The sequence below is a fragment of the Rheinheimera sp. KL1 genome, from assembly GCF_001275035.1.
Classification (GTDB): Bacteria; Pseudomonadota; Gammaproteobacteria; order Enterobacterales; family Alteromonadaceae; genus Pararheinheimera; species Pararheinheimera tangshanensis.
In genome coordinates this window covers 1-57,671 of record NZ_LAMX01000013.1, presented here as the reverse complement: position 1 = coordinate 57,671, position 57,671 = coordinate 1, and the positions used below count along the sequence as shown (strand labels likewise).

Sequence of the window (57,671 nt, the reverse complement as noted above, 5' to 3'; positions counted from 1 at the left end):
CTATTCCCCCTCAGCCGACTGTTTTATTAAGTATCAAAGCAGAAATTGAAAGTGATGATCCGAACATCAAGCGCATTGCTGAGCTGATCAATCAGGATCTGGGTATTGCTGGTTTCACCCTCAAGGTAGTGAACTCCGTCTATTTTGGTTTGCGCCGAAAAATCAGCTCGGTCGAACATGCCTGTAAGTTTTTAGGTTTAAACCGGGTGATTAAATTAGTCAGCTCTGTGGTGCTGCGTTTTACTTTAAGTGAAGGCCGCACCGACCGTTTTACTGAAAACCTGTGGCAAAGCGCCGGCAATGTCGCCAATGCCGCAACCCTGTTAGCTCAGCAATTACGTTATGGCACAGATTGCGCTGACGATGCTTACAGCCTGGGTTTATTCCATAATGCCGGTATGCTGCTGATCAGCAGCCAGTTTAAAGACTACGCCAAAGTGCTGAAACAAGCTCACCTGGCGGGTTACAGTATGTCTGATGCTGAAGATCAGAATTTCCAGACCACCCACGAATTGCTGGGTTATATGATTGCGCAGTCCTGGGGTTTAGCACCTGAGCTGACCAATGTGATTGCCTATCACCACAGCCACGCGCTGATCCTGGCATCCAATGATATCTACGAAAAACGGCTGTTTGCCCTGCTGAAACTGGCGGAGCACATGACGGACGAAAACAAAGTGCTGCTGGATTTAGACGAAGATCAGGAATGGGAGCAGCATAAAGCCACTATTCTGGATATTCTGGAGCTGGACGAACTGGCCTTGCACGACTTAGGCGACTATCTGCAGCAGCAAGGTGTGCCGAACAGATACCACGCTTGAGACAGGGAGCTTAGGCTCCCGTTTTTTATTCTGAAGAGTTTATAAAGATGCGTATTGTATTAGCCCCAATGGAGGGTGTGGTGGACCACTTAATGCGGGATATGTTAACCCGTATTGGTGGTTTTGATTTATGCATCACTGAATTTGTCCGGGTGGTCGATCAACTTTTGCCAAACCGGGTCTTTACCCGTATTTGCCCTGAATTAAAGCAAGGCGGTGTCACTCCAGCCGGCGTACCGGTGCGGGTCCAGTTATTGGGTCAGGAACCAGAGTGGCTGGCCGAAAATGCCGTACGAGCAGTGCAATTGGGCTCTCCGGGAGTCGATTTGAACTTTGGCTGTCCGGCCAAAGCAGTCAATAAAAGCCGCGGCGGCGCCGTGCTTCTAAAAGAAACCGAAACCCTATACCAGATTATTAAAGCAGTACGTGACGCAGTACCGTCGCAATTTCCTGTCACAGCTAAAATCCGTTTAGGTTTTGACGATACCAGCCTGACACTCGACAACGCCCGCGCTATTTATGAAGCCGGAGCAAGCGAGCTGACAGTACATGCCCGCACTAAAAGTGATGGCTACAGGCCACCTGCCTACTGGCCCTGGATAGAGAAAATTCGCCAGACCATACCTTTAAATGTGGTGGCCAATGGTGAAATCTGGACACCAGAAGATGCAGCTTTATGTTTAGAACAATCCGGCAGCACAGATTTAATGTTAGGCCGTGGCGCTTTAGCAAGCCCTGGCTTAGCCCGTGATATCAAGCAGCACTTTGCTAATGGCACTCATCAAAAAATGCCATGGCCCCAAGTGCTAGAGCTGCTGTTACAGTACTCAGACTATGAAATTGCGGGCGACAAAGGCCTGTATTACTCCAATCGCATCAAACAATGGTTTAGTTATCTCAAGCTACAGTATGTGGAAGCAGAGGTTTTGTTCCAGCAATTGCGTTTACAGCAAAAAGCAGCGGATTTAGTGGCGACTTTGCGTGGGGCTTTAGATCATATTTCAGACTTATCTGAACATTGACCCGCAGAGATTCGACTCAAACAGCGCGGTCAACTGCAACGCAGACTCGCCGTAGATACATCCCTGTAGGCTCCTGTCCAGCATCCATGCTGGACAGGGTCTGCTAACGCAGTTGTCCGGCCGTTTCCCGTAGCTCCTTTGTATCTTCACTTTATGCCAATTGTGAACATTCGGCGTGGTACATACCGATTCATCACTACCTTTATTAGCACAAACTGCTGGATAAACTCCCAAGGTGCCAGCTTCAGTAATTCAAGAACAACTAGCGTACTGCCAGTATAAATTTTGCCGGACGCAAATTTACTGATTTCAGAAAAATCTGTTGAAATAGAGTTACATAAACGCTAGTTTGATTTGAGTTAAATTAAGGAAAGAAGGCGTGAAAATCTCCGACTTGCGGGCAAAAAACCTTCTATTAAATTGTTAATTCTTTCATTGGAGAAAGCATGGGGTCGCCACTAGAAAAATTTATCGAATGGTACCAATCCCTACCAGTGAATCAGCGTCAGGATATTGGTGCATTGATCGGAATTAGTTGTCCTGGTTTCGGTGGGTTAGGACTCTCAACGGAGCTTGAAGATATCCCAAAACAATTTGTTTTATCGCTAAAGCAGTGCCTGGATAATCGTCAAAAAGAAATTGGTATGGTTTTACTTGTTCGTGCGGCGGTAGACTTTTTCTTTATCAGAAAACGCTCCGATTTAAACTCTTGGAAAGAAAGCGAAGCAATTTTGAGAAAGTTGGCAAAAGAAAAAGGCTCTGAAACATTTGAGAGATCAGCAAATGAAAAGCAGTTTGAAGGCCAGCAATGGAAGACAACATGCGAAAAATGGAGCAGACTACTCGATGAATGCCTCAATGATGAAAGTCTTGATTTTTATCAGGTGCAATTGAATTAACAAGGCCAGGCACGGCGACGTTATGCGTAATCAGTGCAAAGAACTACTTACGATGCTTAAGAAAATAAAAAACTTACTTTTAAGAGAATATCAACTTCAGGTAGAGTTTCGGGATATAAATTCCTACTTTTTGTCAGAGCTTAATTGTTCAGATATTCCAGAGTCAAAGTATGAAGTTTCACTTTCTCACCTAAACCATGAGAAGAAACTCGACCTGAAGGATATTGAAGAAATATTTGGTGCTGATGAACAAAGGGCAAAATCCATTCAGAACAGCTTAAAGAGAATTTACTATAAAGCTTCTTGTGATAAAGCTTGGGATGATAGCTTCATAAAGGCCCTCAAAGCTGATTTTGTGAAAACCTTTATTTTGAAAAACGCAGGAACTAATGAACACTGTGATTTCTGTTTGTCGAAATTTGATCAAGAGCTTCCATTAACAGTCAAGACGCTGGAAATGTTCCATTCAAACTGCAAATGTAAACCTTATAAAAAATCTTTTATTGAGCCAGTAATTAAATTTTAAACCGTCGAATAACAAGGCGGTGTTGTCGCCTTCGACTGGGACCGCCATTCCGCTGGTGCTCCATGTCAGCCCCAAACCGCGGCGTTGGTGAATTTACGATTTTGGGCCCGGCTTTATACTCACTTCGTTCGTACCCCTTCGGGGCCAACTAAAGCTGTTCAACGCAAGCGTTGTCGCTGCGACCTGGGGTCGCCTTTTATGAATTGCATCCTGCAATTCACCCTGCGGGCCAGCCTTCGCCTGTTAGAAAGTGCTTCCTGCACTTTCTTGCTTTGGTTACTTTCTTTTGGCGAAGCAAAAGAAAGTAACCCCACCCGGAGGGGATAAACTCAAATTCATAACATATACAAGGTAAATATTAGACCGAACAAGGCTCAAGACTCACCTCAGGAATGACTGCTCGTAACTGTCACCAAAGCTGCCGACTGCTCCGCTGATATTTCATCAGACAAAACATCCGCTCTTAACACCAAAGCCGAAGTCGGCTGAATACAACAAGCCAGCACTTCATCTCCACCACAACTGATACTGGGCTCCAGCACCTGCTGATACTGACCTTGTACAACCCGCACTTTACAAAGACCACAAGAGCCGCCTTTGCAGTCGTAATTCAGTGGCACACGAGCGGCCAGAATTGCGTCCAGCACTGACTTATGGCCTTGGCTATCGGCAAATATACCATTGATTTCTATAGGGAAACTTTGTTCGCTTGCTGATGCACTAAAGAGCTCAGCATAACAATTTTGCGCACCTAAAATGCCCAAATCATAAATCAACTGCTCCACCATTTTGGCCGAAGCACAGAAGTAATACTGAGCCTGAGGGCCAGCGAGTTTATATAAATAGCCCGCATCAATGCGGCCTTTAAAACCTTGCCAGCCTGCTGGTGGTTGAGTCAAAGCAATACGAAGTTGTAAGCGGGGCAAACGGCGCAGTAACGGATAAAATACGATATCTTCCAGACGACGGGCCTGATACACCAAAAACACCTGACGTTTTTGCCGGATAGCGGCATAGGCCATCGCCAGCATTGGCGTGATACCGACACCACCGGCCACCAGCACCAAAGGCTGACGCGAGCGGTTTAATAAAAAATGGCCGCGTGGGTAAGAACTTTCGACTAAATCACCTACGTTTAACTGTTGGAATAACGCCTGACTTAAACGGCCATCCGCCTCCGCTTTGATCACCAGTTGATAATAACGCTGCTGACTGCAATCCTGCGCCAATGAATAAGCCCGACTGACAGGTTTGCCCTGCAAGTCTTTACCGTACAGCAGAATATGCTGACCCGCTTTGGCCTTAGGTAATAACACGCCATCCGGATGCTGCAGCCATAATTTCAGATACTGGCCCTGACGTTTTACCCGCACCAGTTGCAGTTTCAAACGCTGGTTCTGTAATTTTGGCAAAGCTATATGCTGCCAATAACCACGGCCAAATAAGAACAATGTCAAAAACAGCAGAGCAAAAGTCAGGGCAATCATTGGAGCTGTAACGAGTTCAGATAAGAATGATTATCAAATGATAACAGATCGCATTTATGATGCCAAGCGGGAAACAGCGGAGAGATAGAGGGGCAGAGCCAAGGCTCTGCCCTTATAAAATTACCAGTTCAGGATCACTTTACCGGATTGGCCTGAGCACATGATCTCAAAACCTTCCTTGTAGTTTTCCATTGGCATTTCGTGGGTAACAATTGGGCTTAAATCCAGACCGGACTGAATTAAGCTGGCCATTTTGTACCAGGTTTCAAACATTTCACGGCCATAAATACCTTTGATCACCAGGCCTTTGAAAATAACCTTGTTCCAGTCCACTGCCATATCTGAAGGTGGAATGCCCAGCATGGCAATTTTACCGCCGTGGTTAATGGTGTCTAACATGCCACGGAAGGCTGAAGGCACACCGGACATTTCCAGACCTACGTCAAAACCTTCGGTCATGCCCAGCTCTTTCATCACGTCTTTTAAATCTTCTTTGCTGACGTCTACAGCACGGGTTGCACCCATTTTACGCGCCAACTCTAAGCGGTATGGATTGACGTCTGTAATGACGATATGGCGGGCACCAACATGGCGGGCAACAGCCACAGCCATAATGCCGATAGGGCCAGCGCCAGTGATCAGTACGTCTTCGCCTACTAAGTCAAAAGACAAAGCAGTGTGCACTGCGTTACCGAACGGGTCGAAGATAGCAGCAATATTATCCGGAATATTGTCCGGAATTTTAAAGACGTTAAAAGCCGGAATAGACAGGTATTCAGCAAAAGAGCCTTCACGGTTGACACCTACGCCTATGGTGTTGCGGCATAAATGCACACGGCCCGCGCGGCAGTTACGGCAGAAACCACAAACTAAATGGCCTTCACCTGAGACACGATCGCCTTTGGCAAAACCACGCACCTCAGAGCCCATGTCCACTACTTCGCCAACATATTCGTGGCCCACAACCATGCCATGAGGAATAGTTTTTTGTGCCCATTCATCCCATTTGTAGATATGCACGTCTGTGCCACAAATAGCGGTTTTTTTGATTTTAATCAGAACATCATTTGGACCTACTTTTGGCATCTCCACTTCGGTTTGCCAAATGCCCGGTTCTGCTTTTAATTTTGCTAATGCTTTCATCATGGCGTCCTCAGGCAATTACGCCCATTTCTTTACCAATACGGATAAAAGCGCTGATGGCTTTATCCAAATGTTCTTTACTATGTGCAGCCGAAATTTGAGTGCGGATACGCGCCTGATCTTTGGGCACAACAGGGAATGAGAATCCCACTACATAAATGCCTTCAGCCAGCATACGGCGCGCCATTTCAGCTGCGACTTTGGCATCACCTAACATCACAGGAATAATAGCGTGATCTTTGCCTGCCAGCGTAAAACCTGCGGCTGACATTTTTTCGCGGAAGTAACTGACGTTGCCCCATAATTTAGCGCGCAGCGCATCACCATTGGCCAGTAAATCCAGCACTTTAATAGAGGCTGTAACAATAGAAGGCGCTAAAGAGTTAGAGAATAAATAAGGGCGTGAACGCTGACGTAACCACTCAATCACTTCTTTTTTGCCAGAGGTATAACCACCGGAGGCGCCGCCTAAAGCTTTGCCTAAAGTACCAGTGATAATATCGACACGGTCCAGCACGTCACAGTATTCATGAGTGCCGCGGCCATTTTTACCAACAAAACCTACAGCGTGGCTGTCATCCACCATCACCAGTGCATTGTATTTGTCGGCTAAATCACAAATGGATTTTAAATCGGCAATCACGCCATCCATCGAAAATACACCGTCTGTCGCGATCAGTTTAAAACGGGCGCCATCAGCGTCTGCTTGTTTTAACTGAGCTTCTAATTCAGCCATATCGTTATTGGCATAACGGTAGCGTTTGGCTTTACATAAACGCACGCCATCGATAATAGAGGCATGGTTTAACGCATCGGAGATCACCGCGTCTTCAGCACCTAAAATGGTTTCGAATAAACCACCATTGGCATCAAAACAGGAGGAGTACAAAATGGTGTCTTCAGTGCCTAAAAAGCCGCTGATTTTTTGTTCCAGTTCTTTGTGAATATCCTGAGTACCGCAAATAAAACGTACAGAGGCCACGCCAAAACCGTGAGAATCCAGGCCTTGTTGCGCGGCTTTAATCAGTTCTGGGTTATTGGCTAAACCCAAGTAGTTATTGGCGCAGAAATTCAGTACTTGCTCATGACCTACAGTCACGGCGGCTTGTTGCTGAGAGCTTATCACTCGTTCAGCTTTGTACAGGCCCTGCACTTTTACGTCTTCTATTTGTTGTTGTAAGTGTGCAAGGAAAGGAGTCGTTCGCATAACTGTCTCCAAAAGAGGCTGAGGGACTTGGTAAAAACCGCCGTATTGTAATCACTAAGCGTAAGGGATGCAGCGCTTTTCTGTCAGAAAAGGCTGCAGATCGGATTAGTTGCGTAGCAAATAGTTGCCACTAGGACGATTCAAGGGTTTGTTCACCTGACAAGGACTGATAATGCTGCTGCAGTTTTTCTATGCGCGGCAAAGCCTGAGCTGTGGCGTAAGGTTTGAATAACAACAAGACCTTCAACACCCCGAGGTAGGCCTGCTCTTTATTCATAGTGCTTTGTGGTTTTTGGGTTTTTAAGTAACTGATCCAGAAAGTCACTACCAGTTTGATGGTATGGGCAAAATTTGCCATGTCAGCGTCATCTATTGCTATGACATCGGCTTTCTTTAACGCAGTTAACACTGAAATTACTTTTGCCAACACAGCCTTTTGTACTGTTAAGTAATCCTGCTGCAGGGCCGGATCACGTGACAAAATGTCTGGCAAATTGGCGTAAAAAAAGTGGAAACGCCACATCAGCTCAAATACCACATCCAGATATTGGGCTAACGAGTCCAACGCTTCAGAAGGCTGACTCGGCGGCTGTAACCTGTTTTCCAGCAACTTGGCATATTCACGGAAAATATTCCGCACTATGTCTTCTTTATTGCGAAAGTGGTAATACAGATTGCCCGGACTAATGCCCAAATGCGCTGCTATATGATTGGTGGTGATACAACGTTCACCCTGCTGATTAAATAACTCGATACTGGCTTGCAGTATCTTGTCTTTCGTCCGTAGCTTCTTGTCCATCCGCGTATTTCTTTTTTTATTTATTTTTTATTAATTTGCTATAGTAACGCCAATTCGATTAAAAACTCTAGTCTGGTATACCCTTCTTAGTTGAAGCTGCAGCTTTGTTGACTGCGTGCTCTGGCCCCAGTCACATAGGATCACTATGCTCACGGGGGCTCGCGCATTTGTCGCCTCGCTGTAACGCCAGTTATTTTGGGTATAAAAAAGCAGGGATGACCACAAAACAATGAAAACTAAAGCAATTTATCCCGGTACTTTTGATCCATTAACCAATGGTCACAGCGACTTAGTACAACGGGCTGCACGTTTATTTGATCAGGTGATAGTAGCGGTCGCATCCAATCCCAGTAAACAACCTTTGTTCAGTCTGGCTGAGCGGGTGCAACTGGCAGAACAGTGTTTTACCGATCTTCCGAATGTGACCGTAGTTGGATTTTCAGGCTTGCTGGCTGATTTTGCCAAACAGAACCAGGCTCAGGTGTTATTGCGTGGTGTACGGGCAGTGGCTGATTTTGAATATGAGTTCCAGCTGGCCAGCATGAACCGTCAGTTAAATCCGGATCTAGACAGTTTGTTTATGACCCCTTCAGAAAAAAATACCTTTATCTCTTCCACTTTAGTGAAAGAAGTTGCCCGCCATGGCGGTGATATCAGCCGTTTTGTCGCTTCTCATGTGGAACTTGCGTTAAAACAGAAATTCACTGCGGTTTAGTTAAAAACACGGATTTTAGTCGTCATGAAAAAACTTCAGTTCAGTGCCCTTAGTCTGGCCTTATTTACTCTATCCGCTCAGGCCACGCCCTGGATGGATACGCAGGACAACTACCTGCGTCAGTCGCTACAAACCTTGTCTCATGCAGGTTTAATCAGTGGTCCAGTCAATACCTATCCACTGATGTGGAAGAACATTGCCAAAGACCTCGCTAAAGTCCCTAATCGTCGTTATAGCGAAGAAGTTAAATTTGCGCTGGCCCATGTGCGCAAAGCATTAAATGTTAATGAAAGCGACAAAACGGCCGGCATTAAACTCAAAGCCAACTCGGAAGAAATGGGTATTCAGAGTTTTGGTGAAGCTTATTCAGAAAAAGCCAGCGTCACAGTATTCAGCGAATTTCAGAATGACATCTTTGCAGGTCGCTCAGAGGTACATTATCGCAAATTACATGACGGCAGCACTGAACAGGAACTCACTTACGACAACAGCTATTTAGCTGCTTTGCTGGGAAACTGGGTACTGTCTGTAGACCAAGTCAGTACATGGTGGGGTCCTGGTCAACAAAGTGCGTTGCTACAAAGCAATAATGCCAGACCTTTGCCTTCTGTGCGTTTAAGTCGTCATGGCTGGGATGCGATAGATTTGCCAGTGCTGAACTGGTTAGGACCATGGAGTTTTACCACCTTTCTTGGTTTAGGTGAACATCAAAGTCCAGTAAGCCAAACCCGCTACTGGGGTGGACGTTTTAACTTCAGCCCTACGGCAAGTTTGGAGCTGGGTGTATCCAGAGTTAGTCAGTGGGGCGGCCAGGGAAAAAATAATGGCTTTGGCGACTGGTGGGACATGGTGGTCAATAAAGATGAAGCCAGTGCTAACTCCGATCAAAGGGCTGCTATAGACGCAAGTTATCACTTTAATCTGTTGAACCAGCCTCTGACTGCTTACGTCGAGCTGGCTGATGACGATAACGCCGAAGACTTGCCAGACAATCCTTTATTACTGGCAGGGATACGCAGTTATTGGGGCAACAGCTCAGGCATTCATACCGTCAATATGGAGTACTCAGATACCTATATTGATTGTCCCGATTCAGTCATTAAAGGTGATTGCGCCTATCAGGGCGAGTTATATCCTCAAGGTTACAGCAGATACGGTCGGGTGATTGGCAGTGGTTATGGCAAAGATGCCAGGGTATTAAGTGCCGGTTATCATTACCAGACTTATGATGGTATTAGTTGGTCAGGCCATCTGTATCTGGCGAATTATTATGATACGGCTGGCAACAGTGAACAAAGCTGGCAGGCGAAAGCTGAACACAGACGGCCATTTTTTAATGGCTTATTGAGCCTGCAGCTGCGTTATCTGGATCAATCGCCATTACTGCCTGAAGGCGCGGACGAAGTAGCTGCAGCCACCACCTGGGAATACAGATTCTAACGAATTCGGCTCAGAGTAAAATGGGGTCATACGACCCCATCATTTACAGCTTTATCACTATATTGCGTTTATACAGCAGCAACGACAGATACCAAAACCCTATCACGTGCAGCACAGCAAACACAAAAGATGCCAGTTTTGCAGGGAAAATCATAGCTAACTGCTCAAAGCCCCACTGATACAGCGATACTGAACCTGCCTCAGCGGGAATCAAGATCAGCTGACCAATCAGCACGGCCCAAAGCCAGGACAAGATATAAATAAATAGCGGATTAGTCCCATACACTTTTAAAGGTTCTGCCAGAGCAGTCCAGCCTTTGATATCAATACCCCAGACCAGAATAGCCAATAGCAACAAAATTAAACCACTGCTCAACGCCAGATAACTGCCAGACCATAAGGCTTTATTGACCGGCCAAAGTAGTTGCCAAAACATAGCTAAAATCACAAAAGCGAGCCCGGATAACAACAATAACCGTAACGCTTCATTGTGTTGCTTGCCCTGTAAAAATGAAGCTGTCGCAAAACCTATCAACACAGCCACAATACAAGGCAAAGTGCTTAACAGGCCTTCAGGATCAAAAGCCACACCAAACCCCTGATACAAATGTGCAGCACCAAAAATGGCCAGATCCCATTGCCGTACCAGATTGTGCTCCAGACTATAAGGTTGCTCCCCTCCACCCACGACTAAAGCCAGCCAATACAACAACACCAAAGCTAAGGCAATAAAAGGCAAATAACTGCGTTTGACACTTAACACCAATAACGCAGCACACCAGTAAGCCAAACCTATACGCTGCAACACGCCGGGTAAACGCAGCTCAGTCAGCTCAACACTAAAAGGCACATAATTCAGCAGCACACCAATGCCAATCAGCTTTAAAGCCCGGCTACTGATGCGCCAGAAACTTTGCTTAGAAAACACTGTGGTTTTCAGCGAATAAAACATCGCTGCGCCCACGACGAATAAAAAGGTAGGGAACACAATGTCAGCGAAGGTAAAACCGTCCCAGGGCGCATGCAACAGCGGACTATAGACATGCTGCCATGACCCTGGCGTATTCACCAGGATCATTAAAGCTATGGCTAAACCCCGTAAAGCATCCAGCGCATAAAAACGTGGGGCTGACATCAGGAGTTGTTCCAACTCGTTAACTTATGGCCTTTGATGGCATAAAACAGGATAAAGGCATAACAAGGCAACATCACCAGATAAGCCCCCTGCTGCCCAAGACCTGTGCTGCTGGCAAGTCCCCAGAACAGCGGGCCAAAAGCGCCACCTGCAATGCCCATAATTAACAAAGCTGAACCTATACTGGTTAAAGCTCCCAGGCCAGATAAGGCCAGAGGCCAAACCGCAGGCCAGACGATGGCATTGGCTAAACCAAGAATAGCGATAAATAACAAGGTATCGGGTAAGGCGGTGCCACCAAATGGCACTAATAAAGTGTTGGCAATCAGATAAGAGCTGCTATCGCCTAACACTATAGCCAGTGTCAGCGCCAGACCTAACACCGCAGAAACAGCCAGAGCTTTTTGTTGTGACAACACCCGAGGGATCAAGACGATGCCTAAGATATAACCCAGCACCATACAGGCCATGGTATAAGAGGTCATCACAGTGTAGCGTTCAACCCCAAGCGATAAAGCGAATAAACCTATGGTATCTCCAGCTATCACTTCGACAGCCACATAAACAAACAAAGACAATACACCCAACACCAGCGCGGGCTTTGCCAGTACAGCTTTTAGCTGGTCGATACCAGTGCCGGTATCAGACTCTTTTTCCAACTCAGGCAAAGGTGAATACTTCACAGCCAAAGCAAGTAAAGCTAAAAATACCGCCAGCCCCAGATAAGGCAACACCAGACTGGCCGCCATAGCGTCAATTTGTTCAGCATTCAGCACTGTTCCCACTGGTGCAGTAAAACCACTGACAATCAGAGCAGTAAAAACTAAAGGGGCAACAACACCAGCTGTTTTATTCAGGATACCCATAATGCTGATACGCACTGCCGCCGTCTCTTCCGGGCCTATTTTCACCACGTAAGGGTTCACAGCGGTTTGCAATAAGGTTTGACCCGCACCAATCACCAACTGAGCCAACAGGAATAAACCAAAGGTCTGAGTTTGTGCGGCAGGAATATATAAAAGCCCTGCCAGCATCATCACCGCCATGCCCAAAGCCATACCATTTTTGTAGCCGACCCTTCGGATCAACCAGGCCGATGGCAAAGCCGTAAAAGTCACGGCTATATAAAATGAAAACACCACCAGTGATGCCTGCAAAGGGGTCAGTTGCAGCATCTGCTTTAAATATGGCATCAAAGAGCCATTCAGCCAGGTAGCAAAACCCAGCACAAAAAACAGCATGGCCACTACAGCCATTGGCACTACGCTACTGCGCGCCTTGGAAGTTTCAACTGTCATTTCCATAATTCCTTCCTGTTGCTTTAATAATTATTATGTTGAATTTATTGGATATTTTACTGTTCGATAAAAGGGTAACCTGCCAGCCAGCACTGCTGTACCAGGCCGTTGTCATTTAATAACACCAGGTCGGCTTTGGCTCCCACCTTAATTTGTCCACGCTCAGCGCTGATACCTAAAAACTCAGCCGGATACAAAGACGCCATACGCACAGCTTCCGAAAGCTCAAGGCCAAGCTCCTCCACGGCATAACACACCGCACTGGCCATATCGAGCACAGAACCCGCCAGGTTGCCGTTTAAGTTGGTTAACTTGTTACCATCCCGAATCACTTTGCCATCAAAAAAATCAAACTCGGTTTGATTGGTGCCAACAGGTGACATAGCGTCTGTGACAATCAGCAGTTTGCCTCTGGGTTTAGCCGCCAACGCCACTTTTACTGCCAGTGGGTGCACATGCAAACCATCTAAAATTACGCCACACCAGCTATGTGGATCGGCAAGTGCAGCACCTACTACGCCAGGTTCACGCGAGGTTAAAGGTGACATGGCATTGTATAAGTGAGTAAAACCTGTAGCTCCAGCAGCCAAAGCAGCCTGTGCTGTGGCTGCGTCCGCATTGCTATGGCCTAAACAGACAATGACATTGGCTTTGACTAGCTCTTTAATTTGTTCAGGCTGATAGTTTCAGGCGCCACTGTGACCAGCTTGATACCAAGATCGGTGCGTTTATAAATGGCTAACTCAGCTTCGGATAAAGGACGGATAAAGTTCTGCGGATGCACACCCTTTTTGGGTACGGACAAATGTGGGCCTTCGAAGTGCACACCTATAATACCGGGTTCTTTGGTGGCAATAGCCTGAGCTATCACAGCCGCGGCTTGTTGCATCACGGCCACAGAATCAGTGATCACTGTAGGTAATAAAGCCGTGCTGCCAAACTGCGCATGGGCTTTGACCATAGTACGCAGCGCTTCAATACTGGTGTCAGTGTTAAATAAAGTACCACCACCACCATTGACCTGCACATCAATAAAACCGGGCATCAGCGAGCCTGACAGAACCGGACCAGTGGCTGGTTGAATCGAATCAATATGACCCGCTTTAATAGTCAAAGTCACATTCTGTTGCCAGTTTTGACCGTCAAACAGCCGTGCTACTGAAATCTGTTGCATCAGAACCTCGTCAGACCGTTTTAGTGACTTTATTCAGGCCCGGAGGCGCATCCGGATTGACGCCACGGCTACGAGCCACAGCTTCAACATCCAGATAAAAACGCTGCAACAGAGCCAGTGGTAATACCCGTGGATTCGATAACAAGTCAGCGTGATGCAAATGCACAATACGAGCACCGCGGCTGCGCACTTCGGCAACTTGTGCCTGATGCGCGGCATTGGCTTCATCCGCTATGCTGACATCAACAATAGCAAACTGATCTTTGACTAAAGTCACAGGACCATGCAGGAACTCAGCGCTGGAAAAGGCTTCGGCGTGAATACCGCAGACTTCTTTGAGTTTCAGCGCAATTTCGCGGCTAATCGCATAACCTGGGCCACGACCTAACACCACTAAATGCTCAACGCCTTGCAATGACTGTGCAGTGAGCTGAGCTGGCAATTCAATAGCGCGTTCAAGTAATTCTGGCAGGCCAATCACCGCATCCTGCAACTGGCTGTTGCCAGACCAGGCCGCGACCAGCTGCAATAAAGCGCTTAAGGTCGCAAGGTAACTTTTGGTGGCAGCTACTGCTTTTTCAGCACCCACATTCAATGGAATAATCTGATCGGCTTGTGCAGCTAAAGGCGAGCTTTCATCATTGACCAAGGCAACCACTAAAGCTCCAGCTGCTTTGGCCATCGCCACCTGAGCCAGAATATCCGGGCTACGACCTGATTGAGAAATGACCAGCACCAATGCACCTGTTAAATCCAGTTGCTTGTTGTACACGCTGGCAATAGAAGGTGCTGCGGCTGCAACAGGTAAACCTATTTCAATTTCAATCAGATACTTGGCAAATACACCGGCGTGATCAGAGGAACCGCGACCGACCATATAGACATAACGCGGTTGCTTTTGCTTGATAAGCGCTACTATCTCAGCAATACGACTGGCATTGGCAGCTAATTGTTCGCGGATCCGGCTTGGTGCTTCTGCAGCTTCCTGCGCCATAATGGTTCGGGTCATCTTGATAGTACTCACAGCTAGTAGTTAACAAACAGATTAAGAAATTCGTTGAGCTTTTTGCTGACGTTGTTTAGCAAACCAGACGGCGCCAAATTCAGGAGCAGCCAAAGCTGGTGTCACTTTTTGCTGCACCTCTGAAGCCAGATAAGGCAGTAACTTATGCGCCAGACCACCAATCAAGGACAAACGGGGTGGATTAATACTTAATAAACGCTGGGCTATCGCACTGATATGAGCAGCCGCTTGCTGTACTATTTGCTGAGCCAGCAGATCCCCCTGCTCTGCGGCAGTAAATACCAGAGGCGCATATTTGGCATAAGTGGTTGGAGTGGCATGCATAAAGAAATCAACCAAAGCCAAGGTTTGACTGAGCTTTAATTCATTGCATAACAAATCGGTCAGTAAAGTCTGAGGGCCTAAGAAATCTTTGGCTAACAGCACATGATGCACCATCTGTAAGCCGATCCAGGCGCCACTGCCATTATCGCCATAAGGGAAACCATGGCCGCCGACTTCAATCAATTGACCTTTGACATCAGCCAAACCGCATGAGCCGGTTCCGGCAATAATGACGGCACCGTCGCCGCCATGATGAGCACCAATACAGGCCACATGCAAATCGCTGGTTAAATGTAATTCCTGAAACGGATGCTGCCATTCGGAGAAAATACGATAGTACTCAGGCATATTGACGCCAGCTAAGCCTGCACCAACAATCAGTTTGGACATATCTTTAAACGCCATACCCGCGCAAGTCAGAGCCTGCTGAGTAGCGGCAAGAATAGAGTCAGTGGCGATCTTCATGCCACGTAATGGATTCGCAGGACCAGATAAGCCCTCGCCTATGACCTGGTTGTCTTCTGTAACTATGATTACCCGGCATTTACTGCCGCCACCATCTACACCTAAATAAAATGGGCCATCATAGCCTACTGCTGTAGTCATCCTACCAACCTCATTGCATTGTCCGCTGGTCAGCATTAATCCAGTCTGATTATGCTTCCACCTGTTTCAGCCCATTATTTCATCAAAAACCGAATTGACAGCGTTGTCATTTTTTCAATTCAGCATATAATAATTTTGACAAATAACAAGACCCTTGTTTAAAAATCGAACTTAATTTTTCAGAATATATGAAAAATAAATTAAATTTACATTTAAAATCAAACAATTAAATAACAATCACCTTGTAGTCGCGCTCTGCCACCTTATGCCTGGACAGGCCTTCAGTGAGCAAAGCGGTTTATCAGGGAATAACATGCAGTACAGTGTACCGCTGTTCTGGGGAGCGTGCGATGAAGTATTTTCTACTACTATGGCTTTGTATAAGTTACTTATTGAGCGGACAAGTTCAAGCCTTTACTCAATCCGAGTTAGCCGAGTTTGCAAAAAACACTGAATTAAAATTTGCAGTCAAAACTAATTTTACTTCAGCCACAGTGCCAAAACCTCAGGCTGAATTTGTAATGCGGAATAACTCATCTGTGGCTCTGCGTGCTGGTGCCGGCAACTGGGTCATGTATTTTCATGCCATTAGAAAACTGGATACGAAGGTCCAAAAAGGACTAAGGCTGCAGCATGTGCAAGGTGACTTACATAGTGTGACACCAGGAACAGATTTTAAAGGCTTAAAACCGGGTGAGCAGCTGAATTTTACCTTTTCCCCTTCTTCTTCTTTAGTCAGTTACAGCGACTGGATGCCGCGGGCTTTTATTACTGCAAAAGGTTTAACGCCTGAAATCTTTGCCAATACAGATACAGAAGATTTCAGTCGTTTTGTCGAACCTTATACTCAACCAGAACAATTACAACGTTTTAATCAGCCGGGGCCCGATTTATACCCAATAGCCACCAGTCAAAGCCGTTTTGTGCTCAATCAACAGCAGCTGTCCGCCTTTGAAAAGCCGGAGCAATTGTCCATAGTGCCACGTCCACAACAGATCAGTTACCAGCGCGGACAAACTAAACTCACTGCAGACTGGCACATCTATCACAGCGGCCGCTTAACCTCTGAAGCCAGTTATTTACAGCAGCAGTTACAACAGATCACAGGCTTATCACTGGCCTTAACGACACAAAGGCCAGCGAAAAATAAGCCCCATATAGCTTTAGGGATTTCAAAGAACGAAGACAAAGCCGAAGCTTATCAGTTGGTGATCCACGATGAGCAAATTGCCCTAAATGGCAATGATAATGCAGGTACGTTTTATGCCGTGCAAAGCTTATTGGCTCTGCTGCCGGTTGCAGGCGAGCGCACTGTGTTACCCAATCTGACACTTAAGGATTGGCCACGTTTTAGCTGGCGTGGATTGCATTATGATATGGCGCGCAACTTCCATGGCAAAGAAGTCACCTTGCGGATGATTGATCAACTAGCGCGCTACAAACTGAATAAACTGCATCTGCATTTAACCGAAGATGAAGGCTGGCGCATTGAAATCCCTGGCTTACCCGAATTGACTCAAATTGGCGCAAAACGCTGTTTTGATGTATCCGAACGCAACTGTCTGCTGACTCAGCTCGGTACAGGTCCTTTTCCATCAGGCAACGGCAATGGTTATTACAGCACAACCGACTTTATTGAAATTCTAAAATATGCCGCAGTTCGTCATATTGAGATCATCCCGGAAATAGATATGCCGGGTCACGCCAGAGCTGCAGTAAAAGCCATGCAGGCTCGTTATCTGACGCTGAAAGAGCAAGGCAAAGACGCAGAAGCCAGGCAGTATTTATTATCCGACCCTTTGGATCAATCGAACTACATCACAGTGCAAAACTATACAGACAATTCGATCAATGTCTGTTTACCCTCTACTTACGCTTTTGTTGATAAAGTGATGTACGAACTGCAGCAAATGTACCGTCAGGCAGGATTAAAACTCAGCACTTTCCATATGGGCGGTGATGAAACGGGAGCAGGCTCATGGACAGCCTCTCCGGCTTGCCAGCAGTTAATAGCAACACCAGACAGCGGAGTTGCCGGAGTTGCAGATTTAAAGCCTTATTTTGTCGCGAAAGTGGCACAGCTGGCAGCAAACCGACAACTGATTTTAGGTGGCTGGGAAGACGGTTTAATGTACGACGCCAAAAATCCCTTTAATCGTAAGCAGTTTGCCAATGAAAAAGTCTATGCCAATGTCTGGGACAATATCTGGGAATGGGGTGTCGCCGACAGAGCTTATCGTTTAGCCAACGCTGGTTATCAGGTCGTGTTATCGCATGGCACCCATTTGTATTTTGACCATCCTTACGAAGCCCATCCGGAAGAACGTGGTTATTATTGGGCGGCCCGCTTCACTGATGTCGCCAAAGTATTTGGTTATATGCCGGATGATTTATACGCCAATGCTGATAAAACCCGTGAGGGTAAAGTGATTGACGATCTGGAAACTTTGTTAGGTAAAGAGTTACCAGCCTTAGAAAAGCCAGAAAACATTTTGGGTATTCAAGGACAAATCTGGACTGAAACCATTCGCACCCCAGAGCAACTGGAGCAAATGTTGTATCCACGCTTATTGGCGTTGGCAGAGCGGGCCTGGTACAAAGCAGAGTGGGAAGGTGCAAAACCAGACACAGAAAAACGCCAGCAAGACTGGCAACGTTTTGGCTGGACCTTAACGCAAAAGGAATTACCACGTTTAGCCGAAGCTGGTGTGGCTTTGTATCTGCCGCCACCAGGAGCAGTGCTACAAGACGGCTTATTACTGGCAAACAGCGCCTGGCCCGGTTTAACTATCGAATACAGTGAAGACAGGGCCAAAGCTGGTTACCTTACTCAGAGGCGGTAAAAGTCGGCAGTAATTTATTACTGCGGACTAAAGCCAAAAATGGCGCAACCAGCAGAGTCACTCAGCTGGATTAACAACCAGCATCACTCTCGCCATTGGACTTGGGGCTGAGTTAAAACTCTGGCCCCAGGATCTGCTCCATCATCCAGCTGGCTTTTAACGCAGTTTTGCCTGTAGACGGGTGACCAGTGCCATGCAGCAAATCCTGCACCATCGCCTGAATATGGTAAAACTGGATGTTTTCCGGATGCGCTATATCCAGGCTGAATTGCTGTTCTGCGCTAAACAACAGCACGGGCTCATTTTCAAATACAGAAAACTCAATCCGGCCTTTACTGCCGTATATCACCACTCTGTCTGTCCGCTGCGCTGCAGCGAAGTTCCAGAAACCAGCACCTAAACAACCTGATTGAAACTGCCAGACCGCAGATACCGCATCTTCTGCTGCATAAAGCTGTTGCTGGTTTTGGCTGATACCACGCACATCCAGCACATCCCCGAGCAGATATAAGAATAAATCCAGACCATGGCTGGCTAAGTCAATAAAGTAGCCGCCACCTGCTTTGGCCGGATCAGTGCGCCAATTGTAGTGACCAGCCAGATCTACTGCATTCGGAGTACGGCAGAAACTCCATTGCACCTGACGTGGCACACCAATCAATTCTTGTTCCAGCCACTCTTTGATTTTTAAAAAACGCGGCAAAGAGCGACGATAATAAGCCACATACAAAGGCAGCTGTTTTTGCTCGAAAGCTAACGTCATTTCGATACATTCGGCTGTACTGAGTGCCATAGGTTTTTCAACACAACAAATTTTACCAGCGGCAGCGACCAGCAACGCATAGTCTTTGTGACTGTCAGGAGGGGTCGCCACATATATAGCATCGACCTCGGGGTCGTTGATCAATTGCTGCGCATCACTATACCAACGAGGTACCTGATGGCGTTTGGCATAATCTTCTGCTTTGGCCGCGTCCCGACGCATTACCGCCACTAAACTGGATTGCTCCACTTTGTTAAAAGCCGGACCGCTTTTTAACTCTGTGACATTGCCACACCCTATAATTCCCCACCGCACCTGCTGCATAAAATTTCACAGTTCCTGAGTCTGATATCACTTTACTTTACTGAGCTGCGCCATAGATAGCCAGCTTGTCTGCTCTATTTGGATATGAAGAAAAAGAAAGCCAAGAGCAGTTTACTCAAAGAGCCTTAAGTAAACATTGATAAGGAAGCAGCTGAAACAGGGGGCGAAACCAGAAAGGAGACAACAAGCAGCACAGACCGTGCTGCTTGTTGTGATAAATCAAAGTTAGGCGGCTGCTGCCACGGCTTTATTTGCCCGATCGCCAAGACGCTGCACTTGTTGTAATGACATTAAATGAGCGTAAATGGCTGGCATCAAACCACGTTTGATCAAATCCAGTAATTGTTCATCAGACAATGAATTCAGTTTCTTCTCATCAACAATATAGATGCCTGATATCTCACGAGGTTCACCTTCTAATCTGATGGTTAACGTCTGAGGGATCAACAATTCCATATCAGCCAGCGTCTTGTTAAAGGCTTTTGTGGATTGAGATTGCATAAAAAATTCGCGCATGGAATCGACACGGGATTTTAAAAAGTCAGACTCTGAACCATCTTCATTAAATAACGGATGCCCAGTTTCAGTATTCACCATTGGGCTTGATTCAACCAGAGCGACAAGCAGCTGACCTTCCTTGCTTGGGTCATCAGCCAGAGTTAACGGGTGATTCCATAACACTTTCGGTACGTAAAAGCCTTGCCATCTTCCCTCTGTGAGCATCAGGTTCTCACCTGTTTTCAGGCCCAGCATAACTACCGCATCGAAACGCTCTGTAGCAGGATCTTTAATGAACACTATAGGTAATTCAGCACCAATACGCACAAACTCCTGAACTACAACAGGCAGAATATGTTGCTCTTGCGCAAAAGCCAGAGCGTTTGCAGTGTTAATTTTTATTTGTGCATGTTTTTCTTTTTGTAATGGAGCAATTTGCAGTGACATGAATAATACCTTTTACATCATTAACGAATCTAACCCTGTTGCGGGTTAACGACCAATATACAGCAGACCGATGTATGCTTAATTCAGACCCCAACTTACCCCAGTTTTTGCTTCGAAACCAGAGGAAACACAGAATTTTTATGACCAGATTTATGCAGAGATGGCTCGCAGTTCATTTTATTCAGAGCAAAAAAAACGGCACACTCAGGTATGCCGTTTTTATTCAGCAGTTCTTTATCAGAATCTTAAATTAGCACCCAAGGTAAACCTACGGCCGTTTTTATAGATAGATGTCGGACGCTCTTTATCAATGTGGTATTGATACACCTCTTCGTCCAACAGGTTGACAGCTTCAAATACAAACTGAACATACTCGTTCATATCATAAGTTAAGCTGGCGTCGACCTGACCAAAACTGTCAGTGTAGGACTCAGAGCCAAACTCGCTTAAGCCGTTGTAAAACTCAGTGCGGTAGTTGTAGCTCAGGCGGGCGCTGAACAGATCATTCTCGTAATAACCAGTTAAGTTAGCCATATGCTTGGAGCTGCCAATAATCAGGCCTGAACCTGGATTATTCACCGCATCACGGGCCTGATCACTGTCGGAATCTGTGTAGGTGTAGTTAGTAATAACACCAAAATCACCGATAGCCTGCTGATAGGACAATTCAACACCCTGAGCTGTTCCACCTAAACCATTGGCAGGTTCAGTGATCGCCACCTCAACGTTTTCGTCGTTGATCTCGTCATAAACAGTTTCCAGAGTGACAGTATTCAGCACAGAACCTTTAATATCTTTATGGAAAAAGGTCGCAGCTAATAAAGAACTTGGATTGAAATACCACTCGTATGCGATATCGAATTGGTTAGCACGCACCGGATCCAACATTGGATTGCCGCGACTACCTGTCAGAGTGACAGTGTTGGTTGATTGCTGGTTAGCGATATTCACATAATCAGGACGCGACATCACTCGGGCAGCAGAGAAACGTAATAAAGTATCTTCTGCCACATCAAACACCAGGTTCAGGTTAGGTAATACATCAGTGTATTCATGATCCACTGTCGCATACCGAACATTCCAATTTCCTTCATTGGCAGAGTCAACAGCACCAGCTAACAAACTATAACCATCGAGCATAGAGATAGAGGCTGCAACCCAGTCACCATCCCAGTTATAACCGGAAGACTCCACCTGAGTTTTCACTAAACGTACGCCCATATCACCGCGGACACCTTCGCCGGAGAAGTCGCCTTTGATATAACCAGCCCACACCTTCTCGTTCACTTCCCAGGTATTAGGTAAAAACAGAAAACGTGCAGTAGGTGAGCCATAAGCTTCAGCCGGGAAAGCGAGAGTTGCAGAATTAGCTCTGCTCATCAGCGGGTAATAGGCATAACTGTCGCCGCCAGCAAAATCAGCGAAAGTGTATTGCCCCAGCACCTGATTGGCCCAATTTGTTTCGCCCGGTTTCAGCACACCATAAGGACCATTCACAGGATCAACATGTTGAGAATCTGCACTCCAGTGGAAACGGATACCGTCTTGTTTTTGCCCTTTGGTATGATCCTGATAAAACACACCCGTCTTGATACTGTTAAATAAACCGTGGTCCACATCAAACGAATAATCCAGACCCGCATAGTCTTCTTCATCCGTCATGACACGCGAACCTTCCTGCATCCAGTCCAGCGTACGGCCGAGAATATCATCCTGAGTTTCAAGATTACCGGCTGTGACATAATTCGACAGATTCAGACCAGAATCATAACTGGATGAGGCATAAGTACCGTTAAACTGATGATATCTGTCGCGTGATGTGCCACCTTCAGCTTCTGTTGTACCCAGCTTACCTGTGATTTTACTGCCACTGTCCAGCGTGTGGTTGATTTCAAAATCATAAGACTGAGCATCGCTGTAGGAAATACGGTCAATGATGGCAAACTCCGAGCCTGCGTTGTTTGCAGTGCCTGACACTATGCCACTGCCTTTGATCACGGCTGAGTCTTCTACAAAACCTGAGTTGTAAAACGTATATAAATTGTGGTTGATGTTGTTCGCGTCCAGAGTAGTATCTAACACGTTTAATACGATGTCAGTTTGCTCTGACGGACGCCATTGCACCGAAACTAAGCCGGTTTCACGTTCGCGCTCCTGCTGGAAAAAAGCGTCACCGATAATACGTGGAGCCCAGTAATCTTCGCCATCCACTTCCTGACGACCAAAGCCTAACACCTCTTTTCCCTCGCGGGCTAAAGTACGGTCCTGCTTGGTTAGTGACACCAGAATACCGAAATTCTCGTCTTCATTTTTCCATGAATACAGCCCGGATAACTGCGGATCCCATTCTTCGGAGACATCGCTGTATTGGTTCTGCACCTGTAACGATACTGTATTAGCCTCCAGATCCAGAGGTTTACGGGTTTTCAAATAAACGGTTCCACCTAATGAGCCTTCCTGAATATCGGCCTGCGGTGATTTATACACTTCTAAATCAGAAACCAGGTTCGAAGGTAATAATGTGAAGTTAAAAGCGCGTGACGGGTTATCCAATACGAACCAATCGGCGGAAGCTACTGAAGCACCATTTAACAAGGTACGGTTTTGCGCCGGATCTGTACCACGGACCGCAATTTTTTCACCTTCACCAAAACCGCGGGTGACAGAAACACCTGTGATACGGGATAAAGATTCAGCAACGTTTTTATCCGGAAACTTGCCAATATCCTCAGCAGTGACGACATCAACCACTGCAGCTGAAAAACGCTTGGCATTGATATTGGCCTCCTGCGAAGCGCGAATACCACGAACTTCAATCACTTCCACTTTTTCTTCCTGCGCTGCCTGCTCTTGCTGCTGGGCAAGGGCCGGTAATGCGCAGCTTGCGGCACCAATCAACAAACTCATTTTTACGGCAAGAGCACACTTATTCATTTTATTGTGCAACATTAGCTTCTCTCCCATTCCTGATCTTTTTTGTGCGATGATTTTTTTATGTCCTGAAACAACAGATTTTCATGATCCCTCATGACAACGCTGTCATTGAAATTCAACATACACAAAAAAAATCAGCTTTGCAAACTCCTTTAGCTGAAAATTTAAACGAATTTAAAAAGTCAGAACTCTGCAGTTAGAACTATTTTTTATAACGCTTTTCCTGCTTACTTCGGCATGCACCACCTTAAGTTATTTGTATATATATGATTTATATAACAAAAAATGACGAAATCATTTAACCCTAAAAAGAAGTCGTTTTTTTAAACAAAAACGCCAGAATAAATGTTTGCCGTTTTTGCAAAAAGAGTTATCCCTTAACTTAATCTTTGTTACAAAATGACCAGCGCTGTCATTAAGTTAGCTGGTTCAGCAGAAAAATCGTCTTATTAATTTTCAGCATAAGGCCCTGCGGTGTTGTGCTTTTTGGGATCCAGCAATGAAAGTGACCATTCATGACGTAGCTGCAAAAGCGGGTGTGTCAATCAAGACAGTGTCGCGGGTGATGAACAACGAACCGTCGGTAAAACAAGCGACGATCGATAAAGTGAATCAAGCGATGCAGGAGCTTCATTATCAACCAAATGCTGCAGCCCGTAACTTGGCCAGCACTAAATCGTACAGCATTGGTTATATCTATGATAACCCGAACGCCTACTATGTAATTGATATGCAAAGAGGTTTGTTGGATGCTTGCCGTAAACATGGTTATGAGCTGCTGATCCATCCGACCAATGCTAAATCCCCGGGCATAGTGCAGGAAGTGATCGATCTGGTGCAGCATTCCAGGCTGGCAGGTTTAGTCCTCACTCCGCCATTTTCAGAAATGCCTGAAATTGCCGAGGCACTGAGTCGTATTAATGTCGATTTTGTCCGTATTATTTCCGGCTCCACTCCGTCACCGAAACAAACTAACTGCGTACTGGTCGACGACTTCACGGCAGCCTTTAAGATCACTAACCATTTGCTGGAGTTAGGTCATAGCCAGATCGCATTTTTATGTGGCGATGAGGAACATAGTTCCAGTGGTGAACGTTTAGCAGGTTTCAAAGCCGCACTGACCAAAAGAGGTATAGAAACCAACCCCAAATTTATCGTGCCGGGCAGTTATTCGTTTGAATCCGGAGTCAAAGGCGCAACTCAGTTGCTGGCCTTAGCCAACAAGCCGACCGCTATATTCGCCTGTAACGATGAAATTGCCGCAGGGGCTTTATTTAGTGCCCGTCTGCAGCATATTGAAATTCCACAGCAGCTTTCTATTGTGGGTTTTGAGAACAGTCCGTTTTCACGCCAAACCTGGCCACCACTGACCACAGCACACCAGCCGAACAGCATCATAGCGCAAAGCGCTGCCGAGTTACTGTTTAAACACACCAGACCGGGTTGTCAAAATCAGACTGACGATCAGCCGGTTTTTATTCCTGAGTTACTGGTAAGAGAATCGACAGCTCCAGTGGAGTCAGAGTCTTGACTCTGCCCCACTGCATGAGTGACCTCAGCTGAATGGCTTAAGGCGCAACCTGCTGCAGCAATAATCCCGCTATATAACCACCATAAGTGCCCAGCGCATAACCTAATACCGCCAGTAATACACCCACAGGAGCTAAAGCCGGATGAAAGGCCGCAGCGACAACAGGAGCAGAAGCAGCACCACCCACATTGGCCTGACTACCCACCGCCATATAAAACATCGGAGCTTTAATCAGGCGAGCAACAAAAATCAGCAGACCTGCATGGAAACTCATCCAAATCACGCCAACCACAAACATCACTGGATAATCCAGGATAGCGGTCACGTCCATATGCATACCAATAGTTGCAACCAGAATGTAGATAAAGACCGAACCTAATTTTGAAGCACCCACCGCCTCCAAATTACGGGCTTTGGTTGCAGACAATATCAAGCCCAAAGTCGTTGCAATCAGCACCAGCCAGAAGAAAGTACTGGTTAAGCTATACATCGCCAACTCTGGTGCATTCAGTTCAATCCATGGCGCAATACTATCAGCCAGCAAATGCGAAATACCCGTCACGCCAAAGGCAACTGCAACCAGTTTCATTAAATCAGTTAAGCTCGGATTGCGGGAATTTTCGGCCTGATACTTCTCAATTTTTTGCTTTAAGGCCTCGATGCCTGAGGTATCCGCTTTATTGGCCCGATCAAAACGCTCGGAATTGTTGGCTATCCACAACAATACCGCCATCCAGATATTCGCTACTATGACATCCACGGTAATCATCACCGAGAAAATTGGCCCGCCAACTTCAAACACCTCTTTCATTGCCGCCTGATTCGCACCACCGCCAATCCAGCTGCCGGCTATGGTAGTCATGCCACGCCAAATCGCATTTTCACCTTCACCACCTACAGCTTCAGGTGCAACACTGCCAACAAGAGCCAAAGCTAAAGGCCCACCTATAATAATACCGGCAGTCCCCGTCAGGAACATAATCAGGGCCTTAGGGCCCAATCCTAAAATAGCTTTAAAATCAACGCTAATAGTTAAGAGCACTAAACTGGCTGGCAACAGATAACGTGATGCCACTTTATAGAGTTCAGATTTATCACCATCGATAATGCCGAAACTGTTAAATAGCGACGGAATGAAGTAGCACAGCAATAAAGCTGGTACATATTTATAAAAGCCCTGGCAATATTTATTGCTGCTTTGGCTGGTATGAAACACCAACCCCAAAATGACAGCCAATAACCCTAGTACCACCGCATCATTGGTGATCAGCGCAGTAGATTGTTCCATACTTTGTCCTCGGTTCTACCCTGTAGAGTGGGTATAGTGCTGCAGCAGTTTTTATAAATGGCTATTATTTTCAGCTTTAATGCTATTTATTTGTGATAACAGATAAAAACATCAGTTATCCATGCCATTGTGCTAACAGTACTTTGTAGTTATTTTTTACGTGAAGCTTAAATCTATCACAGCTGACGGGCCAGACAAAACAAAGTTTCCCGCCAGCCTATAGTTCAGCAAAAACTAACGACTAAATACTTTTGCAGACAAAAACCTTCAGCTATAGCACTAAAGTACCGTTGTGCTTAAATCCCTGAGCTCCTACTCTGCCCGATAGAGAGTTTTTATCAGCACAGGCAGTTGGATGATGAATGTATTAATAACAGGCGGTACTGGTGGTATTGGTTTTGCAGTGGCTGAACATTTTGGCCGTTTGGGCCATCATGTGATTTTGGCGGATATCAACAGCAGCCAGCTGGAGTTGCGTCAGCGCGAGCTAGAGGCCGCAGGTTATAAAGCCAGCAGCATACTGCTGAATTTGACAGAACAAAGCTCTATCGAAGCCTGCGCTCAGGCCTATCAAATCGATATTCTGATCAATAATGCCGGAGTGCAGCACGTCGCTAGGCTGGAAGATTTCCCTGAACAAAAATGGCAGCAACTGCTGCAAGTGATGCTGACGGGCCCGGCTATGCTCACCAAAGCTGTGTTACCACGGATGCAGCAACAAGGTTTTGGCCGGGTCATTAATATTGGTTCTATCCACGCGCTGGTGGCTTCACCTTTTAAATCCGCTTATGTCGCCGCCAAACATGGCTTATTGGGGTTTAGTAAAGTAGTGGCGTTAGAAAATGCTAACTTTGACTTCACCATCAATACCATTTGTCCTGCTTATGTCCGCACCCCGCTGGTTGATCAACAAATAGCAGCGCAGAGTAAAGAACATAACCTGACAGAACAACAAGTGATAGAGCAAATTATGCTGGCACCTATGCCACAAAAAGCCTTTATTGGGGTGGATGAAATTGCCAGCACAGCGGCTTTTTTATGTGAGCCTGCAGCCCGACATATCACAGCTCAGACACTGGTACTGGACGGTGGCTGGACAGCTCGTTAAATGTCTTCAACAGCGTGCTGGACAGCTACCAAAACATCAGGGCAGAATGAAATTATTTCATGGCCACTGACCTGATTATGACTTTACCTGCCAGCAACATAGGTCTTGGCACCATTGCTGCTTTGTCTTTGCTGTATTTACTGGTGCTGCTGGGTGTCGGAGCGGTGGGCCGCAGACTGCAGCGCCATCACCCTGTATCGCCCTGGATTTTCAGTTTCGCGTTATCGATTTACTGTACCTCATGGGCCTTTTACGGCGTCACAGCTCAGGCAGCAGTCAATGGCTGGTGGATACCACCGACTTACATTGGCTCATTGATTTTATTCTGGTTTGCGTTTGGTTTAATAGGCCGTATTGCTATTGCCTGTCGCCGTTACCGTATAACCTCAGTCGCCGACTTTATCGCCACCCGTTATGGGCATTCCCGCTTATTGGCCATTCTCACCACAGTGATAGTGCTGATTGCCATTATTCCTTATATCTCCTTACAACTGCAGGCCATCAGCACCAGCATTCAGGCTCTAGTGGTGATGCAGGACAACAGGCCCTGGTATCAGGACACCGGACTTTATGTCACGCTCTGGCTGGCGGTGTTTGCTTTATTATTTTCCGGTCGCAGTGCCAAAGCGCATCAACCTAATCCCGGCCTGATGGCCGCTATAGCTTTTGAATCACTGGTGAAATTGTTGGCGCTGGTCAGTATTGGTATTTTTGTCTGCTGGGGTATGTTTGACGGCATACAGGATATTTTCAGCAAAGCTGCTGAACATCAGTCCGTGCAGCACATTCAGCAACAAGGTCAGCCTTCTTATGTCTATTGGGTGCATGTACTTTTGGGGTTTATCGCCACTTTATGTTTACCCCGCCAATTTCATGTCAGTTTTGTTGAAAACCAGCAACTGAGCTATTTGCACCAAGCCCGCTGGATATTCCCTGGCTACCTGCTGCTGATGAGTGTATTTACCCTGCCTCTGGCGTTGGCTGGCATTATGATGTTGGGGCCACAAGCCAATGTGGATCTGGTGGTGCTGCAACTACCATTAGCAGCCAACCGCACTGACATAGCGTTATTGGCCTATTTAGGTGGATTCTCTGCCGCTACCAGCATGGTGATAGTCGCCACTGTAGTGCTGGGTATTATGATCACCAACGATTTACTAACTCCGCTGATTTACCGCAAACAAAATACTAACGATCCAGGCCAACAAAAAATCAAAGTAGTGACCTTAAGGCGCTGGTCTATGTTGGCTGTCTTATGTTGTGGTTATCTGTATTACCGCTGGATAGGCACCAGTACAGGTCTGGCTCAGCTGGGATTAATGGCTTTTGCTTTAGTAGCCCAATTAGCGCCTGCGTTAATTTTAGGTTTATTCAGTCAGCGCATTAACCGACAAGGCGCCATAGCTGCCTTGTGCAGTGGTCTGCTGATTTGGGCTTATATTTTATTACTGCCGGAGCTGGCCAGAGCTGGTTTTATTGGCGGTGCCTGGTTAACAGATGGTCCTTTAGGTGTGCAGTGGCTGGCACCGACTCAGTTATTTGGTGGCCAGATCGATTCGGTCAGCTTAGGAGTGGTATTAAGTCTCACCGTTAATACAGCCATGTTGCTTCTGGTCAGTCATTTCAGTCAAACCCGTTTAGGCGAATGGCTGGAAAGCTACCGCTTTTTACGTCGTCCGAGCCAGCCCAGCACCAACAATCAAAACCCGGTACTGAGTGTGCAGGATGGTTATTTACTGGTGCGGCGTTTTGCCGGTGAAAAAGAAGCGAAAAAACTGCTGCAACGTTACAGTAAAACTGGTCTGGAGATGGAACAATGGGCCAACCCACAATTTATGCAGGCGGTGGAACGTAGCCTGGCGGCTGTGGTGGGTGGTGCATCCATGCGGCTTTTATTACAAGCCTCAGGTAAACATGCCCAACTGCCGATCGAATCTGTTGCTCGTTTTGTCGACGAAGCCAGTCAGGTGTTTCAGTTTAATCAGGCTTTATTGCACGCCACCATCGATAATATCAGCATGGGCATCAGTGTGGTGGATGCCGATTTAAGGGTTATCGCCTGGAATCAACGTTATCTTGAGCTTTTTGCTTATCCACCGGGTTTGGTTGAAGTAGGAAGGCCGGTGGAAGAGCTTATTCGTTATAACCTGCAACGGGGTTTAGCGGGCCAGGTTTTATCTGAACAGGAAATTACTCTGGAAGTGCAAAAACGGCTGAATTATCTACGTCAGGGCAGCAGCTATAAATTTCAGCGCCAGCAACAGGATGGCCGTATTTTTGAAATGTTGGGTAATCCCTTGCCCGGCGGTGGTTTTGTGACCACCTACAGCGATGTCAGCTCTTTTATTGAAGTACAGCGTGAATTAGAGCAAAGCAACAACACGCTGGAACAACGGGTGAAAAGCCGTACCGCCGAGCTGGAGCAGTTGAACCATCAACTGCAACACACCAAACAACAACTCGAAGCCACCACAGCAGCGAAAACGCGATTTTTTGCCGCTGCCAGCCATGATTTGATGCAACCTTTTAACGCAGCGGCGTTATTTTGTGGCCTTATTCGCCAACAAAGTCAGCAGGATGAAGTCAAACAGCTGGCACAAAACTTAACTCATTCGCTCAACTCTGCCGAAGAGTTGCTAGCCGCTATTCTGGAGCTGACCAAACTGGATGCTGGTGTCGTTAAAGCCCAGCCTGAAACTTTTGCTTTATCTGAATTGCTGGATCAAAGCGCTCGGGAAGCTGCGGTATTGGCCCAGAGCAAAGGTTTAAGCTTTAAGTATGTGCCTAGCCACCTTGGCACTATTAGCGACGCCAAACTGTTAAAACGAGTAGTGCAGAATTTATTGGCCAATGCGCTGCGTTATACGCCAAACGGCAAAATTCTGCTGGGGGTAAAACGTCAGGCACAGTATTTACATATTTGTGTCTGTGACACAGGTGTGGGTATTAACGAAGCAGATCAACAGAAAATCTTTGATGAGTTCCAACAAGGCAGTCAGGCTGATCAAAAAGGTTTAGGCATTGGGCTTGCGATCAGTCAGCGTATTTGTAGCTTATTAGGCCATCAAATTAGCTTTCGTTCGGTGCCAGGTCAAGGCAGCTGCTTTTATGTTCAGCTACCACTTATGCGCGTTAGCCAAAGAGTCACACCACAACTGAAGTCCAATCAACCGAGCCGCTTTACCGGACAACGTATTTTACTGATGGATAACGAAGCTGTGTTGCTGCAGGCGGTGTCACAGTTACTGCAAAGCTGGCACTGTGACGTGATAGCGGTCAGCTCCCCCAGTGAAGCTTTAGCTGCTGTGCAACAAGGCTTTAAACCTGATTTGATGCTGTTTGATTACCATCTGGATCAGGGCGCAACAGGAGTGGAAGTGGCAGTGCAACTGGCCGAGCACTTTGGTATCAGTGCGCCAGTCGTGATCAACTCAGCCGACCAAAGTGCAGATATCCGTCAGCATGCTCTGAATGCAGGCTTTCACTTTATGCTCAAACCCTTAAAAGAGGTGTCGTTGAAGCGACTGCTGCAACGTTTGCTGAATTGATTCAGACCGCGAACTGTTGCTGTAAAAACTGGATCACTACCTTTAATCCCGCCTTCATATGATGACGGTTTGGATACACCAGATGTAGCGGCAGGGGTTCAGGCATATAGTCCTGCATCACCTCCACCAGACTGCCATTTTGCAGCTCTTTTTCCACCTGATAACGGGTCACAAACAATAATCCCATATCCGCCAGAGCGGCATGTTTAAGCGCCCTGTTGCTGTTGCATAACACCCGGCCAGAGGTCAACACTTCAATGCTTTGATCCATATAACGGAAAAACCAGGTGCGATCGGCAATGGACGATCCCGAGCTTAAACATTGATGCTGACATAAATCGGCCGGGCTTTGCGGTGTGCCAAAAGTGGCCAAATAGCCAGGAGAGGCAACCATGGTAATAGGTAAACCAGGCAGAGATCGGGCAATCAGGCTGGAATTAGCCAAACGACCAAAACGTATACCTAAATCCATTTTATCCGCGATCAGATCGATGACCTTGTCGTTCAAATCCAGCTCAATGCTTAACTTAGGGTATTGTTTCAACAACTGTGGCAACAAAGGCGCTATGCGCAAAGTACCGAAAGTGACAGGGACACTAATGCGAATTAAACCTGAAGGTTCATCCCTCAGCTCGGACAAATGATGCTCAGCTTTGTCGGCCTGTGCCACCACTTGCTGACAGTAATCAAAAAAGGCCTCCCCCTCTGAGGTTAAACTCAACTGACGGGTGGAGCGTTGCAATAGACGTACATTCAAATGTTGCTCTAAACGACTAATGGCTTTACTGACAGCACCTTTGGACATATCAAGCGCTACAGCTGCCTGAGTAAAACTGCGGCTTTCCACCACTTTGGCAAAAGTGGCCATATCACTTAAACGCTGAAGCAACGACATCCCTGCACCTTTTTCTTATATTGTTTTCGGTGTTGATTTTAACCGGATTTTTTCGTCCTGACTGTTTCTTTTAGGAAACTATCTGTCTTTGTTGATCCGGCTAATCAAGCTATTTAAACCTCTCTACACTGCTCATTATTCAAACAGCAGGAGGACGAGACGATGTTCAGACGCGATACTATGTTCAAACAAAGTTTAATTCAGGTCTTTAAAGGCTTAGCTGAATTTCATGGTTATGTGCCGGACACCACTGCTTTAAAGACTGGAGCAGATAAAACAGCCACTGTCAGTCCGGTAAAGCAAGCTCAAGTTTCAGCTTCAAACCAAGCTACAACAGTCAGTTGCTGCTAACTACCAGTTCCTAGCTAAAAGGCGTTGCCGCCTCTTTTGCCCACCCAAAGCGGTGGGCTTTTTTTATTCGCTGCCATCCATGGCGCTCACCCTGTCGGGCCATCGTCGCTTCGCTCTAATGTTCAAAATCGCTCCATGCGATTTTGTATTCGCAGCCATCCATGGCGCCTTCCGGCCAGTGGACAGAGCCACTGGCGCTCATCCGCATTGCCAAACTGTTGGCAATGTTTTATCCGGCTTCGCCCTGTCGGGCCATCGTCGCTTCGCTCCAATCTTCACAAAACGGCAGGATAGCCGTTGTGCACAGCTTTAGCTGCCCGAGGCGAACATCATGGACGATGTGAGTGCAAATCGCTCCATGCGATTTTGTATCTATTGCCATCTATATAATCAGAAAAAATCTTCCTTCATTTCACAAAAACTGCACCATACTTTGTACCTGTTATTCACAACGACAGGGGGCGCATCATGCTTTATCAGGTCAAAGCCGGAGATAGCTTAAGTAGCATAGCCGCCAGTTATTATGGGGATAGTAGCAAAGCCAGTTGGATTGCCAGTCAGAATCATCTGAGTAATCCGAACCAGCTTTATCCGGGTCAACAGTTAGAATTACCAGTCATACCGACCACAACCTCCGCCTCACTGGTGAGCCCGGCTTTGTTATCAGCCTTATGCCCGGCTTTAAACAGCGCTGCTATAACTAACTTTTGCCAAGCGCTGGCTTTGGATTTACCTAAAGCTCAAATTACGCCGCCTTTGTGTATCGCGCATTTTATGGCGCAAACCGCTCATGAAAGCGCCGGTTACTCACAACTCAGAGAAAACCTGAACTACAGCGCCTCTGCGCTGAGCTCTTTATTTGCTAAGTATTTTGTTGGTGTGGACGTCAGCAGCTACGCCCGTCAGCCGGAAAAAATCGCCAACCGTATTTATGCCAACAGAATGGGTAATGGCAATGAACAAAGTGGTGACGGCTGGGCCTACAGAGGCCGTGGCATTATTCAGTTAACAGGCAAAGCTAACTATCAGGCCTTTAGTCAGGACTGGGGCGTGGATGTGGTCAGTCAACCGGATTTAGTCGCTACAGATCCAGTGTTGGCAGTAGCTTCAGGCTGCTGGTATTGGCAAAAACGCAATATCAATGCTGCAGCACAAGCTGACGATTTAACCAAAGTCACCCAACTAATTAACGGCGGCACCAATGGCATAGAAGACAGAGCACATTTGCTTGGCATAGCGAAACAACAGATGAACCTGAACTAACCATACCAATAGTAGGGGCTGGGTTTATCCCTGCCCGTCAGAAATATCAGTTCAAAACCAAGTACGACGGAGAATCAGAACTCGTCTGGCAGCTTTAACTTTTCAAACATAATCCCGGCCAAAGTCCGGTTATTCACATTCAGTTTGCGCAAAATCGCTGACACATGCTGCTTGATGGTGGTTTCCTGCACCTGCATTTCATAGGCAATTTGTTTATTCAGTAAGCCATCAGCGATCATTTTCAGCACCCGAAATTGCTGGGGCGTCAGTTGCTCCAGCCGGCGGGCAAAATCCTGATCAATCAGATCTCTGGCTTTTTCCACTTCGTTGACCAGTTCAGCTGGTACCCAACTCTCCCCTGCGACAACCTGCGCTACAGCTTCGGATAATAAATCCAGCGGCGCAGATTTTGGAATATAGGCCGAAGCTCCAAGCTGCAAGGCTTGCTTAATTACAGCAGGATCTTCAATAGCAGATACCATCAAAATAGCGATATCGGGGTATTCGGTGCGGAGCGACGTCAAACCGGCAAAACCCTCGGCATCCGGCAGTTTCAAATCCAAAAAGATGAATTCAGTATCAGGGTGTTGCAGCAATAAAGCCCATAACTGCGCCATGCTATTGGCCTGCAGTAATACCGCATCTGTACCAAGAATTTGTTGGGAAGCCTGTGCCAGAGCGACACGGAATAACGGGTGATCATCAGCAATAATTGCAATCATAACAATACTGTATCAACACTATGAGACCTCTTTATAACATACTTCATCCGGCCTTTTCGCCCCAGTTACATAAGTTTATTGGCTGCGCCTTTTCCACCTGAAACCGCAGACAAGGGCGGAGATAAACTCCGCCCCTACATCACACCGTCAGCTTAGAAACGGTATCCCAAAGTTAAGCTATAAGTTCTTGGATCACCGTAGTAGGCGGTAATGGTTTGCTCCCCGGCCAGCAGCGGGAAGTTGTACCCAGCAATACGGGTTTCCTTATCGCCTATATTGCGCACCTGAGCGGATAAGTCCCAGTGGCCATCGTTGGAGTACCAGGTAGCTCCAGCATTGAAGAGGGTATAACCACCAAAGTCCAGCACGGACGGCACTTCAAAAATCTGCGTATCAGCGCGGTACGACCCCATGACGTTATACACAATTTCACCTATGCTGGCGCTCTGGGTGTATTTCAGGCCTAAAGTACCAGTCCACTCGGGTGTATTGGCAAAAGACCAAATATCAGATACATCAACATTGGTCTGAGACGCAGCGTCAAAAAACACCACTTCGTTAAACTTAGCGTCTGTGTACCCTAAGATACCAGTCAGCTCTAAGTTACTGGTCAAAACAGAGATCATCTCCACTTCAAAACCACGAATGTCAGCGCTGGCGGCGTTTAATACCTGAGATGCCACAGTGTTATTCACAGCACGCTGCACAGTCACCTGCATATCGTCATAGCTGGACGTAAATGCTGCCGCGTTTAAACGTAAAGTACGATCATTCCACTCACTTTTAAAACCAACTTCAAAGGTATCTACCGTCTCTTCCTGATACGGGTCGCCCGCATTCGGGTTAATAGACTGGTTGCCGCGCATATCAAAACCACCGGATTTAAAACCGTCGGTGTACGAGCCGTACCACATAAAGTTGTCGTTGCTCTGGTATTCAAAACCTACGCGGGGTGAAAAATGGCTGAAGCTTTCGCTGCCTGTAAAATCAGACTGCACTGCGATAGGAGTGCCAGCGTCCCTTGGGTTTTTATAACCCAGATAAACGAAGCGATAGACTTCGGCATCTTTATCATCTTTGGTATAACGACCACCTAAAGTGAAAGACAGCTTGTCTGTGTATTGATAACTACCCTGGGCATAAGCGGCTACGCTGTCCGTATCCACACAACCACCGTTTTCAGTGGTGACGCCCAAGCCCTGCACCAACACAGTACCAAAAGCACCACAAGCTTCGCCTTTGAAATAGTACAGGCCAGAGGCCATGGTCAGTTTGTCGCCGTTAAACAACAACTGCAATTCCTGTGAGGTTTGTTCATCTTCATAGAAGGCCGGAACGTCCAGTGACGGTAATTCTGTTGCATCAAAGTCGATATTGGTGTCGGTGACGCCTTCGCGTTTGGCCGTAATAGATTTGAAGGTCCAGTCGCTGTTGATATCCCAGGCAATAGTCAAAGACTGACCTTCAGTCACGACTGAGTTATCCGCTGGCATGCTGGTATTGGAGTCAAATACGCTTTCTGGTGGCGCATCCCCTGTAAATAAACTTGGTGTTAAACGATGGCCGCCTTTGGAGTTTGAATCATCTTCAGTGCGATCGGCAGCAAAACTAATACGCACGTTGTCTGTCGCCTGATACTGCAGACTGACCCGGCCGGTCAGAATATCTTTATCGTAGTTCTCCGCACCTGTATTGAGATAAGTACCAAAACCATCACGATTTAGCGTGGCTAAAGCGGCACCAAAAAACAGCTTGTCTGTTAATGCCGTCTGACCGGCAATTTTAAAGTCTTTTTGACCATAGTTACCTAAAGTGCCACGTAAACTGAGTTCATTGTCACCACTTAAAGGCTTAGTGATGTATTTCACCGCACCGCCTATGGTATTACGGCCATACAAAGTGCCCTGAGGGCCACGTAATACTTCGATACGCTCTACATCGTACACGTCCATAGCAGCGCCCTGCGGACGAGCCATATACACATCATCAATATAAATACCCACACCAGGTTCAAAACCCCAGAGCGGATCCTGCTGGCCAATACCGCGGATATAAGCCGTTAAAGTGCTATTGGTGCCACGGGATACCTGCAAGGTAGTGTTCGGTGAATAGGCCTGCACTGCGGTTAAGTTTTCAATACCACGCTGCGCCAGAGCTTCTGCACCTATAGAGGTCACCGCTACTGGCACCTGCTGCAGGTTTTCAGCGGTTTTACGGGCTGTCACCTGAATAACTTCCAGCGTCGCTTCTTCTTGTTGTTTTGTTTCCTCGCTGGCCTGCTCCGCCATTGCCGGATTAATTAATGCTGACCCTATCAGCACTGCTAATAAAGTGGGTTGGAATACAGTCTTCGTCTTCTTATTGTTATGGGCCATCTGGCTTCTCCTGCTAACTTGTCCAGTACCACTCTAGGCTGTCCTGTCGAAATGTTAAGCTGTACCTTAGTACTATACCCAGCACAAACTACAGGTAAGCGCATGAAAATAAAAGAGTTAACAAACAGAACAGCTAACAGACTGTACCTTAGTACTATGGTTTGCCACCCGGCTTTACACCAGACTAAAGAAAAAACACAAGGTTGTTTCTATGCTGAGTTTATTTGGTCTGTTGGCGGGGTTGGTGTTACTGATAGTGCTGACGATGCGCGGGGTAAACCTGTTTATTCTGGCGCCACTGTGCGCTTTATTTGTGGCTTTATTCAATGGCATCCCATTTTGGCTGGCCGATAACCCGGCTAATTTTGTACAAGGTTATATGTCAGGTTTTGCCGGTTTTGTTTCCAGCTGGTTTTTAATGTTTTTACTCGGTGCTTTGTTTGGCAAACTGATGGAGCATACAGGCGCTGCCGACGCTGTTGCACTGGCTATCGTCAAACGTATAGGTAAACAGCGTGCGGTGCTGGCTGTTGTGCTGGCTTGCGCTGTGCTGACTTACGGTGGCGTCAGCATTTTTGTCGTAGCATTTTCTGCTTACCCTATGGCGGTGAGTTTATTTAAAGACGCCAACCTGCCAAGGCGTTTTATTCCGGCTGCTTTAGGTTTAGGTTCAGTGACTTTTACTATGACCTCAGCAGGTTCACCTGAAATACAAAACTGGATCCCTATTCAATACCTCGGCACCAGCCTTATGCCGGCTGGGAAGTCAGCATTATAGTGGCGATTTTTATGGCGATAGTAGGCTATTGCTGGCTGATGAAGATGATCAAAACTGCCATGGCAAAAGGCGAAATATTTGAAGGCCGCGACGCTGATCCTGTAGTCGGTGACAAAGCTTTGCCTCATCCACTAATGGGTATTTTGCCTTTGCTGGTGGTACTGCTGTTGTCGTATTTATTACATGATTCCATGCAGCAGGCTGCCTTGATTGTTGCCTTGACGGGTGGTGTCAGCACTTTGTATTTACTCAATCGTAAGTTCTTAACCTCTTTGGGCCAGACTCTGGATCAAGGCGCCACCGGGGCCTTAATTGCCATAGGCAATACTGCAGCTGTGGTAGGTTTTGGTTCAGTCGCCAAGCTGACTCCAGCCTTTGCTGCGGTGGTCGAAACCATGACACATTTACCGGGTTCCGAGCTAATAGGTGCTGCGGTGGCGGTCAGTGTGATAGCGGGTTTAACAGGTTCAGCCTCGGGTGGTCAGGCCATAGCGCTACCTGAGATAGCCCCAGTCTATTTAGAACGTGGCGTCGATGCAGAGCAGTTACACCGCGTGGTCGCAATCTCATCCGGTGCTTTAGACTCGTTGCCGCACAATGGCTATGTGGTTACAACCATCCGTGCTATCTGTGGTGAAAGCCATCAAAATGCTTATTGGCCTGTCGCCGCTGTGACTGTGGTAGTGCCGACTTTAGGTGTGATGCTGGCTATTTTGCTGTTTCAATGGCTTTAGGTAGAAGGATGTTATGAAAAAGATATGGCTTAGTATTATGCTGCTGTTCAGCAGCCTGCTGCAGGCGGCAGAACTGCCTTTAGTACAAAAGCAGCAACTGGAACTGGCGCACTTTACCACTCAAAGTGGCATAGCATTAAAGCAGGTCAAAGTCGGCTGGGAAGCGTATGGCACCCTCAATGCCGATAAATCCAATGTTATTTTAATCACCCATTATTTTTCCGGCACTTCGCATGCCGCAGGCAAATACCGCACTACAGACGCAGCAGCAGGTTACTGGGACAGTATTATTGGCCCGGGTAAAGCCATAGACACTAACCAATTTTATGTGCTGAGCGTCGACAGCTTAGCCAATTTAAATGCCTTTTCGCCTGATGTGATCACCACTGGCCCTGCCAGTGTCAATCCGGATACAGGCAAACCCTATGGTTTAACTTTTCCCGTAGTCAGCATCCGCGATTTTGTTGAAGTACAAAAAGCCCTGCTAGATAAACTCGGTATCAAAAAACTTTATGCCGTGATAGGCCCTTCAATGGGTTCCTTTCAGGCGATTGAATGGGCGGTGAGTTATCCGGAAAAAGTCGAGCGCTTAATGCCCGTGATAGGCACAGCTTATATCGACAGTTTTAGTGCAGTGCGCTTAGAACGTTGGGCTCAGCCAATCAAACAAGACCCGGCCTGGAATAAAGGCGCTTATCCGCTCACTCAGCAACCTGCAGGCTTAACCCGGGCTTTGGCTTATGTCATACAGGATGCATTGCACCCGGATTTATTTAATCAAAGCTACCCAGCGCCTGCTTTGGACAAGGCCATTCATCAGGCTATTCAGGCCGAACTACCAGCCTGGAGCCAACTGATGAACGCAGCAAAACAGCGCTCTGCCCACATGGATGCCAATTCATTGCTGTATTTAGTGCGCGCCTCACAGTTATGGCGCGCCGGTATGGGGGATAACTGGCAACAAAAATTGAGCGGTGTAAAAGCCAAAACCCTGTGGCTGCCAGCAACAGGTGATCTATTACTGACACAAGCTATGGCCAAACACAGCAAAGATCAGATGCCAGGCGCTGGCTACGAAGAGATTTCCGGTCAGGCAGGTCATCTGGACGGGCTTTTGAATATTCAAAGCAAAGCAGAACAGATTCGTCAGTTTTTAGCTCAGTAAAATATCTCATCACTGGTTTTATCCACCCTTTAGAGGTTGCCTTCCTCTGGTTCAGCTAAAGCTTGTGCTTTAGCTGTTTTTTATAACACAAATAAAAACATCCCTGCTATGCCCGTTCTTCGGTCTGGTTTATTTATGATTGAATAAATAAACCAATATAATTTATAGACTTAAAGCGAAAAAAACAGTAAAAACAGGATAATAAAAGGGAACAACATGTCAGCAGAACTACAAATAGTTGCGGCAGCATGACTCAAGCCCGGAGGCTAATTCTGCATGAAAAGAGATGGCAAAGTTTTTTTAGCTGTGGCTGTAATTCTTAGTTTTATCAACGTTGTTAATTTTATTTTTTACGGTCAGAAATTTGGGGATCTAGCATTAGCTGTAGGATTTTCATGCTTGGCAGTTGGGACTTATAAAGATAACCATTATGCAGCGTTCATTGGTGCGAGCATTGTTGTGTGTGGATTCATCTCCAAGTGGTTTCTTACTTAGGATTTATTCTGCATTTTTACTTGTAATGCACTGATGCTGCTTTAAAGCAGCGAACAAATACCAGCACAACGCAACCAAAGACGCCTGACTTGCAACAAGTTGCCCGCTTTTGCGGCTGGTTTCAACTCTAAAAAGGACAGACATGCCGATACTTGAAGATGATGTGAAAAGAACCATGGAAGCCTGGCTAAAAGCTCACGGCTATTCAGAGGTAGTGGTGCGACTAGGAACAAGGCAAGGTTATGACGTTGAGGGTAAAGATCCGACCTCAGGCAAACTATTAGCTATAGAGTGCAAGGGCGAAGCCGGTACGGGAGATCAATGGAGTCGCTCCTGGACAAACGTGGCTTATGCCATGCTCACTGCACTCAATGAAACTGAAAATCCACAAAAAACCAATGAAGTTGGTTTAGCTTTGCCAGATACGAATGAATACAGAGACAGAATGTTTCTTTTGCAGGATTTCTGTAAAAAGCAAAAGATTTCTGTGTTTTGGGTCGCAGCAAATGGTCAGGTTGCCAGATGGTAATCATCTTTTCGGCGCATGAAATTTCATCATATTGATGTGACATCTGAGTGTGTTCAGCAACACCTTGTCCCTATTTAATTACTGAAACGACTGATCCACTATTCAAACTTCACGTACCCACTTCTAAATGTATTAATCACTTTACAGCACCGGGCTTTAAGGCCGCTAATTAACAGCTATTCCCCACTGAGGTAAACCATGACTCTGGTTAGAAAACTTATTTTTGCTTTTGCAGCTATTGTGGCGCTGGTTGCTTTGTCGACTGTAATCACTTTGAATCAATTAAATAAAATGGAGCAGGCTGTTGCAATGAATATCCATACCTTTGAAGTGATTCGCACTGCCAACAGATTGTCGGAAGCCTTCGTGAATATAGAAACAGGCCAGCGTGGTTTTGTGATCACCGGCGATGAAGCCTCCTTGCAGCCTTATCATCAGGGCAAACTGGAAGCTGAAAAAGATATCAAAGAACTACTGCAGAAAACCTCGGATAATCCAGAGCAACAACAAAGCTTAAAAACTATACAGGGCCTCTATAACGATTGGTTGACTCAGGCTATTGATCCAAGTATCAGTCAAATGAAAGCAGCAGGCACAGATACAACAGCACGTCAGGCTGTGCGGGAATTTGAGCGCCGCGGCACAGGCAAAGCCTTTATGGATAAAATTCGTCTGCAGATGGAAACTGTGCAGCAAAGAGAACGCTCTTTATTAGACAGTCGCAGTCAGGACGCAGCTCAGGCCAAAAGTTTTGTCTTAACCACTTTGCTGTTAGGTGGTTTAATTATTCTGGTGTTCAGTGTTTTTATCGCTCTTTATTTGAAAACTTCGCTGCAAAATCGGTTGCAGGTTGCTAAAGATTTAGTCTCCGCTGTGGCCGATGGCAAACTAACCAATAAAATTGATACCACTGGTGGCGACGAAGTAGCGGACTTGCTGCAAGCACTTGCCAGAATGCAAACTCAGTTGCATCAGTTGATGAGTCAAATCAAAACCGCTGCTGCCGATTTAAGTGGTGCCAGTTCAACAGTGGCCAGTACCACAGAGCAGCTGTCAGCCTCAGCAGAAGAACAATCCAGAGCCTCTTCGTCGATAGCTGCAGCTGTGGAACAACTCAGTGTTAGCATAGATTCCGTTTCAGCCAATGCCAGCGAAGCCCGGACTATTGCCGGAAAGTCCGGTCAACAAGCGCAACAAAGCAGTAAAGTGATTAACGACACAGTCGCCAGTATGGAACGGATAGCTGGGGTAGTGCGTTCAGCCTCAGGCCGTATTGAAGAGCTGGGTAAACAATCTGAACAAATCTCTTCTATTGTGAACGTGATCAAAGGCATTGCTGATCAAACCAACTTACTGGCATTAAATGCTGCTATCGAAGCAGCCCGGGCTGGTGAACAAGGCCGGGGTTTTGCCGTAGTGGCAGACGAAGTACGTTTACTGGCGCAGCGCACTACTCAATCAACCACTGAAATTTCCGGCATGATAGACGTGATTTTAAATGGCACAGTGGATGCTGTGGGCCAGATGAGTACAGGGGTAGAGCAAGTGAATATGGGGGTTGAACTGGCAGGCCAGGCTGGTACAGCCATAGATACTATTCAGCACAGCTTTCAGCAGGTGGTGAGTGTTGTTGAATCTATATCCATGTCATTGCAGGAACAAAACGCCGCCAGTAACGAAGTGGCAGGTCATATCGAACGTATCGCTACTATGTCGGCACAAAACAGCGAAGCGACCCGTCATAACAGTGAAGTGGCGCATGAACTTCGCACTTTATCCAACGGCCTGAACAATGCCGTTGCACGTTTTACCTTGTAAATTCGATGAGGCTCAGCTCAGATTGTTAACCCTTAACAATCTGAGCTGAGCCTAGTTTTATGCTCGTGGAAATAAGACTAAGTGATCCAGCTCCAGCTTAATACCAATGCGGCTTTGCAGTTGATGATCATGATGGCTGGGCGCTAAACAATACACCTGCTCTGCCCCTTCTAATTCCAGGCTATACAAAATATGTGAGCCTCGGAAGGATTTACCCACCACTTTGGCAGTAACGCCGCTTTGATCGTCATGCACTATATCGTCCGGCCGCACCAGTAAATCTAACGCGACACCAGGGGTAAAAGTCGATTGCGTCTGAGCAAATACGCCCAAGGCTGTGTACACCTTCCCATCCGCTAGTACTTCGCCTTTGAGTAAAGCGCCATGCCCAACAAAATCAGCCACAAAACGGTTGGCAGGCTGGTGATACAACTCGTAAGCACTGCCCCACTGCTGCAGCTTGCCATGTTGCATTACACCTATCTGATCGGCAATGGCAAAAGCTTCAAACTGATCATGAGTCACCATCAAAGCGCTGATGCCACGTTGTTTGATAATAGCGCGGATATCCTGTGCCAAAGCCTCACGTAAATCAGCATCTAAGCCTGAAAAAGGCTCGTCTAATAACAAAACCTCTGGCTCTGGTGCTAAAGCCCGGGCTAAAGCCACCCGCTGTTGCTGACCGCCAGAGAGTTGATGCACATAACGCTCGCCTAAGGTCGGCAAGCCGACTAAAGCTAACAGCTCCGCTACTATCTGTTGCTGCTGAGCTTTTGGCTTTTTCTTTAAGCCAAAGGCAATATTTTGCGCTACGGTCAGATGCGGAAAGAGCGCAAAATCCTGAAACACCATGCCTATACGGCGCTGCTCAGGATCTATCATTTGGTTTGGCTCTGATAGGTTCTTATCTGCCAGTATTACTGAGCCCGTTTGCACAGGTTCGAAACCCGCAATAGCTCTTAATAGGCTGGTTTTACCGCAGCCAGAAGGTCCCAACAAACAGCCGATCTGGCCTTGTTGTAAACTCAGACTCACATCTTTGACCACAGTGGCTGAACCATAAGCTATCGATACTTGTTGTAATACCAGCACTACGTGGCTCCTCTGTTTGAACGATCCAAAGCACGGGACAGCAGGATCACCGGAATTAAACCTATCAGTACTATGGCAAGCGCGGGCAAAGCCGCATCAGCCAGCCTCTCATCTGAAGCCAGCTCGTAACTGCGCACCGACAAGGTATTAAAGTTAAAAGGCCGCAGTAACAAAGTGGCTGGTAGCTCTTTAAGCACATCCACAAACACCAGCAATAAAGCACTCAGCACCGAAGCTCTGAGCAGCGGCAAATGCACCCGTTTTAGCACACCAACCGGACTTTCACCTAAGCTACGGGCGGCATTGTCCATGGAAGGCGTAATGTTCATCAGACCAGCTTCAACACTATGCAAAGCCACAGCCATAAAACGCACTGTATAGGCCAACACCAGCGCGACTAAAGTACCAGATAACAACAAACCGGTACGAATACCAAACTGCCGCTCTGCCCATAGATCGATGGAGTTATCTAATGCCGCCAGCGGAATCATCACACCTATGGCAATCACAGTGCCTGGTAAGGCATAACCCATAGCTGCAACACGCACCGGCAATACCAAAGACCAATGGCCGGATAAACGCTTGGCATAAGCAAAACATAAAGCCAGACTGGCAGTGACTACAGCGGTTAAAGCAGCCAGTGAAAAGCTATTGATTAATAACTGAATAAAGTCAGCTGACCACAGTTGCTCTAACCTTTCTAAAGCCCACCCAACTAACTGCAACGCCGGTAAGAGAAAACCAAAAATAACAGGCAATAAACACAGCAGCAGTAAACTAAAACCGGTTAACCCCTGCACTGGCTGCCGGGACTGCTCCTGCTGCTTTTGACCTTGCTGATAAAACTTCAGTTTGCGCCTGGACCATTGCTCCAGATACAGCAATAGCAACACAAAACTGCACAACAGTGCTGATAATTGCGCAGCCCCCAATTGATTACCCATACCAAACCAGGTGCGGAAAATACCAGTGGTAAAGGTAGTCACACCAAAATACTGCACTGTACCGTAGTCAGCCAGAGCCTCCATCATCGCCAGCGCCGCCCCGGTTAAAATGGCAGGGCGAGCCACTGGCAAAGCCACCTTCCAGAAATGCTGTCGGGGTGTGAGGCCCAGAGTGCGGCTAGCTTCGAGTAAAGAACCGGATTGCTGGCGAAAGGCCGTACGCGCCAGCATGTAGACATAAGGATAAAGCACCAGCGACAACATCAGGATAGCGCCAGGCAAAGAGCGGATTTCAGGGAAATAATAATCACCGTAAGACCAGTTAAACCACAGCCGCAATTGGCTTTGTACTGGTCCGGCAAAATCCAGTAAACCTGTGTAACTGTAGGCCATAATATAAGCCGGAATCGCCATGGGCAGCAGTAATAACCACTGCACCAGAGTACGACCAGCAAACTGATAACGCGCCACTGTCCAGGCGGTAAAAGTACCTATGCCAGCACTTAACAAACCCACACCCAAGGCCAATACCAAAGAGTTGATGACGTAATCAGCCAACACAGTATCGAGCAAATGTGTCCAAAGTTGTGGTTGAGGCGTCACTAAAGAGCCAAGCACCACCAGCACAGGCACTGCCAGTAGCAAACCGAATACAGTGATAGTCCGGCTAAATAAAGGGCTGGTCAAACGAGGAGTGTCCTTCTAAAAAACGTAGGGGCGACCTTTATGGTCGCCCGCTTATCCAATCAACAAAACTACGCAGTGGAATTACTTCCAGCCCGCCTTGTCCATGACTTGAATCGCCTTAGCGTTTAACTCACCTAAAGTCGATAATTGTACTTGCTCAGCCTTAAATTGCCCAAAAGATTCAAGACGTTGGCTCCACTTCACATCAGCCACAACAGGATATTCGTGGTTCGTCACAGCGTACCAGCTTTGACTTTGGGGTTTCACCATATATTCCAGCAACTTTATCGCTTCAGCTTTGTTTGGTGCATATTTCGCCACACCAGCACCAGAGATGTTGATATGAGCTCCACGGTCCTGCTGATTTGGCCAGAATACTTTCACAGCTTCAGCCGCGGCTTTGTCGCCCGCATCATCAAACATACCACCTAAATAGTAGGTATTGGCAATGGCGATATCACAAACCCCAGCAGCGGCTGCTTTGATCTGATCGCGGTCGCCGCCTTTAGGTGGTTGAGCGAAGTTTTTAACAAAACCATTGGCCCAGGCCTGAGTTTTTTCTTCACCTATCTGGGTGATCAACGCGGCTACCATCGACTGGTTATAAATATTGTCAGATGAACGCACACAGATTTTACCTTTCCACTTTGGATCCGCCAAATCTTCAATAGTGCTTAACTGCTCTGGTTTGACTTTGCCTGGCACATACATGATAGGACGGGCACGTTTAGTTAAACCAAACCACTGCTGTTTGGGATCGCGTAAGTGAGCAGGAATAGCATCGGTCAGCACTTTTGAATCAACAGGTTGTAATAATCCTTGTACTTCAGCACGATGTAAACGCCCCACGTCTGTACTGATCAGCAGGTCCGCAGGGCTATTGCGGCCTTCGCTTTGCATGCGGCTTATTAGTTCATCCGGCTTACCGGTGATCAGGTTCACTTTTACCCCTGTGTCTTTGCTGAATTGATCCAGCATAGGTTTGATCAATTCTTCCTGACGACCAGAATACACATTCACTTCTGCAGCCTGAGCCATAGTTGCAGCAGTTAAGGCTGCTGCGATTAAAGATTTTTGCCAAAATTTCATCGAATACTCCGTTGGGGTTCACTGAAAGTTGCCGCAGTATAGCCACAAACAAGAACTGTTCTCAAATAACAAAACTGTTTTTGCTGCAAATTACATCGTTAAAGAGTTAAACCACAGCTGCTGAATTCATCATGATTCCGCTGTTATACGAGTCGACGCATCGAGCAGACCATACTGAGCTCAGTGTCGCAAACTCAGCACCTCGGCATATAAATCCCTGGCTTGCTGATTTGGAATAGCAGTCAGAGTGATGCTGCCATTAGCCGTATCAAACCTGAGCTGTACCAATTGATGCTTACGCAAAAACAACGATTGTACCAACTGCACTTTTTGTACTTGCCACAAAGGTAATATCTGCCAGCACTGACTGATACCACCACGCCACAGGTACAGCACCTGATCCTGCAGATAAAATCCATGCCAACGCCGGTAGGCCCACCAGTCCGCCAGCAGCCAGAGGGCAGACACGCACAGCAGAAGAATACCTGTACTTAAAGTGAGCAGTTGGGTGTGCAGCAACAGGGCAATCACCAGACTCAATAACAGAATGATGCTCCCTCTAAGCCAGAGTAAACGCCGGAAATAGGCCGGAGTAAAACGCTGCCAGGCTAGTTTTTGTATATCAGACAAGGCTAACAGCTGCTGCGCTAATAGTTGTTGATTGACCTCGTCGAGACGCTGTCCCAGCAGCACAAATTTACTGCTTTGCTCCTGAGAGTTAGTAAAACCATGAAAAATAACAGAGAAGTGCCCAAAAATCCGTGCCAGCCAGGGTTGATTCAGCCTAAGCAGCTGTACTCGTTTCTTCAGGATCCGCTGAGATTTTTTCAGCAACGAGCCCTGAATCAGCTGCAGTTGTTTGTCATCACGCACAAAATACTGCGGATAAAGCCAAATCCAGCTCATCAGCACTAAGACTAAACATACCAACAGCACCAGACCAAAACTGACAGCTATTTGCATAGTGAGACTTTGTTCCAGACCTGCCTGTTGCAGCATTTCCCCACCTTGCGCCAACAGCTGTTCGCCTAATTTGCCATCAAGCTGCGACAAAACAGCACCACAGACAGCCATCAAAGGTAACCACAAATGTTTGTTGTATAAAGTCGCCAACCAGATGCGGAAAAAAGGTGTTGAAGGACTATCCCGCGAGGCCTGCGCATCGCCTTGCAACAGACTAAGCTGCTGCGCCGTCAGGCCGGTCAGATAAAACTCCTGCTGCTGACTACCAGCACTGTCCAGGCTGACCGTAAACAATTGCAGCGGCCGAAAATAAAACGGCTGTTGCACCTGCAGCTCCTGCACCCGGGATTTTGCCAGTAGCAGATGCTCTTTTTGTAATACGCCCTGGCTTAACTCAATGCCCTGAGCTGAAACACGAAACAAAGTGCTGCGCCAGTTCAACACGGCACTGCCGATGATCAATAGCGTCAAAACTGTCAGACCATAAGGAGCATAATGCTGAAAACGATCACTAAACGTCAGATAGGCGCCACCAAGGATCACACCAGCCCATTGCACCACAGCTTTGACCAGCAAAGGCAGCAGAGCCCAGATAGAACTGCGCTGCCACTGCTCAGAAGCGGTTTTTGGCTCTGGCATCTCAGCGTTCAACATCACTGTCTCCGCGTGGGATCAACTGACTCAGCTGCTCACTTAACGCCTGCGCGACTCCATATTCTATATCCGCCAACGTCGCTTCAGCGTCCAGACCACCAGCTGTATAGACTTTTAAGGTCGCCAGTCCAAAACGTTTTTGCAGTGGTCCCTGACTGATGGTGACATGCTGCACCCGATGCAAGGGGATCAACACAGCTTTATGCCAGAGCACACCAGATTGCAGTAAAAAATCTTCAGTACGAAGTAAAAATCTGCTGTGGCGGATCGCCAGTGGTAACCAGAACCAACTGGCAAGAACGATCAATCCGCTGACACTGCCCAGGACAGGCAGTATCCAAGGTAACTCCCACCACCACTGCGCTGCCACGACTGCGCCTAATACGACCAGCAAAGCCAAAGCCCAGCTGCAGCGTCTTTTAGTTAAAGCAGTAGCTGGTAACACTAACCACTGGTCAGGTAATGGTCCCGATAAACACTGATCATCTAGAAATCCAGCATCAAGCAGCTGATTGGTCATGGCTAAGCGTCCTTGTTTTTATTGGCTCTAGCATATCGCAAAGCTAAGTTTCTCCATAGATTTCAATTTACATATGGAAAAGCAGATATATACTACTGCATATGGTTTTCCATATGTAGTTTCAATAATGCAACTTAACCCTATCACCTTTTTTAAAGCTCTGGCAGATGAAACAAGGTTACGTTCTTTGTTGCTGATCCAGCAGGAACAAGAGCTTTGTGTTTGTGAGCTGGTGGCTGCACTTGCCGACAGTCAGCCGAAAATTTCCCGTCATTTAGCCCAGTTGCGCCGCGATGGCATTGTGCTCGACCACAAACAAGGTTTATGGGTCTATTACCGCTTAAATCCTGAATTACCGCAGTGGGCTATATTCTGTTTGCAACAAACGCTGGAGGCAAACTCTGACTGGCTGGAATTAAACCAACAGCAGTTATGTCATATGGGTGACAGACCAGAGCGACAAAAAAGCTGCTGTTAATTTCACGGACCAGCATCAAAAAGGAGACCCACAATGGGATTATTTGAACGCTACTTATCGGTCTGGGTTGCACTGGCTATGCTGCTTGGTGTTGTTGCAGGTAACCTGTTCCCCGGCTTGTTTCAGGTGGTTGCGTCCTTTGAATATGCGCAAGTGAACCTGGTGATCGCCGCTTTTATCTGGGTGATGATTTATCCAATGATGGTGCAGATTGACTTTAGCGCCATCAAAGATGTGACGAAAAAGCCCAAAGGCATTGTACTGACGCTGGTAGTGAACTGGCTGATCAAACCTTTTACTATGGCGCTGCTCGGCTGGTTGTTTTTCCGGGTGCTGTTTGCCGATTGGGTCGACCCACAAACTGCCACTGAATATATAGCAGGTATGATTTTACTTGGCGTAGCACCTTGCACCGCTATGGTGTTTGTCTGGAGTCAGTTAACTAAAGGCGATGCCAATTACACTCTGGTGCAGGTGTCTGTGAACGACATTATTATGATTTTTGCCTTCGCCCCTATCAGTGCTTTGCTATTGGGCGTGTCAGATATCACTGTGCCTTGGTCGACGCTGATTTTATCTGTGCTGCTTTATGTACTGCTGCCGCTGCTGGCTGGGGTCTGGACCAGAAAATCTTTCTCAGGCAAAAGTCCTGAAAAACTAACGACTTTACTGGCACGAATAAAACCCTGGTCCATCTTTGGCTTACTGGCCACTGTAGTGCTGTTATTTAGTTTTCAGGCACAAACCATTTTGAATCAACCGCTCGCCATAGTGTTGATAGCCATACCCTTACTGCTACAAACCTACGGCATATTTGCTTTGACTTACTTTGCCGGCTGCAAACTGCATTTGCCTCACAATATAGCGGCCCCTGCCGGTATGGTCGGTGCCAGTAACTTTTTTGAATTAGCGGTTGCTGTGGCTATTTCACTGTTTGGTCTGAATTCAGGCGCAGCCCTTGCCACAGTGGTTGGTGTGCTGGTTGAAGTGCCTGTGATGTTGTCCCTGGTGTGGTTTGCTAACCGCACCCGCCATTGGTTTTTGCGCGATGAATAAAAGCTATTGCATAGTTGATAAGGAAAAATTGATGTCAAACCCATTTGACGAATTAGTACTGGAAGGCTCAGCAGCACTTCTGTTCACCCCTTGTCCTGGCACTAAAACTGAAGCATTAAAAGACGCTTTGCTGACGTTAAAGCAAGCAGGTGCCTCGGCCATTTTGACTTTAATGCCTCGCGAGGAAATGGAACTCAACCAGGTTACTGACTTGCCAGCCTTGTGCGAAGAGCTTGGATTAGCCTGGTTTCATTGCCCTATTGAAGACGACCATGCCCCACGTGCTGACTTTGCCACAGCCTGGCAGCAGCAAGGCCGACAAATTCATCAGTTGCTAAAAGAGGGTAAAAAAATTGCCATTCACTGCAAAGGGGGTTCAGGCCGCACTGGTTTAGTAGCAGCACAAATTCTGCTTGAACGTGGCATAGATAAAGAACGGGTGAAACAACGTATTCAGGCTCTGCGGCCTAATGCGCTGACTTTAGCTCCACATCAGGCTTATTTTCAAAGCCTGTCATAACTTATTAGCAAAGAGATACTGTGATGAAAAAAATTAAAGTGGGTATCAACGGCTTTGGCCGTATAGGTCGTTTAGCATTGCGTGCTTCATTTGATTGGCCTGAATTTGAATTTGTGCAGATCAACGACCCTGCCGGTGACGCTGCAACCTTTGCTCATTTACTCAATTTCGACTCAGTGCATGGTCGCTGGCAGTATCAGGCTGAAGCTCAGGGCAATTCCGTCATCATTCAGGGTCATTCTATTGCTGTGACGCACAATAAAGCCATTAACGACACCGACTGGTCAGGCTGCGATCTGGTGATTGAATGCTCTGGCAAAATGAAAAGCTCAGCACAGCTACAGGCTTATTTAGATCAAGGCGTAAAACGTGTAGTGGTCAGTGCTCCTGTGAAAGAAGCTGGCGTATTAAATGTGGTGATGGGTGTCAATCACCAGTTATTTGATGCGGCAACACACAAAATAGTCACAGCAGCCAGCTGCACTACCAATTGTCTGGCGCCCGTGGTCAAAGTGATCCATGAAAAGTTGTGCATTAAACATGGCTCTATCACCACTATCCACGATTTAACCAATACTCAGTCTATTCTGGATACACCCCACAAAGACTTACGCCGTGCCCGCGCTTGTGGCAGCAGTTTAATTCCAACCACCACAGGTTCTGCTACTGCCATTACTGAAATATTTCCTGAGCTAAAAGGCCGGTTAAATGGCCATGCCGTAAGAGTACCACTGGCTAATGCGTCTTTAACTGACTGCGTATTTGAAGTAGAACGCGCCACCACAGCGGAAGAAGTCAACGCCTTACTAAAAGCCGCATCAGAGCAGGAACTCAAAGATATTCTGGGTTATGAAGAGCGGCCACTGGTCTCGGTCGATTATAAAACCGACCCGCGCTCCAGCATTATTGACGCCCTGTCGACTATGGTGGTCAATGGCACACAAGTGAAAATTTACGCCTGGTACGATAACGAATGGGGCTACGCCAATCGCACAGTGGAGTTGGCGAAATTAGTTGGCTTAGCGGATCAGGCTTAATACAACATGCAGCAGACTGGTTTTTACTCAAACTAGTTGGGGTTGCAGCTAGGCGACAAGTAAGAGAGTCCCCATGAACATAGTTCACCTATGTGTTTTCGGATCGAAGCGAATGCTCGCAAGAGAGCATAGTTAATCCGTCGAAGTGATTGGGGCGAAAGCACGCAGACAACAACGCTGTGGCACCAAATAGGACGAGTAAAATGAATGCAGCAATCAAACAGTATCTGGTAGTCACTGGCAACTACTGGGCTTTTACCCTGACCGACGGCGCTCTGCGGATGTTGGTGCTGCTGCATTTTTATAAACTCGGCTACAGCCCTTTAGAAATCGCCTCGTTATTTGTGTTTTATGAGTTATTTGGCGTACTGACCAACCTGTTTGGTGGCTGGCTGGGCGCTCGTATTGGCCTGAATAAAACCATGAACATCGGGCTATTTTTACAAATAGCAGCGCTTGCGATGTTATTGGTTCCGGCACAATGGCTTATCGTACCTTGGGTGATGGCAGCTCAGGCTTTGTCTGGTGTTGCCAAAGACTTAAATAAAATGAGCGCCAAAAGCTCGATTAAATTGTTGGTACCGCAGGATTCACAAAGCAAGCTGTATCAGTGGGTTGCAGTGCTGACAGGCTCGAAAAACGCGCTGAAAGGGGTTGGTTTTTTTATAGGTGGTTTTTTACTGACACACATCGGCTTTCAGGGTGCTGTGGCAGTGATGGCTGGCGCTTTAGCGCTAGTGTGGTTATTAAGTTTGGTGTTGCTGAAAAAAGACTTAGGCAAAAGTAGTTACAAACCTAAGTTTAAAGACATGCTATCCAAAAGTGGCCCTATTAATTTGTTATCGGCGGCGCGGTTATTTTTATTTGGTGCGCGCGATTTATGGTTTGTCATCGCCCTGCCGCTGTTTTTAGCCCAGCAACTGGCCTGGAGCCAACAAGCCATAGGTTCTTTTCTGGCCTTATGGATTATGGGTTATGGTCTGGTACAAAGCCTGGCCCCTTTTATTACAGGTAAAAAAGCAGGCAAAGTACCGGGGCGTTGGGCTGCGGTCGGCTGGGCTTTTGCGCTCTGTCTTATTCCTGCTGTACTGGCCAAACTTCTGCCTCTGCCCTTCCCGACTGAAACCTTGTTAGTCTCTGTATTACTGATATTCGGCGCTGTGTTTGCGGTCAATTCGTCTTTGCACAGCTATTTGATTGTCAGCTATGCCAAAGCAGATGGCGTCTCGCTGGATGTTGGTTTTTATTATATGGCCAACGCCATGGGCCGCCTCATTGGCACGCTGTTGTCAGGGTATTTATATCAAACTCAAGGCTTAGAGGCATGCCTGTATTGGTCCAGCGCTTTTATTCTGGCCTCAGTGCTGTTGTCCTGTTTTTTGCCCAAGGCAAAAAGCTATTTGCGGACTAATACATAACGAATGCGGTGTAGCGTTTAAATGACGGGTTAGAAGTTGCCACCAGAGAAAGGGCTCATGCTAAGGTAAAGCTATAAAAATAAGCCGATCCATCTGTCTGGAGAACCCCTGTGTTTAGGTCCCGCAAATTTCTGTCTTTTGTTTATCATAGCCTACTTAGCCTGACGCTTTTGTGGCTGGCACCAGCCGCCTTAGCCGCCACTGCAACAGAACAACTACAACAGGTCATAGATGACCATTGGCACTTCAGCCTGCAGGAAGACCCTGTTACCGCAGGCCGGATGGGACTGGCTGGTTACAATAATCGTCTTCCAGGTGTGACAGCCAAAGACAGAGAGCGTCGCCTGAACGCCGAACAAGCTTTACTGCAACGCCTGCAAGCAATAGACACAAAACAACTAACAGACTCAGACCGTGTCAATCATCAACTTCTGGCCTGGGTGCTGCGTAATTCGATCCAGTCCAATACACTGTTCCTTGACCGCATTCCGGCTAATACTTTTTACAGTTTCTGGAGCGGCGCTTTAGATGCCAGCAGTGGTTTGGCTATGCCTAAAGTAGCGGATTATCAGGATTACATTGCCCGCATTAATGATTTTGGCCGCTACTTTGATGAAAACATCGCCAATATGCGCACCGGTATTAAAGACGGTTTTGTTTTACCAAAAATTGTCGTGCAGGGGATAGCGCCGACAGTGCGCGCTCAGGTTTATAAAGACCCGACACAAAGCAGCTTGTATGAACCTTTTACTAAATTCCCGGCCTCATTTTCACCAGCTGAACAACAGCAATTACAGCAGGCCGCCAAACAAGCTATTGCACAAACAGCTTTACCTGCTTTTGCCCGTTTAGCTGACTTTCTTGAAGGCGATTATATGAACGCCGCTACAGACAGTCTGGCTGCAGAGCAACTGCCGCAAGGCAAAGCCTATTACCGTCATACCATCAATACCTATGTGACTTTGGATATGGATCCGGCCGAGATCCATAGCATTGGCCTTGCCGAAGTAAAACGGATCCGAGCTGAAATGGACTCGCTGATTAAAGAGACCGGCTTTAAAGGCAGTTTCAGCGACTTCACGAAATTTTTGCGTACAGATCCGCAGTTTTACGCCAAAACTCCAACAGAATTATTAAAAGAAGCCTCTTACATCGCCAAACGTATTGATTACCGCTTGCCGGAGTTTTTCGGCAAATTACCCCGCCTGCCATACGGTATAGTGCCTGTGCCAGATGAAATAGCACCGAACTATACGACAGCCTCTTACAACCCTGCTGCCATAGGTGGTATCCGTGGTGGTGCTTATTGGCTGAATACCCATGCTCTGGACCAACGCCCACTCTATGAACTGGTAGCTTTAACATTACACGAAGCTGTGCCGGGCCATCATTTACAAAATGCCCTATCGCAAGAGCTGGAAAATGTGCCGCAGTTTCGCCGTAATCTGTATTTAAGTGCTTATGGCGAGGGCTGGGGTTTGTATGCCGAACGTCTTGGTGTGGAAATGGGTGTGTATGAAAATGCCTATCAGCAATTTGGCCGTCTAAGTTACGAGATGTGGCGGGCTTGTCGTTTGGTGATTGATACAGGTATCCATTCAAAGGGCTGGAGCCGTCAACAGGCGCTGGATTTCCTGTCCAGCAATACTTCATTGTCACCAGCTAACGTCAGAGCCGAAGTGGACCGTTATATATCCTGGCCTGGTCAGGCGCTGTCCTACAAAATGGGCGAAATTAAAATCCGCCAGTTGCGAGCTAAAGCCGAGCAACAACTGGGTTACAAATTTGACCTGCGCGCTTTTCATGATGCCCTGTTAGCCAATGGCGCTTTGCCACTGGAAATTCTGGAAGCAGAAATGGACCGTTTTATTGCTGGGGCTGCGGCTAAGTAGATTCTAAAGCGAGTCCCTTCAGCCGGTTCCTGAAGGGACTCTCAGACACAAGATTTCGTCTTTACTGCAACATCTGCTGAATCATCGGGCTAATCGCCGACGACATTTTCAGACTGGTGCCACATATGGTGATGTCATTGCTCAGTCGCAATAACTCATCTAACTTAAAAGCTAACGATGTCTTTGTGGAATATCAGCATGTTGAACTTACTGCGAAATCTACTGGCTATTCTGTTAGGGATCCTGCTTGGAGCGACAGTGAATATGGCACTGATTCACATCAGTCCTGCGCTTATTCCTCCGCCTGCGGGCGTCGACGTAACAAACACCGAAAGCCTGAGTTTGGGCATCGACTTATTTGAACCCAAACATTTTGTGATGCCCTTTCTGGCGCATGCTCTTGGTACTTTGGCCGGAGCTATGGTCGCTTACCTGATAGCGACTAAGCATAAACATCGTTTTGCTTATCTGATTGGCGTGTTTTTCCTTTGCGGCGGCGTAGCTGCGAGTTTTATGATCCCGGCTCCAGGCTGGTTTATTGCGTTAGATCTGGTGATAGCTTATCTGCCTATGGCATGGTTCGCTATCTTAGCAGGGCAACGCATTCAACCACATCACTGAGATGGTGAAATCATTTATGGACCATAAAATCATTGGATTAGGCCAACTGGCCATAGTGGTAAAAGATGTACAGCTTTCGTTGCCATTTTATACTCAGGTACTGGGACTAGACTTTCTATTTGCTCCGACACCACAACTGGCTTTTGTACAATCTGGTGCCACCCGGTTAATGCTCAGCACGCCGCAAGGTACAGGTGAAGTTGGCAAAAATTCCATTCCTTATTTTCAAACAACCAACATAGAACAGTTTTATATCAAGGCTCTGGCTCTCGGTGCTGTAGCGGAGCGAGCTCCACAGCTTGCAGCACAGATGCCGGATCATCAACTATGGATAGCTTTTCTGAGAGATCCGGACGGTAACTTAATAGGTCTGATGGAAGAAAAAGGCTGAAAACCAGCACTAACCTGGTCCTGAGCATCTGCTGTCGCCATACTGTTGTGTTATTGCCGTCACCCAGAGCTGTTATTTCAGTTATTCTGGTCTTTCTATACAGTCTGAAGGGACGACGAACATGGCAGTTAATCTAGAACTGCTGAATACACCCAGAACTGAGACGCAATGCTCACAGGAACAACAGGTAGCAGTTTGTAGCCTGAACCTGCAAAATTAGCTTTGCACCACTCAAAGTCATAGCAATTCTAAGGAAACAGCACTATGCACCAACACGGAAAACTAAATTATGTCGAATTCCCCGCCAAAGATTTATCCGCCACCAAAGCATTTTTCAGCGCGGCTTTTGACTGGAGTTTTGTTGACTATGGCCCGGATTATGTGGCCTTTTCCGACCAAGGTTTAGACGGCGGCTTTTTCCGCTCTGAACAATGCTCCACCACGGCCACAGGCGGAGCTTTATTGGTGTTTTACAGTGCAGATATCAAATCCACTTTAGCCACAGTACAACAGCATGGTGGCTCTGTGATTAAAGCTATTTTTGACTTCCCGGGCGGCTGCCGTTTCCACTTTACCGAACCCAGCGGTAACGAGTTTGCAGTTTGGTCAGAGTCTCAAGACTGAGCCAGATTGAGCTTAGTCCTGAACCACTTGAATAAACACCGGATTGCTGTAAAACCATAAATCGGACCATGGGTTTTCACCTTTGGCATCAGGTTCTGGTTCCAGCTCGTTTTTATTGTTGGTGCCGCGAAGGCGCAAATACTGACTCTGGTTAGCTTTGCCTAATGGCAATTCAAACTGGCTATAGCCGTCTTTGATACTCCAGTCGGCTGGATAAAAACGTTTAGCGACTTTGGTATCCGGTGCTTCGTCGCTGTTTCTTTGTGCGGCCGGGCCTGTGATCAACCCCTGAATCACGTCCACTCTTTGTACTTCAGGGTTATAACCACCACCGTTGTTGCTGTCGGGGTCACGAAAACACACCCGCAGCACCAGCTCATCGTCAGGTTTTACGGTCAAAGTCTGGCCCGCTGTGGCGGTTTTATCCGAACCTTTTACCGCCACTTCGACAAACAAGGCATCTATTAAATCACCGGTCGTGACAAAAATCTGACCCGCTTTGAGTGCCGCAAAAATACTATCGTAGTTTTTATCGGCATACACATAAGTTTTAGCGTATTGACCCGGCCAGAAGTCGGCCCAGCCATCTGTGTAATGACCATGACTGTCGGATACTCCTGTCACCCACCAATTGCGGCCTTCACTTAATAAACTATCCCAAACGCCACCTAAACGGGCTGTCATCTGGTCATAACCGCCCATAGTCGGATAATCCGGGTATTCGCCGCGGATGGCGTTTGGGTCCTGACTACCATCCGGATTTAAAGTTGCCGCCTGATGGCCCTCAGCGCCTGTCATACCTATCACCACATCGGGTGCTGTGTCCTGCCAGTCGCGTAATTGCTCTGGAGTCACTTTATTATACTGGCGAAAACCTGTGGCTAAACGCGCCGGATGATTCACCAAAAGCAGTGGTTTATCCGGTAATTCATTCATAGCTTTGAGTGCTTGCAGCATAAAGCCATCTTCGGCCTTTTCCGGCCCTGGAGGTACACCCTGACGGCCGTTGTAGCGGCTTTCTATTTGGTACAGCTGCTCTGCTTCTGTTGGCCTGTGCGGCATAATAAAACTGGCATGCCGACCGCCTGGGCTGTTGCCCGGCACATCAAACTCCATACCGTAAAATTGCAGAATCTGCGGTAACGCTTTACGTGAAGCCACCAGTTCAGGGTACGCCTGCTCCAGCGCCAGTTTGGCGCGGTTTGGCCCGCCGTGATCGGTAATCACCATCCAACTTAAGCCGTAATGCGAGGCCATCTGGGCATTCAGCGGAATCGAATATTTCGCATCGCCACCTAAAATGGGGGCTGGCGGAAACACCGAATTATCCCATTTCACGCTGTAATGGGTATGCACATGATGATCACCAGCCAGCCAGCTTTTGCCTTGTTCCGGCTTTTGCTCTGATTGCGGATCCACTAGCACTTGCTGACATGACGCCATTAAAAAAGTTACTACAGCAGCCAGACCAATCTGCTTTTTATTCACGACCAAAGTTTTCACTTACTACACCTTACTGCTAACAAAATCGGCTCAAAACAAAACGCTGAAGCTGCAGCTTCAAGTACGAGGCTTATAGCCAAAGTAATTGGAGCTGCAGCGAGGCGACAAGAGCGTGAGACCCCAGGAGCATAGTTGACCTATGTGACTGGGGCG

Annotated in this window: 50 protein-coding genes (1 of these 50 running past the window's edge); 27 read left to right on the top strand and 23 right to left on the bottom strand. The window is 47.0% G+C overall.

Features of this window, described 5'->3' with window-relative positions; translation table 11 throughout:
• The 4 genes from WH43_RS06540 to WH43_RS06525 all read left to right on the top strand — a co-directional run.
• Positions 1-821, top strand: partial view of an HDOD domain-containing protein gene (locus tag WH43_RS06540; RefSeq protein WP_053423831.1) — the 3' portion only. It extends 52 nt beyond the left edge of the window; 821 of the gene's 873 nt are visible here — the last part of the coding sequence; the start codon falls outside the window, past its left edge; the stop codon is at positions 819-821.
• 47 nt (positions 822-868) lie between these two features.
• On the top strand, positions 869-1,843 hold the full coding sequence (locus tag WH43_RS06535) for a tRNA-dihydrouridine synthase (protein ID WP_053423830.1): 975 nt from the start codon (positions 869-871) through the stop codon (positions 1,841-1,843).
• Between the two features lie 446 nt (positions 1,844-2,289).
• Positions 2,290-2,742, top strand: a complete 453-nt coding sequence (locus WH43_RS06530) for a hypothetical protein (protein ID WP_053423829.1) — start codon at positions 2,290-2,292, stop codon at positions 2,740-2,742.
• A 22-nt stretch (positions 2,743-2,764) separates the two neighbouring features.
• Positions 2,765-3,268: a hypothetical protein gene (locus WH43_RS06525; protein ID WP_053423828.1), complete on the top strand. Its 504-nt coding sequence runs from the start codon at positions 2,765-2,767 to the stop codon at positions 3,266-3,268.
• 386 nt (positions 3,269-3,654) lie between these two features.
• Here the strand turns inward: WH43_RS06525 and WH43_RS06520 are convergent, their stop codons facing one another.
• From WH43_RS06520 to WH43_RS06505, 4 genes are all read right to left on the bottom strand, one after another.
• The gene (locus tag WH43_RS06520) at positions 3,655-4,755 is read right to left on the bottom strand and encodes an FAD-binding oxidoreductase (RefSeq protein WP_053423827.1); all 1,101 of its coding nucleotides are present in this window, start codon (positions 4,753-4,755) and stop codon (positions 3,655-3,657) included.
• Between the two features lie 120 nt (positions 4,756-4,875).
• Complete coding sequence (tdh, locus tag WH43_RS06515; RefSeq protein ID WP_229670223.1) at positions 4,876-5,901, bottom strand: L-threonine 3-dehydrogenase; 1,026 nt, start codon at positions 5,899-5,901, stop codon at positions 4,876-4,878.
• Positions 5,902-5,908: 7 nt separating this feature from the next.
• Positions 5,909-7,105 carry a glycine C-acetyltransferase gene (locus WH43_RS06510; RefSeq protein ID WP_053423825.1) on the bottom strand — a complete coding sequence of 399 codons (1,197 nt, stop codon included), beginning with the start codon at positions 7,103-7,105 and terminating at the stop codon, positions 5,909-5,911.
• Positions 7,106-7,235: 130 nt separating this feature from the next.
• Positions 7,236-7,904 carry a TetR/AcrR family transcriptional regulator gene (locus WH43_RS06505; RefSeq protein WP_053423824.1) on the bottom strand — a complete coding sequence of 223 codons (669 nt, stop codon included), beginning with the start codon at positions 7,902-7,904 and terminating at the stop codon, positions 7,236-7,238.
• 229 nt (positions 7,905-8,133) lie between these two features.
• Here WH43_RS06505 and coaD point away from each other — a divergent pair, with 229 nt between their 5' ends.
• Positions 8,134-8,619 (top strand): pantetheine-phosphate adenylyltransferase, encoded by a 486-nt coding sequence (gene coaD, locus WH43_RS06500; RefSeq protein WP_053423823.1) that lies wholly within the window; start codon positions 8,134-8,136, stop codon positions 8,617-8,619.
• 24 nt (positions 8,620-8,643) lie between these two features.
• On the top strand, positions 8,644-10,059 hold the full coding sequence (locus WH43_RS06495) for a capsule assembly Wzi family protein (protein ID WP_053423822.1): 1,416 nt from the start codon (positions 8,644-8,646) through the stop codon (positions 10,057-10,059).
• A gap of 43 nt (positions 10,060-10,102) precedes the next feature.
• Here the strand turns inward: WH43_RS06495 and WH43_RS06490 are convergent, their stop codons facing one another.
• The 6 genes from WH43_RS06490 to nagK are packed head-to-tail and all read right to left on the bottom strand — an operon-like array spanning position 10,103 to position 15,620.
• The gene (locus WH43_RS06490) at positions 10,103-11,194 is read right to left on the bottom strand and encodes an acyltransferase family protein (RefSeq protein WP_053423821.1); all 1,092 of its coding nucleotides are present in this window, start codon (positions 11,192-11,194) and stop codon (positions 10,103-10,105) included.
• Positions 11,194-12,492, bottom strand: a complete 1,299-nt coding sequence (gene nagP / locus WH43_RS06485; RefSeq protein ID WP_053423928.1) for an N-acetylglucosamine MFS transporter NagP — start codon at positions 12,490-12,492, stop codon at positions 11,194-11,196. Before nagP ends, WH43_RS06490 begins: the two co-directional genes overlap by 1 nt.
• Before the next feature lie 56 nt (positions 12,493-12,548).
• Positions 12,549-13,133, bottom strand: coding sequence for an amidohydrolase family protein (locus WH43_RS20420; RefSeq protein WP_286049552.1), 585 nt, complete (start codon positions 13,131-13,133; stop codon positions 12,549-12,551).
• Between the two features lie 14 nt (positions 13,134-13,147).
• Entirely contained in the window at positions 13,148-13,666 is a 519-nt protein-coding gene (locus WH43_RS20415) for an amidohydrolase family protein (protein ID WP_286049536.1), read from the bottom strand.
• A 10-nt stretch (positions 13,667-13,676) separates the two neighbouring features.
• Positions 13,677-14,675 carry a glucosamine-6-phosphate deaminase NagB-II gene (nagB-II, locus tag WH43_RS06475; RefSeq protein WP_053423820.1) on the bottom strand — a complete coding sequence of 333 codons (999 nt, stop codon included), beginning with the start codon at positions 14,673-14,675 and terminating at the stop codon, positions 13,677-13,679.
• 36 nt (positions 14,676-14,711) lie between these two features.
• Complete coding sequence (nagK, locus tag WH43_RS06470) at positions 14,712-15,620, bottom strand: N-acetylglucosamine kinase (RefSeq protein WP_053423819.1); 909 nt, start codon at positions 15,618-15,620, stop codon at positions 14,712-14,714.
• A gap of 350 nt (positions 15,621-15,970) precedes the next feature.
• Here nagK and WH43_RS06465 point away from each other — a divergent pair, with 350 nt between their 5' ends.
• Positions 15,971-18,463 (top strand): family 20 glycosylhydrolase, encoded by a 2,493-nt coding sequence (locus WH43_RS06465; RefSeq protein WP_286049534.1) that lies wholly within the window; start codon positions 15,971-15,973, stop codon positions 18,461-18,463.
• A 112-nt stretch (positions 18,464-18,575) separates the two neighbouring features.
• On the opposite strand, the gene WH43_RS06460 is transcribed toward WH43_RS06465, so the two are convergent.
• The 3 genes from WH43_RS06460 to WH43_RS06445 form a co-directional block, all read right to left on the bottom strand.
• Positions 18,576-19,550: a Gfo/Idh/MocA family protein gene (locus WH43_RS06460; protein WP_053423818.1), complete on the bottom strand. Its 975-nt coding sequence runs from the start codon at positions 19,548-19,550 to the stop codon at positions 18,576-18,578.
• A 225-nt stretch (positions 19,551-19,775) separates the two neighbouring features.
• Positions 19,776-20,495, bottom strand: coding sequence for a SapC family protein (locus tag WH43_RS06455; protein WP_053423817.1), 720 nt, complete (start codon positions 20,493-20,495; stop codon positions 19,776-19,778).
• Between the two features lie 237 nt (positions 20,496-20,732).
• Positions 20,733-23,444 carry a TonB-dependent receptor gene (locus WH43_RS06445; protein ID WP_053423815.1) on the bottom strand — a complete coding sequence of 904 codons (2,712 nt, stop codon included), beginning with the start codon at positions 23,442-23,444 and terminating at the stop codon, positions 20,733-20,735.
• Positions 23,445-23,928: 484 nt separating this feature from the next.
• On the opposite strand from WH43_RS06445, the gene WH43_RS06440 reads away from it, so the two are divergent.
• Complete coding sequence (locus tag WH43_RS06440; protein WP_053423814.1) at positions 23,929-24,960, top strand: LacI family DNA-binding transcriptional regulator; 1,032 nt, start codon at positions 23,929-23,931, stop codon at positions 24,958-24,960.
• A gap of 37 nt (positions 24,961-24,997) precedes the next feature.
• Here the strand turns inward: WH43_RS06440 and WH43_RS06435 are convergent, their stop codons facing one another.
• Positions 24,998-26,248, bottom strand: a complete 1,251-nt coding sequence (locus tag WH43_RS06435; RefSeq protein ID WP_053423813.1) for a DUF819 family protein — start codon at positions 26,246-26,248, stop codon at positions 24,998-25,000.
• 355 nt (positions 26,249-26,603) lie between these two features.
• On the opposite strand from WH43_RS06435, the gene WH43_RS06430 reads away from it, so the two are divergent.
• Both WH43_RS06430 and WH43_RS06425 read left to right on the top strand, forming a co-directional pair.
• The gene (locus WH43_RS06430) at positions 26,604-27,356 is read left to right on the top strand and encodes a 3-hydroxybutyrate dehydrogenase (protein ID WP_229670221.1); all 753 of its coding nucleotides are present in this window, start codon (positions 26,604-26,606) and stop codon (positions 27,354-27,356) included.
• A 59-nt stretch (positions 27,357-27,415) separates the two neighbouring features.
• Complete coding sequence (locus tag WH43_RS06425) at positions 27,416-30,904, top strand: hybrid sensor histidine kinase/response regulator (protein ID WP_053423812.1); 3,489 nt, start codon at positions 27,416-27,418, stop codon at positions 30,902-30,904.
• A gap of 1 nt (position 30,905) precedes the next feature.
• On the opposite strand, the gene WH43_RS06420 is transcribed toward WH43_RS06425, so the two are convergent.
• Positions 30,906-31,799: a LysR family transcriptional regulator gene (locus tag WH43_RS06420; protein ID WP_053423811.1), complete on the bottom strand. Its 894-nt coding sequence runs from the start codon at positions 31,797-31,799 to the stop codon at positions 30,906-30,908.
• A gap of 162 nt (positions 31,800-31,961) precedes the next feature.
• Here WH43_RS06420 and WH43_RS06415 point away from each other — a divergent pair, with 162 nt between their 5' ends.
• On the top strand, positions 31,962-32,150 hold the full coding sequence (locus WH43_RS06415; RefSeq protein ID WP_053423810.1) for a hypothetical protein: 189 nt from the start codon (positions 31,962-31,964) through the stop codon (positions 32,148-32,150).
• A 468-nt stretch (positions 32,151-32,618) separates the two neighbouring features.
• Entirely contained in the window at positions 32,619-33,413 is a 795-nt protein-coding gene (locus tag WH43_RS06410) for a glycoside hydrolase family 19 protein (RefSeq protein ID WP_082335701.1), read from the top strand.
• A 74-nt stretch (positions 33,414-33,487) separates the two neighbouring features.
• Here the strand turns inward: WH43_RS06410 and WH43_RS06405 are convergent, their stop codons facing one another.
• Positions 33,488-34,135, bottom strand: coding sequence for a response regulator (locus WH43_RS06405; RefSeq protein ID WP_053423809.1), 648 nt, complete (start codon positions 34,133-34,135; stop codon positions 33,488-33,490).
• Positions 34,136-34,287: 152 nt separating this feature from the next.
• Positions 34,288-36,510, bottom strand: coding sequence for a TonB-dependent receptor (locus tag WH43_RS06400; RefSeq protein WP_053423808.1), 2,223 nt, complete (start codon positions 36,508-36,510; stop codon positions 34,288-34,290).
• Positions 36,511-36,721: 211 nt separating this feature from the next.
• Here WH43_RS06400 and WH43_RS20410 point away from each other — a divergent pair, with 211 nt between their 5' ends.
• The 6 genes from WH43_RS20410 to WH43_RS06375 all read left to right on the top strand — a co-directional run bounded on the left by WH43_RS20410 (position 36,722) and on the right by WH43_RS06375 (position 42,029).
• Positions 36,722-37,288 (top strand): GntP family permease, encoded by a 567-nt coding sequence (locus WH43_RS20410; protein WP_286049532.1) that lies wholly within the window; start codon positions 36,722-36,724, stop codon positions 37,286-37,288.
• A gap of 11 nt (positions 37,289-37,299) precedes the next feature.
• Positions 37,300-38,022: a hypothetical protein gene (locus WH43_RS20405; protein WP_286049531.1), complete on the top strand. Its 723-nt coding sequence runs from the start codon at positions 37,300-37,302 to the stop codon at positions 38,020-38,022.
• Between the two features lie 13 nt (positions 38,023-38,035).
• On the top strand, positions 38,036-39,187 hold the full coding sequence (locus tag WH43_RS06390) for an E22 family MetX-like putative esterase (RefSeq protein ID WP_053423807.1): 1,152 nt from the start codon (positions 38,036-38,038) through the stop codon (positions 39,185-39,187).
• A gap of 276 nt (positions 39,188-39,463) precedes the next feature.
• Positions 39,464-39,682 (top strand): hypothetical protein, encoded by a 219-nt coding sequence (locus WH43_RS06385; RefSeq protein WP_053423806.1) that lies wholly within the window; start codon positions 39,464-39,466, stop codon positions 39,680-39,682.
• A 142-nt stretch (positions 39,683-39,824) separates the two neighbouring features.
• Positions 39,825-40,211, top strand: a complete 387-nt coding sequence (locus WH43_RS06380; protein WP_053423805.1) for a hypothetical protein — start codon at positions 39,825-39,827, stop codon at positions 40,209-40,211.
• 198 nt (positions 40,212-40,409) lie between these two features.
• On the top strand, positions 40,410-42,029 hold the full coding sequence (locus WH43_RS06375) for a methyl-accepting chemotaxis protein (protein WP_053423804.1): 1,620 nt from the start codon (positions 40,410-40,412) through the stop codon (positions 42,027-42,029).
• Between the two features lie 57 nt (positions 42,030-42,086).
• On the opposite strand, the gene WH43_RS06370 is transcribed toward WH43_RS06375, so the two are convergent.
• From WH43_RS06370 to WH43_RS06350, 5 genes are all read right to left on the bottom strand, one after another.
• On the bottom strand, positions 42,087-43,121 hold the full coding sequence (locus WH43_RS06370) for an ABC transporter ATP-binding protein (protein WP_053423803.1): 1,035 nt from the start codon (positions 43,119-43,121) through the stop codon (positions 42,087-42,089).
• On the bottom strand, positions 43,121-44,752 hold the full coding sequence (locus tag WH43_RS06365; protein ID WP_053423802.1) for an ABC transporter permease: 1,632 nt from the start codon (positions 44,750-44,752) through the stop codon (positions 43,121-43,123). Before WH43_RS06365 ends, WH43_RS06370 begins: the two co-directional genes overlap by 1 nt.
• 81 nt (positions 44,753-44,833) lie before the next feature.
• Positions 44,834-45,841, bottom strand: coding sequence for a Fe(3+) ABC transporter substrate-binding protein (locus WH43_RS06360; RefSeq protein ID WP_053423801.1), 1,008 nt, complete (start codon positions 45,839-45,841; stop codon positions 44,834-44,836).
• 180 nt (positions 45,842-46,021) lie between these two features.
• The gene (locus tag WH43_RS06355; RefSeq protein ID WP_053423800.1) at positions 46,022-47,458 is read right to left on the bottom strand and encodes a PH domain-containing protein; all 1,437 of its coding nucleotides are present in this window, start codon (positions 47,456-47,458) and stop codon (positions 46,022-46,024) included.
• Positions 47,445-47,978 carry a PH domain-containing protein gene (locus WH43_RS06350; protein ID WP_053423799.1) on the bottom strand — a complete coding sequence of 178 codons (534 nt, stop codon included), beginning with the start codon at positions 47,976-47,978 and terminating at the stop codon, positions 47,445-47,447. Before WH43_RS06350 ends, WH43_RS06355 begins: the two co-directional genes overlap by 14 nt.
• 127 nt (positions 47,979-48,105) lie before the next feature.
• Between WH43_RS06350 and WH43_RS06345 the strand changes: the two genes are divergently transcribed.
• The 9 genes from WH43_RS06345 to WH43_RS06305 all read left to right on the top strand — a co-directional run bounded on the left by WH43_RS06345 (position 48,106) and on the right by WH43_RS06305 (position 56,015).
• A complete protein-coding gene (locus WH43_RS06345) occupies positions 48,106-48,456 on the top strand; it encodes a metalloregulator ArsR/SmtB family transcription factor (protein ID WP_082335700.1) in 351 nt (116 codons plus the stop codon).
• A gap of 33 nt (positions 48,457-48,489) precedes the next feature.
• The gene (gene arsB / locus WH43_RS06340) at positions 48,490-49,512 is read left to right on the top strand and encodes an ACR3 family arsenite efflux transporter (RefSeq protein WP_053423797.1); all 1,023 of its coding nucleotides are present in this window, start codon (positions 48,490-48,492) and stop codon (positions 49,510-49,512) included.
• Positions 49,513-49,543: 31 nt separating this feature from the next.
• Positions 49,544-50,032: a phosphatase domain-containing putative toxin gene (locus WH43_RS06335; protein WP_053423796.1), complete on the top strand. Its 489-nt coding sequence runs from the start codon at positions 49,544-49,546 to the stop codon at positions 50,030-50,032.
• A gap of 23 nt (positions 50,033-50,055) precedes the next feature.
• Positions 50,056-51,069 (top strand): ArsJ-associated glyceraldehyde-3-phosphate dehydrogenase, encoded by a 1,014-nt coding sequence (locus WH43_RS06330; protein WP_053423795.1) that lies wholly within the window; start codon positions 50,056-50,058, stop codon positions 51,067-51,069.
• 203 nt (positions 51,070-51,272) lie between these two features.
• Positions 51,273-52,487, top strand: coding sequence for an organoarsenical effux MFS transporter ArsJ (gene arsJ, locus WH43_RS06325; protein ID WP_053423794.1), 1,215 nt, complete (start codon positions 51,273-51,275; stop codon positions 52,485-52,487).
• Between the two features lie 110 nt (positions 52,488-52,597).
• Entirely contained in the window at positions 52,598-54,379 is a 1,782-nt protein-coding gene (locus WH43_RS06320) for a DUF885 domain-containing protein (RefSeq protein WP_082335699.1), read from the top strand.
• A gap of 198 nt (positions 54,380-54,577) precedes the next feature.
• A complete protein-coding gene (locus tag WH43_RS06315) occupies positions 54,578-55,000 on the top strand; it encodes a hypothetical protein (protein WP_053423793.1) in 423 nt (140 codons plus the stop codon).
• 16 nt (positions 55,001-55,016) lie between these two features.
• Complete coding sequence (locus tag WH43_RS06310; RefSeq protein WP_053423924.1) at positions 55,017-55,391, top strand: VOC family protein; 375 nt, start codon at positions 55,017-55,019, stop codon at positions 55,389-55,391.
• Positions 55,392-55,655: 264 nt separating this feature from the next.
• Positions 55,656-56,015 (top strand): VOC family protein, encoded by a 360-nt coding sequence (locus WH43_RS06305; RefSeq protein ID WP_053423792.1) that lies wholly within the window; start codon positions 55,656-55,658, stop codon positions 56,013-56,015.
• 12 nt (positions 56,016-56,027) lie between these two features.
• Here the strand turns inward: WH43_RS06305 and WH43_RS06300 are convergent, their stop codons facing one another.
• On the bottom strand, positions 56,028-57,518 hold the full coding sequence (locus tag WH43_RS06300; RefSeq protein ID WP_152342795.1) for a CehA/McbA family metallohydrolase domain-containing protein: 1,491 nt from the start codon (positions 57,516-57,518) through the stop codon (positions 56,028-56,030).
• Positions 57,519-57,671: the final 153 nt, after the last annotated feature.

Excerpts from the sequence above, each read along its gene's own strand:
- WH43_RS06335 (WP_053423796.1), top strand. The coding sequence starts at position 49,544 with ATGTCAAACCCATTTGACGAATTAGTACTGGAAGGCTCAGCAGCACTT.
- WH43_RS06440 (WP_053423814.1), top strand. The coding sequence starts at position 23,929 with ATGAAAGTGACCATTCATGACGTAGCTGCAAAAGCGGGTGTGTCAATC.
- WH43_RS06505 (WP_053423824.1), bottom strand. The coding sequence starts at position 7,904 with ATGGACAAGAAGCTACGGACGAAAGACAAGATACTGCAAGCCAGTATC.
- WH43_RS06375 (WP_053423804.1), top strand. The coding sequence starts at position 40,410 with ATGACTCTGGTTAGAAAACTTATTTTTGCTTTTGCAGCTATTGTGGCG.
- WH43_RS06400 (WP_053423808.1), bottom strand. The coding sequence starts at position 36,510 with ATGGCCCATAACAATAAGAAGACGAAGACTGTATTCCAACCCACTTTA.
- WH43_RS06355 (WP_053423800.1), bottom strand. The coding sequence starts at position 47,458 with ATGTTGAACGCTGAGATGCCAGAGCCAAAAACCGCTTCTGAGCAGTGG.
- WH43_RS06315 (WP_053423793.1), top strand. The coding sequence starts at position 54,578 with ATGTTGAACTTACTGCGAAATCTACTGGCTATTCTGTTAGGGATCCTG.
- WH43_RS06310 (WP_053423924.1), top strand. The coding sequence starts at position 55,017 with ATGGACCATAAAATCATTGGATTAGGCCAACTGGCCATAGTGGTAAAA.
- arsJ (WP_053423794.1), top strand. The coding sequence starts at position 51,273 with ATGAATGCAGCAATCAAACAGTATCTGGTAGTCACTGGCAACTACTGG.
- WH43_RS06380 (WP_053423805.1), top strand. The coding sequence starts at position 39,825 with ATGCCGATACTTGAAGATGATGTGAAAAGAACCATGGAAGCCTGGCTA.
- WH43_RS06420 (WP_053423811.1), bottom strand. The coding sequence starts at position 31,799 with ATGTCGTTGCTTCAGCGTTTAAGTGATATGGCCACTTTTGCCAAAGTG.
- WH43_RS06445 (WP_053423815.1), bottom strand. The coding sequence starts at position 23,444 with ATGTTGCACAATAAAATGAATAAGTGTGCTCTTGCCGTAAAAATGAGT.
- WH43_RS06525 (WP_053423828.1), top strand. The coding sequence starts at position 2,765 with ATGCGTAATCAGTGCAAAGAACTACTTACGATGCTTAAGAAAATAAAA.
- WH43_RS06460 (WP_053423818.1), bottom strand. The coding sequence starts at position 19,550 with ATGCAGCAGGTGCGGTGGGGAATTATAGGGTGTGGCAATGTCACAGAG.
- WH43_RS06345 (WP_082335700.1), top strand. The coding sequence starts at position 48,106 with ATGCAACTTAACCCTATCACCTTTTTTAAAGCTCTGGCAGATGAAACA.
- WH43_RS06535 (WP_053423830.1), top strand. The coding sequence starts at position 869 with ATGCGTATTGTATTAGCCCCAATGGAGGGTGTGGTGGACCACTTAATG.
- WH43_RS06385 (WP_053423806.1), top strand. The coding sequence starts at position 39,464 with ATGAAAAGAGATGGCAAAGTTTTTTTAGCTGTGGCTGTAATTCTTAGT.
- WH43_RS06520 (WP_053423827.1), bottom strand. The coding sequence starts at position 4,755 with ATGATTGCCCTGACTTTTGCTCTGCTGTTTTTGACATTGTTCTTATTT.
- arsB (WP_053423797.1), top strand. The coding sequence starts at position 48,490 with ATGGGATTATTTGAACGCTACTTATCGGTCTGGGTTGCACTGGCTATG.
- WH43_RS20415 (WP_286049536.1), bottom strand. The coding sequence starts at position 13,666 with ATGCAACAGATTTCAGTAGCACGGCTGTTTGACGGTCAAAACTGGCAA.
- nagP (WP_053423928.1), bottom strand. The coding sequence starts at position 12,492 with ATGACAGTTGAAACTTCCAAGGCGCGCAGTAGCGTAGTGCCAATGGCT.
- WH43_RS06430 (WP_229670221.1), top strand. The coding sequence starts at position 26,604 with ATGATGAATGTATTAATAACAGGCGGTACTGGTGGTATTGGTTTTGCA.
- tdh (WP_229670223.1), bottom strand. The coding sequence starts at position 5,901 with ATGATGAAAGCATTAGCAAAATTAAAAGCAGAACCGGGCATTTGGCAA.
- WH43_RS06530 (WP_053423829.1), top strand. The coding sequence starts at position 2,290 with ATGGGGTCGCCACTAGAAAAATTTATCGAATGGTACCAATCCCTACCA.
- WH43_RS06405 (WP_053423809.1), bottom strand. The coding sequence starts at position 34,135 with ATGATTGCAATTATTGCTGATGATCACCCGTTATTCCGTGTCGCTCTG.
- WH43_RS06495 (WP_053423822.1), top strand. The coding sequence starts at position 8,644 with ATGAAAAAACTTCAGTTCAGTGCCCTTAGTCTGGCCTTATTTACTCTA.
- WH43_RS06390 (WP_053423807.1), top strand. The coding sequence starts at position 38,036 with ATGAAAAAGATATGGCTTAGTATTATGCTGCTGTTCAGCAGCCTGCTG.
- WH43_RS06490 (WP_053423821.1), bottom strand. The coding sequence starts at position 11,194 with ATGTCAGCCCCACGTTTTTATGCGCTGGATGCTTTACGGGGTTTAGCC.
- WH43_RS20405 (WP_286049531.1), top strand. The coding sequence starts at position 37,300 with ATGGCGATAGTAGGCTATTGCTGGCTGATGAAGATGATCAAAACTGCC.
- WH43_RS06435 (WP_053423813.1), bottom strand. The coding sequence starts at position 26,248 with ATGGAACAATCTACTGCGCTGATCACCAATGATGCGGTGGTACTAGGG.
- WH43_RS06350 (WP_053423799.1), bottom strand. The coding sequence starts at position 47,978 with ATGACCAATCAGCTGCTTGATGCTGGATTTCTAGATGATCAGTGTTTA.
- WH43_RS20410 (WP_286049532.1), top strand. The coding sequence starts at position 36,722 with ATGCTGAGTTTATTTGGTCTGTTGGCGGGGTTGGTGTTACTGATAGTG.
- WH43_RS06425 (WP_053423812.1), top strand. The coding sequence starts at position 27,416 with ATGGCCACTGACCTGATTATGACTTTACCTGCCAGCAACATAGGTCTT.
- WH43_RS06305 (WP_053423792.1), top strand. The coding sequence starts at position 55,656 with ATGCACCAACACGGAAAACTAAATTATGTCGAATTCCCCGCCAAAGAT.
- WH43_RS06360 (WP_053423801.1), bottom strand. The coding sequence starts at position 45,841 with ATGAAATTTTGGCAAAAATCTTTAATCGCAGCAGCCTTAACTGCTGCA.
- WH43_RS06330 (WP_053423795.1), top strand. The coding sequence starts at position 50,056 with ATGAAAAAAATTAAAGTGGGTATCAACGGCTTTGGCCGTATAGGTCGT.
- WH43_RS06410 (WP_082335701.1), top strand. The coding sequence starts at position 32,619 with ATGCTTTATCAGGTCAAAGCCGGAGATAGCTTAAGTAGCATAGCCGCC.
- nagB-II (WP_053423820.1), bottom strand. The coding sequence starts at position 14,675 with ATGACCCGAACCATTATGGCGCAGGAAGCTGCAGAAGCACCAAGCCGG.
- WH43_RS06415 (WP_053423810.1), top strand. The coding sequence starts at position 31,962 with ATGTTCAGACGCGATACTATGTTCAAACAAAGTTTAATTCAGGTCTTT.
- nagK (WP_053423819.1), bottom strand. The coding sequence starts at position 15,620 with ATGACTACAGCAGTAGGCTATGATGGCCCATTTTATTTAGGTGTAGAT.
- WH43_RS06510 (WP_053423825.1), bottom strand. The coding sequence starts at position 7,105 with ATGCGAACGACTCCTTTCCTTGCACACTTACAACAACAAATAGAAGAC.
- coaD (WP_053423823.1), top strand. The coding sequence starts at position 8,134 with ATGAAAACTAAAGCAATTTATCCCGGTACTTTTGATCCATTAACCAAT.
- WH43_RS06455 (WP_053423817.1), bottom strand. The coding sequence starts at position 20,495 with ATGTCACTGCAAATTGCTCCATTACAAAAAGAAAAACATGCACAAATA.
- WH43_RS06465 (WP_286049534.1), top strand. The coding sequence starts at position 15,971 with ATGAAGTATTTTCTACTACTATGGCTTTGTATAAGTTACTTATTGAGC.